Below are 57,347 nucleotides of genomic sequence, written 5' to 3'. Positions count from 1 at the left end.
GCCGCAGTCCGTCAGATGTCCAGGAACCGCACGTCCTTGGCGTTGCGCTGGATGAACGACCGGCGGGCCTCGACGTCCTCACCCATCAGCACGCTGAACAACTCGTCGGCGGTCGCCGCGTCGTCGAGAGTGACCTGACGCAGGGTACGCGTCGCCGGGTTCATCGTGGTTTCCCACAGCTCGGGGTAGTTCATCTCGCCGAGGCCCTTGAAGCGCTGGATGTCGTCCGGCTTGGCGTTCGGCTTCTTCTGCTGGCGCAGCGCGATCAGCCCGTCCCGCTCGCGGTCGGAGTACGCGTACTGGGCGTCGTCGCCCTTCTTGTTCCACTTGATCTTGTAGAGCGGCGGGGCGGCCAGGTAGACGTGGCCCATCTCCACAAGCGGACGCATGAAGCGGAACAGCAGCGTGAGCAGCAGCGTCTGGATGTGCTGGCCGTCGACGTCGGCGTCGGCCATCAGCACCACCTTGTGGTACCGCAGCTTCTCCATGTCGAAGTCGTCGTGGATGCCGGTGCCCAGCGCGGTGATCAGCGCCTGGACCTCGTTGTTCTTCAGCACCCTGTCGATCCGGGCCTTCTCCACGTTGAGGATCTTGCCGCGGATCGGCAGGATCGCCTGGGTGCGCGGGTCGCGGCCCTGCTTGGCCGAGCCACCCGCCGAGTCGCCCTCGACGATGAACACCTCGGACTCGCGGGGGTCCGTGGACTGGCAGTCGGCGAGCTTGCCCGGCATCGAGCCGGACTCCAGCAGCGACTTGCGGCGGGCCAACTTGCGCGCCTGCTGCGCGGCGATCCGCGCGCGGGCCGCCTGGGAGGCCTTCGTGATGATCATCTTGGCCTCGGCCGGGTTGCGGTCGAACCAGTCGACCAGCCGGTCGTTGCAGACCCGCTGCACGAAGCTCTTCACTGGGGTGTTGCCCAGCTTGGTCTTGGTCTGACCCTCGAACTGCGGGTTGGCCAGCTTGACCGAGATGATCGCCGCGAGCCCCTCGCGGATGTCCTCGCCGGAGAGCTTCTCGTCGCCCTTGAGCAGCTTCTTGTCGGTGCCGTACCGGTTGACCACGCTGGTCAGCGCGGAGCGGAAGCCCTCCTCGTGGGTGCCGCCCTCGTGCGTGTTGATCGTGTTGGCGAAGGTGTAGACCGACTCGCCGTACGACTCGTTCCACTGCATGGCGATCTCGAGTGACATGCCCTCCTCTTCGGCCTCGAACTCGACCACGGTCTTGTGGATCGGGCTCTTCGAGGCGTTGAGGTGCCGGACGAAGTCGGCGATGCCACCCTCGTAGAAGAAGGTCACCTCGCGCTGCCGGCCGTCCTCCTCCTCGGCCACCCGCTCGTCGAGCAGGTGGATGCGCAGGGCCCGGTTGAGGAAGGCCATCTCCTGCAGGCGTCGGTAGATGGTCTGGAAGTCGAAGTCGACGGTCTCGAAGACGTCCGGGTCGGGCCAGAAGGAGACCGCCGAGCCGCTGCGGTCGGTGGTCTCGCCCTTCTCGAGCGGGCTGGGCTTGGAGTTCTGGTACTGCTGCCGCCACACGAAACCGGACTTGTGGATCTCCACAGCCATCCGGGTGGAGAGCGCGTTGACAACTGACACGCCGACGCCGTGCAGACCGCCGGAGACCGCGTACGCCTTGCCGTCGAACTTGCCGCCCGCGTGCAGCACGGTCAGGGCGACCTCGACGCCGGGCTTCTTGAGCTTCGGGTGGAGGTCGACCGGGAAGCCACGGCCGTTGTCGGTGACGCGTACGCCGCCGTCGGCGAGCAGCACGACGTCGATGGTGTCGCAGTATCCGGCCAGCGCCTCGTCCACCGCGTTGTCGACGACCTCCCACACGAGGTGGTGCAGACCGCGCTCGCCGGTGGACCCGATGTACATACCGGGCCGCTTGCGAACGGCCTCCAGCCCTTCGAGAACGGTGATCGACTCTGCGCCGTACTCCTGCTTGTCCTGCGCTGCCACCCTCGGCCACTTTCTCGCGTCGTCCACGCCGGAAAGGGGCGCGTCGGGCGCGGGTTCGGCGGACAGGACGCGACGTCGGCGCGCGGACCGATGCCGGAGATTTCCGGACAGTGGGTCGAACGCACCGGTCGCCGCGGTTGCCCGCGGATCGCGATCGGCTCGACCCGACGTGGAGAATGATCCTGGGCCACCGGCCCCGTCCCGCACTCCGCACCGGGTCTTCGTCTCACTGTCAATCCTACTGTGCGCGGGGGACAGAACCGCCACTCGGCACCCTCAACAGGGCGGCTCAGATGTCCATAGCCGGCAGAACCCCGTTACCCACGACTCCCCCCACACGCCAGGCTCCGATCGCACGCGCCGCCGCCGGACGGGTTGACCCGCGGGCGGGCGGGTCGGGGGTCGCGGTCGGATCTCGGGTGTCGTAGGTTTGCGGCGCTCCGGAAGCGGCCTTGATCTTTACCGGCCGGAACCGGGACGATCGACCCGATCGTCCCGACACGTGCTCTTTAAGAGGTGACAGATGGGGCTGGACAACGTCGCGGTGCACTGGCCGCGGACCGGCCGCTTCTACGATCCGGTCGCGCCGGCCGAGTTCGTCGACTTCGGCGAGATCGTCGACGTACCCGGGATCTCGGCGCCGACGGCGGCCCTGGCGGAGCTGATCGCGAAGACCGGCACCATCCGCGCGACCGCGTACACCGAATTGGTGGATCTCCTGCTCGGCCTTGAGGGTGTGTTGTATGCCACAGACGCTGCGGCCGAGGACGAGGACCCGGTGATCGATCCGGACGGGTGTGCCTGGATCGCGGCCGGCATCGAACGGTTCGTGGCCGGCCATCGCGCCTACGGCGAGGCGGTCACCTTCGAGTCGGTGAGCACCGTGCTGCGTTCGCTGCTCGGTGACGGTCGCCTCGCCGAGCAGCAACTGCGGTGGCTGGAGAGCCGGCTGGACGCGATGCGCGACGAGAGTGGCGATCCGCCGCAGTGGAACTTCACCTGCCCCGAGTTGGGGGTGTTGGCGGCGTTCTACAGGCGCTGCGCCGATCGCGGCTTCGCCGTCTACGCCGACGCCTGACCGGGCGCCTCCGAGGGCTGCTCGCCGCCGGGCCGGTTGGCCGCGGTGATCACCTGGGTGAGCATCGCGTGCAGGTGCTGGAGGTCCGAAACCGGCAGCCCGAGCCGCCGCACGATCTCGGCGGGGATCAGCTCGGCCTGGCTGCGCAGGGCGGCACCGCTGGCCGTCAGGGTGATGGCGAGGCTGCGCTCGTCGGCGGTGTCGCGCTCACGGCGCAGGTAGCCGGTGGCTTCCAGCCTCTTCAGCAGGGGTGACAGGGTGCCCGGGTCGAGCTGCAACAGCCGGCTCAGGTCGCGGCCGGACAGCGGGGAGTGCTGCCAGAGCGCCAGCATGACCAGGTACTGCGGATGGGTCAGTCCCATCGGCTCCAGCAGCGGCCGGTAGACGGCCACCACGCTGCGCGCCGCCACCGACAGGGCGAAACAAACCTGCTGCTCCAGGGCCAGCGGGTCGACGTCCTCCGGCCGCTCGCTCATCGGTTGCCCTCCCCACGCATGGTCATTATCGTAGCGATCATTGGTGCACCAACCATTGGTAGCCCAATTGCCTGTCGGGCGCGGCGAGAGAAGGCGGCAGATGACTGAGAACGGTGCGGCCCCCAAGTCTCCGGGCGAGGGCGGCCGGTTCCTGCGCTGGACCTTCCGCAACCTCGCCGGCCCGGCCGACGGTGTGCAGGGCGCGGTCCAGGGCGGCTCGACCGAGGCCCGCGAAGCGTGGAAACGCGACCTGGCCGAGCGCAAGCGCTACACCCAGGAGCAGCGCGAACGGAAGCGGGCCGCCCGCGAGGCCGGCCGGAACCGGGGAGGGTCGGCTCAGCCGTAGGTGTCCCGTGGCCCCCGGCCGCGTACCCGCCGCGGGCCCTTCGACCAGGACGGCGCGGCCGGGCCGTGGATGTGCAGCTTGCGCACCACGTTGTGGCCCACCTCCTGGGCGATCTGCTTGAGCAGCGAGCCGGCCAGCAGGCGCAGCTGGGTCGCCCACGCTGTCGAGCGCGCCTCCACTGTCAGCTCGCCGTTCTCCAGCTTGACCGGCCGGCTGTGCTGGGCGACCTCCGCGCCGACCACCCGTTCCCACGCACCGAACACCGTGGCCTCGGCCGCCGGCTGCTGCCAGCCACGCGCCTTCACGAGCCGGTTCAGCACGGCGCTGAGCGGCTGCGGGTCACGCGGGTCGGGACCGGGACCGGAGTAGCCACGCAGCCGCCGCCCCGAGCCGCCAGCACCGTCGCCACCGCCGCCCGAGGGGGTACGTCGTGCGCGGGCCGCAGCCTGCCGCCGGGACAGCGCCGCGTCGAGGACCGCACGGGCCAGCTCCGGCCCGCTCGCGGCCTCCGCCTGGCCGCCGGCTCCGCCGTCCGCGGACACCCCCTGGGTACGCGGGTTCGTGGCGTCACCGGCGCGCCGGTCGGTCCGGCCCGTGTCGTCCCCGTTGGCGCGTGGCTCATTCGACACGGCGTACAGCCCCCTCGCCGACCTGGTAACGGGTGCCGCGCAGGGCGGCCGGTACGTCGTCGTCCACAGCACAGGTGACGAGCAGCTGACTCGCTCCGCCGACAAGCTCGGCCAGCCGCTCCCGGCGCCCGGTGTCCAACTCGGCGAAGACGTCATCGAGGATCAGCACCGGTTCGATGCCGTCGGCGCGCAGCAGATCGTAGCCGGCCAGCCGCAGCGCGAGGGCGAACGACCAGCACTCGCCGTGGCTGGCGTACCCCTTTGCGGGCAGCGGGCCGAGGGCGAGGGCCAACTCGTCGCGGTGCGGGCCGACGAGGGTCGTGCCCCGTTCGATCTCGGCGGACCGTGCGGCGGCCAGCGCTGTGGTCAGCGCCTCGGCCAACGCGGCCCGGTCCAGTGTCGGCTCGGTCAGCTCGATCGAGGGCCGGTAGGCGATGCTGGCCGCACCCCGGCCGGCGGCCACCGCGTCGTACGCCTTGGCGACGTGCGGGGTGAGTGCCGCGACCAGCTCCAGCCGGCCGGCGAGGAGTTCCGCGCCGTGCTGGGCCAGGTGGGTGTCCCAGACGGCGAGGGTGCCGAGGTCGCCGCCGCGGGACCCGCCGGTCTTGCGGGCCAGGTACGCGGTGCGCAGCAGGGCGTTGCGCTGCTTGACGACCCGCTCGTAGTCGGCACGTACGCCCGCGTAGCGGGGCTGCCTGGTGACCAGCAGGTCGTCCAGGTAGCGGCGACGCTCAGCCGGATCACCCCGGACCAGCTCCAGGTCCTCTGGGGCGAAGAGCACCAGACGCAGGGCGCCGAGCACGTCACGGGCACGTCGTGCCGGAGATCTGCCCAGCCGGGCACGGTTGGCCTTGCCGGGCACGATCTCCAGCTCGACCAGCAGTTCCCGCCCCTCGTGTGCGACAGCGCAGCGGATCACCGCCGAGGAGGCGCCCATCCGGACGAGCGGCGCGTCCGTGGCGACCCGGTGCGAGTCCAGGGTCGCCACGTAGCCGAGCGCCTCGACGAGGTTGGTCTTGCCGACGCCGTTGGCGCCGACCAGGACGTTCGCCCCCGGTTGGAGGTCGACGGCGACCCGCTCGTAAGAGCGGAAGTCGACAAGTTCCAGCCGCTGGACGTACACAGGGTGTGGATACCGCTCAGCGCTTGTGGACGGCGTGGCCGCCGAACTGCTGGCGCAGCGCGGAGACCGCCTTCATAGCCGGTGAGTCGTCCTGGCGGGACGAGAACCGGGCGAACAGGGAGGCGGTGATGACGTTCAGCGGCACGGCGAGGCGGACGGCCTCGTCGACAGTCCACCGGCCCTCGCCGGTGTCCTCGGTGTAGCCGCTCAGCTCGGCCAGCTCCGGGTCCTCGTCGAGGGCCCGGTCCAGCAGGTCGAGCAGCCAGGAGCGCACGACGGTGCCCTCCCGCCAGGACTTGATGACCCCCGGCACGTTGGTCACCAACTCGGAGGCGGCCATCAGCTCGTAGCCCTCGGCGTAGGCGTGCATGAGGCCGTACTCGATGCCGTTGTGCACCATCTTCGAGTAGTGCCCCGCGCCGACCGGGCCGGCGTGCACGAAGCCGAACTCACCCTCGGGCTTGAGCGCGTCGAAGATCGGCATGAGCCGGTCGACGTGCTCCTGGGAGCCGCCGACCATCAGGCCGTAGCCGTTCTGGCGGCCCCAGACGCCGCCGGAGACACCGACGTCGATGTAGCCGATGCCCTGCTCGTTGAGCCGCTCCGCACGCGGAGCGTCGTCGCTGAAGCGCGAGTTGCCGCCGTCGATGATGATGTCGCCCTCGCCGAGCACTGCGGCGAGCTCGTCGATGGTGGCGTCGGTGACGCCGGCGGGCACCATGACCCAGACAGCGCGCGGCGATTCGAGCTTCGCCGCCAGCTCGGCGAGGTCGGCGGCGTCGCTCAGCTGCGGGTTGTGGTCGAAGCCGACCACCTCGTGCCCAGCTGCCCGCAACCGCTCGCGCATGTTGCCGCCCATCCGGCCGAGTCCTACCAGGCCGAGCTGCATCTGTTCCTACCTCCGTGGATCTGGGTGTTGCTGGGCGCGATCAGCGGGACACGCGGATCGGCATGATGAGGTACCGGTACCCCGGAATGACCTCGCCATCCTCGCCAGCGGGCGAGATCACCGCGGGTTTGAAGGCGTCGACGAACGAGAGCATGGCGGTCTGGGAACCCAGGTTTGCCAGGCCGTCGATGAGGTACTGGGGGTTGAACCCGATGGTGAGTGCCTCACCGGTGAAGGTGGCCTCCATGGCCTCGCTGGCCCGGGCCTCCTCGGAGCCACCCGCCTCGACCACCAGACCGTCGGCGCTGAAGCTGAGCAGCACCGGGGTGGTGCGCTCGGCGACGAGCGCAACCCGCTTGACCACCTCGATGAGGGTGCTGACCGGCACCCGGGCCTCGGCGTTGTGGGTGGCGGGGAAGAGGGACCGCACCGGCGGGTAGTTGGCGCCGTCGAGCAGGCGGCTTGTGGTGCGTCGGGTGCCTCCGGCGAGACCGACCATGCCCTCGCCGGCTGCGCCCTGGGCGAGGGCGAGGGTGACCTCGCCACCGATCGGGCCGAGCGCCTTGGCGGTGTCGTTGAGGGTGCGGGCCGGCACCAGTGCGTTGATGCTGACGTCGGGGTCGTCGGGACGCCACTGGATCTCACGCAGCGCCAGCCGGTACCTGTCGGTGGCGAGCATGGAAAGGGTGCTGCCGGAGAGTTCGACGCGGACGCCGGTCATCATCGGCAGCGTCTCGTCACGGCCGGCGGCGACCGCCACCTGGGCGACGGCGGTGGCGAACGCGGCCGCGTCCACCGTCCCGGCGCTCTGCGGCATCTCGGGAAGCGCGGGGTAGTCCTCCACAGGCATGGTCGGCAGGGTGAACCGGGCGCTGCCGCAGACCAGCTCAAGGTGGGCACCGACCGCAGCGATGTCCACAGGCTTGGCCGGCAACGCCTTGGTGATCTCGGCGAGCAACCGGCCGGAGACCAGCGCGGCACCGTCGGCGTCACCCTGCACCTCGACGGTGACCTGGCTGGAGACCTCGTAGTCGAACCCGGAAACCCGCAGGTTGCCGTCGGTGACGCGCAGCATCACCCCGGCGAGCACCGGTACGGATGGCCGGTTGGGCAGGCTCTTCGCGGTCCACGCCACGGCCTCGGCGAGCGCGTCGCGCTCCACTCGGAACTTCATCAATGCCTCCGCGTCGACGTCAGCGACAACTCTCTCATGCCGACCGCTGCCTACCGTCCCGCCCGACCGTGCGGGTACCCATCGCACCTTAGGGCGCGGGGGCATCGGCTGTGCGCCCGACCCCATGGATCGTGTCGATGCTGACCGGCCTGTCCGGCAGCGTTCGGCCCGATCCACAGAAAGCCCAACGGTGATGATTGGTTTTTGTTCTCTTAGAAGAGATAACTCATCGTCTTCATCGCACCTGTGCAAACTGTGGAGAACTCAAGTTCGCGCAGCTCAGACCGGTTATCCACCGGTGATTTAGCTGTGGAGAACCCGGGGTACAACCGCCTGGTCTGTCCACAGCCCGGCGATGCCCACCGGTTGTCCACCGTTGTCCACCGGTTGTCCACCGGTAATCCACCGACTTTCTCCCCATGCCTGTGGACAGCCGGGAAGATCACCATTGTGGTTGTCCCCAGAACCTTCAACAGCCCGTACACAGGTCGACAGTCGCCGGTGGATAACCTCGTGGTTGTCCCCAGCCGTCCACAGCGTCGTACACAGGGTTTCTCCACAGCCTGTGGGTAACCGGCGGAGCGCGGACCGTAGTTATCCACCGACGGTGGATAACGAGCTGTGGACAACGAGTGAGCAACGAAGCGGACACGGCGTCGATCCTGTGGTCTGCACCATGTCGAGGGTCAACCCGAGCCCCCTCGCGGGAGACGAAAAGAGCGCGAGGCGGGCGCCGCGGAGACGGGCCGGTGCCCCGGTGGGGACGAAAAAGAACGCCCGACCGGATCTCCGGCCGGGCGTGTCCCGGGTACGCGTGCCGCCGTACCCCTCAGGTGTTCTGCTTGATCCGGTTGGTCAGCTCGGCGATCTGGTTGTAGAGCGAGCGGCGCTCGGCCATCTGCTGCCGGATCTTGCGGTCCGCGTGCATGACCGTGGTGTGGTCCCGACCGCCGAACGCCTGCCCGATCCGGGGCAACGACAACTCGGTCAGCTCCCGACACAGATACATGGCCACCTGGCGGGCGTTGACGAGCACCCGGGATCGGGACTGGCCGCGCAGGTCCTCCAGGCTCACCCCGAAGTAGTCGGCAGTGGAGACCATGATCTGGTCGGCCGTGATCTCCGGGCCGGCGCCGTCCGGGATGAAGTCCCGCAGGACCTCCTCGGCCAGCGACAGCTCGACCGTCGACCGGGTCAGGCTGGCGAACGCGGTCACCCGGATCAGCGCGCCCTCCAGCTCCCGGATCGAGTTCGACACCCGGGAGGCGATGAACTCCAGCACGTCCGGCGGGGCGTAGAGCCGCTCCTGCGCCGCCTTCTTCTGAAGGATCGCGATCCGCGTCTCCAGGTCCGGAGGCTGGATGTCGGCGAGCAGGCCCCACTCGAAGCGGGTCCGCAGCCGGTCCTCGAGCGTCGCCAGCTGCTTCGGCGACCGGTCGGACGTGATCACGATCTGCTTGTTGGCGTTGTGCAGGGTGTTGAAGGTGTGGAAGAACTCCTCCTGCGTACGCTCGCGGTTCTCCAGGAACTGGATGTCGTCGATCAGCAGGATGTCGACGTCGCGGTAGCGGCGCTGGAACGCACTCGTCTTGTCGTCCCGGAGCGAGTTGATGAAGTCGTTCGTGAACTCCTCGGTCGACACGTACCGCACCGACCGCGCGTTGCCGAGCGTCGTGGCGTAGTGGCCGATGGCGTGTAGCAGGTGGGTCTTGCCCAACCCGGAGCTGCCGTAGATGAAGAGCGGGTTGTACGCCTTCGCCGGCGACTCCGCCACCGCGACGCTCGCCGCGTGGGCGAAGCGATTCGACGAGCCGATGACGAACGTCTCGAACATGTACTTCGGGTTCAGCCGGTTGCCGCCGGTGTCGGTCCCGGGCAGTCGACGGTCGTCGCGGCCGCCGGTGCGGTGATCCACCCCGCCGCGGCCGGGCCCGCTGTCGGTTCCGCCGTCGCGGGGCAGCGGCCGGATCACGTGCTGGTCCCGGGGCGACCCGGCGTCCTCGCGGTAGCGGGGTTCGTAGGGCCGGGTGTCCGGGCCTGGCTGATCCGGCCGGGCGGGCTGGTCGTCGTAGCCGCGCCGGTCCGACCCCGCCCGGGGCGGAGACCGCAACGGCTCCACGAACGCGGCGCTGAACAGCGCCTCCTGCCCGTCCCTGCTGGCCGGGATAAGCCCGGACCGGTGGCCGTCGACAGCCGTCGCGGGCGGCGGACCGGCCGGTGCCGGCGGTACGGCGGGGTCGTGCCCCGGCTGATGCTGTTCGGGAATGGCGTCGGCCGAGGGCCGTCCGGAGTGCCCGTCGTCGAACGGACCGGGCAGCGGAATCTCGCCATCGGTCGAGCCCGGCTCGGGCGCGCTGCGGTAGACGGTGCCGGCCGGGCGTCCGGTGGCGTCCTCGGCCACCCGCACCGTCACCGCCACCTGGATGGGCCTGCCGAGCCGGCGGGTCAACGCCTCGGTGATCGCCGGGCGCAGCCGTGACTCGATCACGTCCCGGGTGAAGGCGTCCGGAACGGAGAGCAGCGCGGTGTCCTCGACGATCGCCCGTAGCCGGGTCAGCCGGAGGTATGCGCGCTGCTGGGCGGAGATGATCTCGTCGGCGAGCTCGTCGGTCGCCGCTAACCACACCGCGGCAAGGTCGGTCGTACCGGCCACCGTCGTGCCACCCCCTCGCCTCTGCTCCCGGCCGCCGCTGTCTGCCAGCCGGCCGTCCCGGGCCCGCCCCGTGCGCGGGTGGAACATCACCCACCCGGACGACTGACCAGTGGGTCGTCCACAGGTTATCCACAGCCTGTGTACCGACCGATTGTGGGCCGCCCGGCGGACGCGGGTGGGACCTGCCCCCTGCCTGGCCGGGCGCTGAAGCGGGTTCACCGTGCCGAACGATTCACCGGCGTGTCCGGTCTTGCCTGCGCGCGACGACCGGAGCTTCCGACGCTCACCGCAATCGGGCACGGTAACAGCGTTGTCCCTGCCCCATCAACCGGCGACGCGGCAGCGACCTTGTCGGCATCAGCGAAAACCGCCCCTTCGGTCCCGGGCGCGTCCTCGACGGCGCCGCTGGGGATGTTTGACGGTCATTGCACCCCTGCGTAGGCTGGAGCGGCTGCTCTCTCGTCCTCTGCTAGGGTGATGGGTGTTTGCTGCCCACGGTCGCATCCCCGCGTCGCCGAGGTCCCGTTCCGCAGGGCAGCACCGATCGGTGGTCACCGTCGAGGTGGCCTGGACCACCCCACGACCCCGGCGATTCCGTCGCGCGGGGCGCGTACGAAAACGGAGAGCCTGACGTGAGCAAGCGCACCTACCAGCCGAACAACCGCCGGCGCGCGAAGACCCACGGCTTCCGGCTGCGCATGCGCACCCGTGCCGGCCGTGCCATCCTGTCGAGCCGTCGCGCCAAGGGTCGCACCACCCTGTCGGCCTGAGCCGACCGGGCCGGTCCGGGGGACGTGGGCAGTCGTGCTGGCCGCTGCGCAGCGACTGCGGCGCAGCACTGACTTCGCCGCAGCGGTTCGCGGTGGCCGACGCGCCGGACGAGGTGCTGTCGTGGTCCACCTGACAGTGCCGGCAACCACCGACCCCACCACATCGACCTCGCCGAAGCCGGTGCGGGAAACCGGTGCGGAGCAACCCTCCGCGCCGGCCCGCGCCGGCTTCGTCGTGTCCAAGGCGGTGGGCAACGCTGTCGTCCGCAACAAGGTCCGGCGTCGACTGCGTGCGCTGGTCCGGGAACGACTGGCCGCCTTGCCCGCCGGCAGTACCCTGGTCGTCCGGGCGTTGCCCGCAGCAGCCGAGGCCTCATATCCCCGGCTCGCCGCCGACCTGGACGCCGCCGTCGCGGTTGCCCGGTCGCCCCGAGAGAGGCGGTCCCGTTGAGCAGCGACAAGACCGCCGCCGCGTCCCCGATGTCAACCGGTGCCAAGGTGCTGACAGCGCCTATCATCGCGTACCGTCGGTGGATAAGTCCGGCTCTGCCGGCCCGCTGCCGGTTCTACCCGTCGTGCAGTGCGTACGCCCAGGAGGCGGTGGCCACACACGGCGCGCTCCGGGGAGCCGCGCTGGCGGTCCGGCGGCTGTTGCGCTGCCACCCCTTCCACCCTGGTGGACATGACCCGGTGCCGGAGCCGGGCGGTCGCCGCCGTGTCGATGTGACTGGAGCACCGAATTGAGTCTCGACTGGATCTACTACGCGATTTCGTGGATCCTGCTGACCTGGCACTCGGCCTGGGACGCCGTCGGGGTGCCCGTCGGCGCGGTGATCGGCACCAACTTCGCCTGGATCCTGGCGATCGTCTTCCTGGTGGTCACCGTCCGGGTGATCCTGTTCCCGGTCTTCGTCAAGCAGATCAAGTCGCAGCGCGCGATGCAGGCTCTTCAGCCCAAGGTCAAGGAGCTGCAGGAGAAGCACAAGGGTGACCGGGAGACGCTCCAGAAAGAGATGATGGAGCTCTATCGGAAGGAAAAGGCCAACCCGCTGATGGGCTGCCTTCCGATGTTCCTCCAGATCCCCGTCTTCCTCGGGCTCTTCCACGTGCTGCGCCGTCTGGACCCGGCAAAGCAGAGCAAGGAGCTGTACGGCTGGACTGCCAGCCAGTTCGACAGCGCGTCGAACGCGAAGATCTTCACCGCACCGATCGCCGGCAAGTTCGGGTCCACCGCCGACGAGCTGGCCCGGCTCGGCGCCAACGGCACCACGGTCAAGGTCATCGCCGGTCTGCTGGTCCTGATCATGATCGCGACCACCTACCTGACCAGCCGTCAGATGATCCTCAAGACCGGCTGGGCCGAAGACCCGCAGCAGCGGATGATTCAGCGACTGATGCTCTACGGCATCCCGGCGTCGCTGCTGATCTCCGGCGCGATCTTCCCCATCGGTGTGATCATCTACTGGGTCACGAACAACCTCTTCACCCTCGGCCAGCAGCAGTGGGTGCTGCGCAAGTTCCCCCCGCCGGTGACCGCCAAGAAGACCACCGCTCCCGCCGCCGGCCGCAACCCGGTGCAGCCCACCAAGTCCGGTGGCCTGTTCGGCCGTGGCAAGTCGACCCCGCCCGCGCCGGTCAAGGCCGCCGCGCCCAAGGTGGCCGGTCCGAAGCCGGGCGCCAAGCCGGTCAACCCGAAGAAGAACCGCCCCGCCAAACGGCAGGGCTGACCCGTACGGGCCGTCGTCGGACCACCGGCGACGGCCCGATCCGCACCGTGCAGCCGCCGGATGGCCGGCGCCGGGCGGAACCGGCCGCGCACGACGCGGTCACGGGCGACACTGCCCGTACAGACGTGCCCGCGGGCACCGGCGACCTCCCGCCGGCCCCGGGAAACCAGCGGACCCGACGGTCCAGCCGAGCGAGTACGGAGATGAGACCGTGACCGAGACCAGCATCCCCCGCGTCGAGCAGCACCTGGACGAGGAGGACACCGCGCCTCTCGCAGCAGACGGGGACACCGAGGCCGACGAGTCGGAGGCGGACGACGACACCCCCACCGCGGGTGGCCGCGAGAAGAAGGCCGCGGGCGAAGGCGAACTGTTCCGGCAGAGCGAGATCGCGGCGGACTACGTCGAGGGACTGCTTGACATCCTCGACTACGACGGCGACATCGACGAACTGGTCGCCGGCGGCCGTCCGGTCGTCGAGGTGGTCGGTGCCCGACTGCAGAACCTGGTGGGTCAGCGCGGTGCCACCCTGGAGGCGCTTCAGGAGTTGACCCGGCTGGCCATTTTCCGGCAGACCGGGACCCCGAGCCGCCTGCTGCTCGACGTCGGCGGCTACCGGGCGACCCGACGTAAGGAACTCGCCGCCGTCGCCAAGAACGCGGTCGAGAAGGTCAAGGAGTACGGCGAGCCGGTCCGCCTGGAGGCGATGTCCGCCTTCGAGCGCAAGTGCGTCCACGACGTCGTCAACGCCATGTCCGGAGTGGCGAGCGAGTCCGAGGGCGTCGAGCCGAACCGCCGCATCGTCGTACGGCCGGTGGACTGACCGGGTGACCCACGACGACCCCGCGGCTGACGCCGTGACCGGCCCGGGCGGTACGCCGCCCGGGCCGTCCGCTGTCCGGCCCGACACCGATCCGAAGAGGTACGACGAAGACGGCGGCACCCCCGCACCGGACGCGCATGTCGACGGCCCGTCGCCTGCCGACGCCGCACTGCCGCCCGAGTTGGCTCCGGCCGCGCTCACCCTCTTCGGTGATCGGCTCGACCTGGCCGCCGCGTACGCCGAACTGCTGGTGACCGACGGCGTGGTCCGCGGTCTGATCGGCCCCCGGGAGGCGCCCCGGATCTGGGAGCGCCACCTGCTCAACTGCGCGGCGGTGGCGGAGTTGATCCCGGCCAACGCGACGGTGCTCGACGTCGGCTCCGGCGCCGGCCTGCCCGGGATGGTCCTGGCCATCGCACGCCCCGACCTGACCGTCACCCTGATCGAACCGCTCGCCCGGCGGACGTCGTTCCTGATCGAGGCCGTCGAACAACTCGGCCTGACCAGGTCGGTGCGGGTGTTCAGGGGCCGGGCCGACGAGGCCGCCAGCGGATCGGCCGATCGGTACCCGATAAGCGGAGACGTGGTGACCGCCCGTGCGGTCGCACCTCTGGACCGGTTGGCGACCTGGTGCCTTCCCCTGGCGGTACGCGGTGGACGGCTGCTCGCGCTCAAGGGATCGTCCGCCGCGGCGGAGGTGGAGGAGCACGCCGACGTCGTGACGCGGCTCGGTGGCGGCGAGGCGACAGTGCGCCTGTGCGGCGTCGAGGTGATCGACCCGCCGACCACCGTCGTCGAGATCGTCCGTGAACGCGTTGTCGGCGCACCCCGCCCGGCCGCCAGTAAGCGCGCCCGTGCCGGACGCGCACGCCGCCGCTGATCGTTGCGCCATCGGGCGTCCGGTCAGTGGGTTGCCTCGTTGTACCCGTACGGATGGAACGAGGGAATGAGAACCCGACGTGGACCGGCCGCGCCCGTCCGCCGTAGGCTGACCGCGCGTCGATAGTGTGGAGCGGCCGACGGACGTCGCGGACTCCGACCGCTCCCAAGGGGCCGTACGCCCCGGGGTGCGAGCGCGGGTGCGGGCCAAGTTGACCGAGGCGCGGACCGACCATCCGAAGCGGGCAGGGATGACAGGTGCATGACGACGGCAGGTACGACGATCCACGCGTGACCGGGTCAACCAGCGACCCTGTTTCACGTGAAACCGACTACCCGAGCTGGTCGCCCGGTGCGCCCGGGTCATCCGCTCCCGTGGAGGGCGGCGACCCGCCGGTATCGCGGGACGAGCCGGCGGGCCAGCCGGCCCCGGTCGAGCCTCCGACGGCTGGTCGTCGGACACCGGAAGGGCCGACCCGACCGGTGAACGCCCCCGAGGTGCGGCCGACGTCCGGACGGCGGAACACTGCTGCGGCGGTGCGCTTCGAGCCCGCGGTCCCGCATCAACCCACCGCTGCGGCACCTCGGGACGCCACTGTGGTCCCCGAGGTGCCGGCTGAGTCGCTGACTGCGGCCACGTCCGATCCCACGTACGTTTCACGTGAAACCCCGACGCGCGAAGAGGATGACCCACCCTTGGCTATGGAGGCGATGCGCGCCGTGCAGATCCTGAATCCCAGTGGCGAGGTGACAATGCCTCGGCCGGACCGGACCCGGGTCATGTGCGTCGCCAACCAGAAGGGCGGCGTGGGCAAGACCACGACCACTGTCAACCTGGCGGTGGCGCTCGCCCTGCACGGCAACCGGGTGCTCGTGGTCGATCTCGACCCGCAGGGCAACGCCTCTACCGGCCTCAACGTCCCGCACCACACCGGCGTCCCCGACGTCTACGACTGCCTCATCAACAGCGTGCCGCTGTCCGAGGTGGCGCAGGCGGTCGAGGGGATCCCGAACCTCTGGTGCGTACCGGCCACCATCGACCTCGCCGGTGCGGAGATCGAGCTGGTGTCGGTGGTGGCGCGGGAGTCGCGCCTCGACCGGGCCATTACCGCCTACCCCGGCCAGTTCGACTACGTCTTCATCGACTGCCCGCCATCGCTCGGGCTGCTCACTGTCAACGCCCTGGTCGCCGCGCAGGAGGTGCTGATCCCGATCCAGTGCGAGTACTACGCCCTGGAAGGGCTCAACCAGCTGATCAACAACATCAACCTGGTACGCCAACACCTCAACCCGAAGCTCGACGTCTCCACGATCCTGCTGACCATGTACGACCGGCGTACCCGGCTGGCGGACGCGGTGGAGCAGGATGTGCGCAACCACTTCGGCGACAAGGTTCTCCAGGCCGTCATTCCCCGCAACGTCCGGGTCTCCGAGGCGCCCAGCTACGGCCAGTCGGTGATGACCTACGATCCCGGTTCGCGGGGCGCGACGAGTTACTTCGAGGCAGCCCAGGAGATCGCCGAGCGGGGCGTCAAGGAGCCGGTGGGCCGGAATGCGTAGTGCGGACAAGTTGCTGGGAGGCTTGGCATGAAGAACCGTCCTCGGGGCGGTCTGGGACGGGGCCTGGGGGCGCTCATCCCGACCGGGCCGGTGCCAGGTGCCGCCGGCACCGTGACGGCCGAGCCGGAGAACGGGCATGTGGACGTCAACGTTGACGACGGCCCGGCGAACTCCGCCGTGCCGGTTGCGCCCGTCAGCGCGCCGCCCCACCAGCCGGAGCCCGCCCTCAGTCCGGTGCCGGGCGCCCGGTTCGCCGAGATCCCGGTCGACGCGATCCTGCCGAACCCGAAGCAGCCCCGCCAGGTCTTCGACGAGGAGGCGCTGGAGGAGCTGAAGACCTCGATCCAGGAGGTCGGTTTCCTCCAGCCCATCGTCGTCCGGCAGCTCGACGGCGAGAAGTACGAGCTTGTGATGGGCGAGCGGCGCTGGCGTGCCGCCCAGGCCGTCGGGCGGGACAACATCCCGGCGATCGTCCGGGACACCCGCGACGACGCCATGCTCCGCGACGCGCTGTTGGAGAACATCCACCGGGCCAACCTGAACCCGCTGGAAGAGGCCGCCGCCTACCAACAGTTGCTTGAGGAGTTCGGGGCCACCCACGAGGAGTTGGCTCGCCGGATCGGCCGCAGCCGTCCACAGATCTCCAACACCATCCGACTGCTGAACCTGCCGGCGCCGGTGCAGCGTCGGGTAGCGGCGGGCGTCCTCTCTGCCGGCCACGCCCGCGCACTCCTGAGCCTCGACGACCCGGAGGCACAGGAGCAGTTGGCACTGCGAATTGTGGCCGAAGGGCTGTCGGTGCGAGCCACCGAAGAGGTTGTCGCGCTGGCGCTGAACGACGGGCCCGCAAAGACCCAGGCAGCGAAGCGCCGAGCGAAGCCGCACGCACCTGCCCTGTCGGATCTGGCCGACCGGCTGTCGGACCGCTTCGACACCCGGGTAAAGGTCGACATAGGTCGGAGCAAGGGCAAGATCACGATCGAGTTCGCCACCGTGGACGACCTCGAACGGATCGTCGGGATCATCGGAGTGCAGCAGGAAGGCTCCGACGACTGATCGCCCTTCGCCTACGGCCGCGCTCCCTCGGGTAGCGCGGCCGTTCTGCGTCTGGCCCCGTTTCACGTGAAACAGACGAGCGGCCTCTCTGCGCGGACCTTGCCGGGCGCAGCGTCGCTCGACAGCTCGGCCCGTTCCGCGTCCCGCTTGCCGGCTGGTTGCGGCCTTGGCGGCCGTGCCGTCCTACACCTTGCGCACCGTCCCGACTCGACGCGCTGTCTTGTCTTGTCGTGTCGCGTAGCTCTGCCCGCGCCTCGCGCCTCGTGCCCGCGCCTCGTCGCGCCTCGTGCCTCGCGCCCGCGCCCCGTGCCCCGTGCCCCATGCCCGCGCCCGTGCCCCGCGGCCCCACCCCATGCCCCGTGCCCGCGCCCCGTGCCCGCGCCCCGTGCCCGCGCCCCGTGCCCGCGCCCCGTGCCCGCGCCCCGTGCCCGCGCCCGCGCTGCATCACTCCGGGGACGCCCACGCCGCCCTGCAACGGCCCCGGCCCTATGCCGCCTCGCAAGTCCCTAGCGTCCTGACCGCGACGACACTGCGGCACAACGGGGAGGTCCGCCGGGGTGAAGCTCAGGGCGGAGTTGACCTCTGCGGCTCTAAGGGCGCTCACGGACGACGTGCCGTACCCGGAGGCGCCTGGCGAGGCCGAGATGCCGGCAGCGGCCCGCTGAGAGGGCGCGCGAGGCATCCGGTTGCCGCCCCGGGAACTACTTGTGGGCCAGATGACTCCTTGGCGCGGCCGTTTCACGTGAAACGCCGCCACCTAGAGTCGGAGATCGACTCGGCTTCCTGGAAATTGGGGTGTCCCGCTGCCAGTGACACCCCGATTTCCAGGAACCCGTGTGGATCAAGCTGGCGCTCGACCATCCGCCCCACCGGGAGGCAGCTCGTGCCGCAGGGAGTCCGTCATCGAGGGCTTCTGCTCTGCGCCGACCGGCACCGGTCCGCGCAGAGCACGTAGCCAGAGGCTCACGTACCTGGACGAGGTCACCGTCGCCACAAAGAGCCACGGGTGTGCCGGCCCAGCCGGGTGGCGGGGCACATGGATTAGCGACAGGCCGACCTGTGGACGGCAACCCGTCGACCCGGCCGGCCTTGACGGCAGAGCTGAGCGCGACTCGGCACCCCTTCAGCGGCTTGGCGTGACCGCCATCCACGACTCCACAGAAACGTCATCTGCGCCGGCTCGCCACAGCCCGATCGCAACGACCGAGCGGCGGAAAAGTTATCCACACCCTTTGTCCACAGGCACCCCCCGTTTCACGTGAAACACCGCGTGGACGTGGGTGCTGGCCTGTGGATGACGGCCTGTGTTCGTCGTCTCGGCAGCCTGTGGATATCGCTTCGGAGGGGTGTCGGCGACGCATCCGCCGATCGACGCGAGGTACTGATCTGGAGGTTCCGGAACGATCAAACAGGTAGGGACATGGGTGCCAGACTCGGTTAGGGTCAGCGTCGTGCACGACACCCCTCCCTCAGTCCCGGACTTCACCCAGTGGCCTTCGTTTCCCTTCGAGGGTGACCTCCGTGTGAAGCAGCTCGACGACCCGGTCCCGGTCGAACCGCCACGCAAGGGCGAGGGCCTCCGGGAATGCACCGCCTGCAACGCTCCCGACGACGCGTACATCTGGGTGGGAGAGCGCTGGCGGGTACGCGCCATGGATCGCCCCACCGGTCTGCCCATGGTGCTCATCCTGGAATCGCGGACCCACCTCGATCTAGGTGATCTACCGAACCTGCTCGCCGCCGAACTCGGGGTGATGACAGTTCGCCTGGAACGCGCCATCCGGTCGCTGGACGGGGTGGCGCGGGTGCACGTCAACCGTTGGGGCGACGGCTCCGCTCACCTGCACATGTGGTTCCTGGCTCGCCCGTACGGTCGGCTGCAACTGCGGGGAACCTTCCTGTCGCTGTGGGATTCGATCCTGCCGCCGATCTCCGAAGATCAGTGGCGCGAAAACCTGGCGCTCGTCGCCGCCTGGCTCGCTGAGTTCGGCGGTCGGCCGCTGGCGGAGCCGCCACGCATCCAGTGGCAGGCGCCATCGAGTCTGCTTGCCCAGTCCGAAGCTGCGCACGCCGCTGCGGCCCAAGAGGAGGCCGTCTCGGTGATCGAGGCGGCAGAGGAGATCCCCGAGCCGGCAGTCGAGGACAGCTCGAACGCCGACCTTACCGACGGCGATGGGGAGGACGGGGCGCCCTCCGTCACCGCTCCGGCCGCGATCGACATCGAGCCGCCACCCGCGTCCACTGTCACCGCCGACCACTCGGCCGGCGAGCAAGTAACCGGCCCAGCCGAGCGAGCAGCCGGTCCAGCCGTGCACGCACTCCGCCCAACCGAGCAAGTAACCGGCCCAGCAGGCGAACAGGACGCCGAGCAGAACGCCGGGCAGGACGCCGAGTCAGCACCCGGTCCCGGCCCGGGAGCCACGCCCGCGACTACTTGAGCCCCACCCGCGACCGCACGAACCACGCCGCGACCACTTGAACCACGCCCGCGACCGCGCCAGACGCCGCCGCCCCGACAACGACACCTCACTTGACGTACGACCCGCCCGCTGATCATCGACCTGTCAGGCGGGCGTCGGCACCACACCCGTACACCCTCACGGGCAGCTCGGCAGCTCGGCAGCTCGGCAGTTCGTCGTTCGCGATACCCGCATCGGTCCGGGTGGCCGGGTACGTAGCCGCGCTACTTGGCGGCCATCGCCCTCGCCAAGCTCACCGCTGCTCACCCTGGACCGGGTCCGCCACGTGCCGTGTCGCGGGTCAGGTCGCGCGCTGGGCAGCGGTGCGGGTCACCATCGAGCCGAGGAGTCGACCGAAGTCCAGACCGGCGGCCTGGACGGCGAGCGGCAGCAGTGACGTCTCCGTCATGCCGGGCGAGACGTTGACCTCCAGCACGTGTGGCTGGCCGGCGGCGTCCACGATCACGTCGACCCGGGACAGGTCCCGTAGGCCGAGCGCGGTGTGCGCGGCGAGGGCCACGTCGGCCACCGCGGCGGCCACCTCCGGCTCCAGGCGGGCCGGGGCGTGCCAGGTGGTCCGTCCGGCGGTGTAACGGGCGGCGTAGTCGTAGACACCGTTACGCGGCACGATCTCGACCGGCGGCAGCGCCTGCGGCCCGTCACCCAGATCGACAACGGAAACCGCCACGTCCTTGCCGGCCACGTACCGTTCGACGAGCGCCGTCGAGTGGTACGCGAAGCAACCGACCATCGCGGCCGGGAGTGACGCGGCGTCCCGGACCACGGCGGCGCCCAGACCCGACCCGCCCTGCGCCGGCTTGACCATCAGAGGCAGGCCCAACCGGTCGACGATGCGGTCCAGGACGGCGACCGCGCCCAACTCGGAGAAGCGGTCGTGCGGCAGTGCCACCCAGTCGGGGGTGGGGATGCCGGCTTCGCGGAGCACCGTCTTGGCGGAGGGCTTGTCCCAGGCGAGTCGGGAGGCGCGGGCGTCGCAGCCGACGTACGGGATGCCGCACAGGTCGAGCACTCCCCGCAGGGAGCCGTCTTCGCCGCTCGCCCCGTGCAGGGCGATCACGACGGCGTCCGGTGGGTCGGCGGCGAGGGCGGGCAGGAGCGCCACGTCGGCGTCCCGCAGCTCGGCCTCGACCCCGACGGCACGCAGGGCGTCGATCACCCGGCGGCCGGAGCGCAGTGAAACGTCACGTTCGTAGGAGAGGCCCCCGGCGAGTACGAGCACCCGCAGGTCGGCCGCGACAGCGGAGTTGGTCACGGCGAGGCGCTCGACAGCGGTCGTACCCATTGCGGCATCATGCCAAGTCGGGCCCCGGCACGTCGGAGCCGGGCCGGCCACGACGGCCCGCAGTGCCGCTTACTGCGCCGAAGACGCGTCGCGTCGCGATCTCCTGCTCCATGACGCCGGCGAGGCGGCGGACGCCCTCACGGATGCGCTCCGGCGGCGGGAAGCTGAAGTTGAGCCGCATGGCGTCGGTGCCCGTGCCGTCGGCGTAGAAGCCGGTGCCGGGCACGTAGGCGACCCGCGCGGCGATCGCGCGCGGCATCATGGCCTTCGAGTCGAGCCCGTCGGGCAGGCTGGTCCAGACGAAGAGGCCGCCGGCCGGCGTCGTCCAGCTCGTGCCCTCGGGCATCAGGTCGGCAAGCGCGTCGAGCAGGGCGTCCCGGCGCTCGCGGTAGACCTCGCGGTAGACCTTCAGCTGCTCCCGCCACGGCATCGTGCTCAGGTAGGTGGCGACGGCGGCCTGGGCGTAGCCGCTGGGACAGAGGATCTGCGCCTCGCTGGCGATGACCAGCTTGTCGCGGACCGCGTGCGGGGCCAGGATCCAGCCGACCCGCAGCCCTGGGGCGAAGGTCTTGGAGAACGTACTGAGGTAGAAGACACCGTCGCGGCGGCGGGCCCGCAGGGGCGCGGGCGCCTCACCTTCGAAACCCAGTTGGCCGTACGGGTCGTCCTCGATGACGAGCAGGCCGGCCCGTTCGCAGATGTCGAGGACGCGTTCCCGGCGCTCCTCGCTGAGCGTCACGCCTGTCGGGTTCTGGTAGGTGGGGATGGTGTAGAGGAACTTCACCCGCCGGCCGGCGCGGGCCAGGTCGGCGATGGCTGTCTCCAGGGCCTCGGGGATCAGCCCGTCGGCGTCCATCGGCACGTGCGCCACCTGCGCCTGCGCGGCCTGGAAGACCCCGAGCGCGCCCACGTACGTGGGGCCTTCGGCGAGCACCACGTCACCGGGGTCGAGGAAGAGCCGGGCCACCAGGTCGAGAGCCTGCTGCCCGCCAACGGTGACCACCACGTCCTCGGGTGAGGCGCCACACGCGGCGTCGATCCCGGAGAGGGACATCACCTCGCAGATCCGCTCGCGCAGCTCGAGGGTGCCCTGGCCGATGCCGTACTGGAGGGTGGTCACGCCGTGCTCGGAGCCGAGCCGGCCCAGCATCTCGCCCACGGCGTCGAGGGGCAGCGCGGCGATGTAGGGAGCGCCACCGGCGAGTGAGACGACCTCCGGCCGGCTGGCCACTGCGAAGAGTGCTCGGATCTCCGAGGCGGTCATGCCGCGTACACGCCGGGCGTACCGGTCGGTGTAGTCGTCGAGCGTCGTGCCGGTCATGACCTCACCTCGATCGCTGCTCGGGTGGCTCCCGCCCCGGGTACCCCGCCCACTCGTGACCATGGGGGCTGGAGGCACCGATTGTCGATCGTAGCCCGCCTGGGCCCGCATGTCGGCCTGCAGTGACGGACCGACCACATCCCGGACGCCCGCTGCCGTCCCCCGGGGCGGTGGGTATCTGCGCGTCCCCTCCCGTACGGTCGATCAGCGGCGTACGATCGCTCGTCGGGGGCAGGAAGGCGGCGCTGTCGTTCCGTGCCGGTCTCACCACCGAGCCTATTGTGGGGATGCGCCATATGTCGCGACGTCTGGTCAGCCTGACCCTCGACACGCTTGAAGATCTTCCTCGTCCCTGCCGGCAGTGCGTCTACTGGGAGCTGGATCCGGTCTCCGCCGACCGGGCCTGCGCCGCCGGTGACCCCGGCTTGGAGAAGGAGGCGTGGGTCTCCCAGACGCTGCTTGAGTGGGGTTCCTGCGGCAAGCTCGCGTACGTCGACGGCATGCCTGCGGGTTTCGTGATGTACGCGCCGCCCGCCTACGTACCCCGCTCGATGGCCTTCCCGACCTCTCCGGTCTCGGCCGACGCGGCGCTTCTGATGACCGCCAACGTGGTCGCCTCGTTCTCCGGCGGCGGGTTGGGCCGGATGCTCGTGCAGGGTGTCGCACGGGATCTGACCAAGCGGGGGATCAAGGCGATCGAGGCGTTCGGCGATGCCAAGTTCGGTGACGCGGACGACCCGGCCGGCGGTTGCGTGGCGCCGGCCGATTTCTTCCTGTCGGTCGGCTTCAAGACCGTACGTCCGCATCCCCGCTTCCCCCGCCTGCGGCTTGAGCTGCGTACCGCGCTGAGCTGGAAGTCCGACGTCGAGTACGCGCTGGAGAAGCTCCTCGGCTCGATGAGCCCGGAAACCCTGCTGCGTCCGGTTCGACCGGCACCGGCCACCCGCTCCACCGCCGGCAACTGAGGGGTCAGTCGACGACGGTGCCGGCGGTGACCACCGCCCGCAGTTCGCTGACGTCGATCGAGCCGGTCGGCACGTCCCGTTCGATCGGGAAGTACATGCGCTGCACCGCGGCCACGATCGCCTCTACCACCCGGTCCCGGAAACGGGGGTCGACGAGCCGGGCGCGGTCCGTCGGCGAGGTGAGGTAGCCGACCTCCACCCGTACCGCAGGCATTCGCGTGAGCCGCAGCAGGTCCCACGTCTTGGCGTGGGTGCGGCAGTCCCGCAGCCCCGTCCGGGCGACGATCTCCCGCTGCACCAGCCCGGCCAGCCGCTCGCCGGTCGACGAGGTGACCCCGTTGTCGGTGCCGTAGTGGTAGGTCGCCACTCCTTCCGCCTCCGGGTTGGCGTGCCCGTCCAGGTGCAGCGACACGAACACGTCGGCGCCGAGCGAGTTGGCGAGCATCGCCCGCTCGGTGTCCGGCAGGCACTTGTCAGGCGCGGGACCTCGGGTGAGCTGCACCCGTACACCGGATGCGGCTAACCGTCCCTCCAGCCGACTCGCCAGGTCGTGGACCAGATCCGCCTCCGTCCAGCGCAGCGGGCCGTCCGGCACCACCATGCCCGGGTCGGTGCCGCCGTGCCCGGGGTCGATGACCACCGTCTTGCCGACGAGCGCCGGCCCGGACTGGCGGATCGCGTCGGACTCGCGGAGCCACTGCGGGCGCCCGCCGACGACCTTGCGGCCGATCCGGCGCAGGGCGTTCATCGTGTGCGGGCCGCAGGAGCCGTCGGGGGTGAGCCCGACCTCCCGCTGGAACTGCGCCACGGCGCGGGAGGTCCGGATGCCGTAGATGGCGTCGGCGCGGCCGACGTCGTACCCCATCTCCAGCAGCCGTTCCTGGAGCGAGCGGACGTCCTCGCCGGTGAGCGGGTCGGGCACCGCGTGGTAGAGGGTGCGGGCGCCGAGCCGCCACCGTGCGGCTTCGAGGGCACCCCAGGTCTCCGTGCCGACCCGGCCGTCGACGCTGAGCCCACGGGACTGCTGGAATGCCCGCACCGCGCGCTCGGCGTCGAGGTCGAACTCGTCGGTCTGCGGACCGGCGGCGAGCAGGTCGAGACCATGCAGGATGGTACGGATCTCCGTGACCGCTGGTCCCCGGTCACCGGGTCGGATCGGACGCACGCTCGACCCCCTCTGCAGGAAGCTGGCTGGCCGGGCGGCCCAGGCTTGAGGTTATGCGTTCCGGGGCGGCAAGGTGGCTCGGGCCGGAAAAACGCGGGCCGCGAAGACAGCGAACCCCGCACCCAACGATCGGGTACGGGGTTCGGTGGCTTTTCTACTGGTCAGAGGGCCGATTCGATGAGCCGAACCAGCTCGCCCTTCGGCTTGGCGCCAGCGATCGACTGCACGGGCTGGCCGTTCTTGAAGACGGTGAGCGTCGGCACGGACATGACCCGGTAGGCGCGTGCCGTCTCCGGGTTCTCGTCGATGTTGAGCTTGACGATGCTGACCCGGTCGCCCATCTCGCCGGCGATCTCCTCGAGCAGCGGCGACACCTTGCGGCACGGACCGCACCACTCGGCCCAGAAGTCCACCAGAACCGGCTTGTCTGCCTGCAACACGTCAGCGACGAAGCTCTTGTCGGTGACCGCCTTGGTATTTCCCACTATGCCCTCCTCCGGGATGTGTTTCCTGTTTCAGCTGAGCGTCGCGATGAACCGCTCGGCGTCGAGCGCGGCGGCACAGCCGGTGCCGGCCGCGGTGATCGCCTGACGGTAGGTGTGGTCGACCAGGTCGCCTGCGGCGAAGACGCCGGGCACGCTCGTCCGGGTGCTTGGCGCCTGGACCTTCACGTACCCCTCGTCGTCCATCTCGACCTGGCCCCGGAAGAGTTCACTGCGGGGGTCGTGACCGATGGCCACGAAGACGCCGGTGACGTCCAGCACCTTGGTCTCGCCGGTGTGCACGTTGCGGACCCGTACGCCGGTGACCTTGCCGTCGGCGCCCAGGATCTCCTCGACGGTGCTGTTCCACTCGACCTTGATCTTCTCGTTGCCCAGCGCCCGGTCCGCCATGATCTTGCTGGCCCGGAACGAGTCGCGCCGGTGGATGATCGTGACCGAGTCGGCGAAGCGCGTGAGGAAGCTGGCCTCCTCCATCGCCGAGTCACCACCGCCGACGACAACGATGTGCTGGTTGCGGAAGAAGAACCCGTCGCAGGTGGCACACGAGGAGACGCCGTGGCCGAGGTATTCCTGTTCGCCCGGCACGCCCAGCGGACGCCAGGCCGAACCGGTGGAGAGGATCACCGCGCGGGCCCGGTAGGCGGTTTCGCCTACCCAGACGGTGCTCACGGCGCCAGCGCCGGCATCGCCGGTGTCCGCCAGCTCGACGCGGGTCACGTCGTCGGTGAGGAACTCGGCACCGAAGCGCTCGGCCTGCTTACGCATGTTGTCCATCAGCTCGGGGCCGAGGATGCCGTCGGCGAACCCGGGGAAGTTCTCCACCTCGGTGGTGGTCATCAGCGCGCCGCCGGACTGCACGCCCTCGATGATCAGCGGCTTCAGGTTGGCGCGGGCCGCGTAGACCGCCGCCGTGTAGCCGGCCGGGCCGGAGCCGATGATGATCAGGTTGCGGACCTCGTCCACTGCCGTCTCCCGAGTTGTGTGTATTCGGCGTCGGCGCGCGCACCGATGCTGATCCAAGTGCCGACGGGTGGCGCGTGCCGGCAACTGACTTCCAGAACGTCATCGTACGAAGTGGGGATTCCCGAGCCGGGCATCCGGTGGGTCAGGTCACGTGGACGGTTATCGCACCGATGACCGCGGATTCACCCTACCCGCGCTGAATACCTGCCGTCCGAGCCGGACCCGGGGACGCCGCACTCCGGGCCGCTCACCCAGGCCCAGCGGGCACCGGCAGCGTCGGTGAACCGGATGACCAGCGCCTGCTCGCCCTGGAACTTGGCGTAGTCGAGCACCTCGACCACCAGCGGAGCCGACCCGTGTTCGGCCGCCACGTCCGCCAGGCAGGCCGTGAGCGCGGCCTGGTCGGTGAGCCGGGCCAGCTGGTCCGTGCCGTCCGGAGCGGGCCGGCGCCCTTCCTCGGCGTCCACACCTGGCTGCGCGCCGGGCCCTCCGGTGGGCTCCTTGAACGGACGGGCGGTCACGGCGCTGCCCGTGGACTGTCCGAGGGTCTGCGGGGTGTAGTCGGTGCCGCTGCGCAGCGGCGGCCCGGTGGTGCGCGCCGCCCCGGCCCCCGCCGCGGCTTCGGGCGCGCTGGCAGGGCGGTCCATGGCGCTGGTGTCGGCGGTGTCGCCGCCGTTCCCCGACAGCTGGGTGAGACCCAGTCCGACCGCGACGACGGCGACCGCCGCGACGGCCACCGGAGCGGCACCTCGGACCCACCGCCGCTGTCGACGCTGTCGACGCCCCGGCCCGGTGGGAGTGCTCCGCCCCGGCTCGGCCGGCGCGGAGCCGGCGGGCCGGCGACCGCCCTGCGCCGGCAGAAGCACCGGCGTCGCGGAGCCGGCAGCGGGCTCCGGCGTGCTTGTGGGGTGCTCGATCTCGTCCGGCAGGGGACCTGCCGCCGCCAGCGCCGCGGTGAGTCGATCGGCGACGGCTGGCGGCATCTCCGGGGCTGGCTCGGCCCACCGGGCCAGGTCCGCGTGGACCTGCGTGATCGCGGGCGCCAGCAGCGCGTACGCCTGTGCCCAGGCCGGGTCCGCGGCCACCAGTCGGGCGACCTCCGCCTCCTGCGGAGTGCCGTCCAACGCCCCGCCGAGGTAGTCGGCGAGCAGGTCGTTGTCGACCTCCCTGAACCCCTCGGTCGTCACGAATCCTCCTGGTTGGCGTCCCGCCGGTACCGGCCCGACCCCGATCCGACGCCCTCGGACGGGCGTGGGTTCCCCGCCGTGACGCCCGGCACGTCCGTGTTCGGGTCTGCCGAAGTCCGAGGCACCGTCGACGCGGCCGGTCGGAGATGCCCGAGCAGCACCGCCAGGCGCGCCCGACCGCGAGCGCACCGGCTCTTCACAGTCCCCTCGGCGACACCGAGGATGCGGGCGACCTCCGCCACGGGGTAGCCCTGCACGTCGACGAGCACCAGCGCGGCGCGCTGCTCGACGGGCAGCGCGGCGAGCGCCTCGCGGACGACCAGCGCGGTGTCGTGATCGTGTGCCGGTGCGGCCGGCTCGACGCCGCCGGTGCCCGACCCGTCCACGGACCTGATGCCGTCGGGCAGTGGCACTGTGGGGTGCGCCTGTCGGCGTCGGATCCGGTCCAGGCACGCGTTCACGACGATCCGGTGCAGCCAGGTCGTGACGGCGGAGTCGCCACGGAAACGCGCGGCGGCACGGTGGGCCGACAGCAGGGCGTCCTGAAGAGCGTCGGCGGCCTCCTCGCGGTCGCCGATCGTCCGCAGAGCCACCGCCCAGAGACGGTCGCGGTGCCTGTGGAACAGTTCGGCGAAGGCGTCCCGGTCGCCTGCGACATGGGCGCGCAGCAGCTCAAGGTCCGTCGCCGCGTCGCGCCCGTCCATCACCACCGCCGGCGGAGACGGTACCGGGCTCGTGCTGCCCGGCTCACGAACCCTGGACCGTAATCTCCTGCACCCCGAGTCGGAAACCGTCCTCATCGCCGCTGGGCGGCAACTCGGTGAACCAGAGCAGCAGGTAGCGGTACTTTTCGTCGGCGTTGAAGCCGTTGAACGTCATCGTGGTGCCGTCGTGTTCCTTCAACACACCGATCTCGGTCTTGTAGTTCGCCACCATCTGCTTGTCACCGTTGGAGCTGGAGGGGTAGCCGGCGGTGCCGGCGAGCAGTTGGGCGGTGGCGCCTCGACCGGAGAGCACGGCCTGCACCGACTTCACAGTGTGCGGCGAGCCCAGGTCCAGCCAGACACCCATGCCGGACTTCAGGTTGCCGTACGTGGCGTTCGGGTAGCGGTCGGTCTCCCAACCCTTGTCGTTGTCGCCGTCGATGATCTTGTCAGCGCCGCCGAGCTCGTCCCGCTTGGTGCTGTCCGGGTCGACGATCCGGATGCCCTGTACGGCGAGGTTGCGTACGGTGGCGGCGGCCGGGGTGGCGTCACCTGCCGGCGCGCTCGCGGAGGGCGTGGCACCGGCGGTGTTCTGCGGATCCTCGTCCTTGTCGCCGAGCGCGCTGATGCCGATGAGCAGACCCACAAGGGCGACCGCCAGCAGGCCGGCGATGCCGATGGCCACCTTGCGACCACCCGCAGCGGCCAGCGGGGACGGCTCTTCCCCGGTGTCGGCGGCGAACCGCAACGGCCCGCTGGTGTCGAGGTAGTGCTCGTCCTCGGCAGGTACGTCCAGTCGGGCCAACTCGGCGGCGAGCACATCGGACGAGGGCGGGGCGATCTCGGCGTCGAGAAGATCCATCGTCAGGTCGTCCAGGTAGGCGGGCACTCCGGCCCGGACCTGGCGGGGGGCCGCGATTGTGCCGGCGGCGTCCCGGACGGCGTCGGAGATGGCGGCACGGCCATGGCCTGCTGTCGCGCCGCGCAGCGGTGCCTCGGCGTGCGGCCAGTGACCGGTCAGGGCGAAGTAGAGGACGCCGCCGACCGCCCGGATGTCGCTCTCCTGGCTGTCGTCGCCGTCGGTGCGCGCGTCGGCAAGGACCACGCGACCCTCGTCGCTGATCATGACGGTGCCGGGGTGCACGTTTCCGTGCACCATCCCGGTGGCGTGCACGGCGGCGAGCGCGCTGGCGACGGCGTTGCCGATGGCTGTGGCGCGGGCCGGGTCCAGAGGGCCCTCGGCCGCGAGGTCACGCAGCGACTGCCCGTCGACCCACTCCCGGACCACGTACGCCCGGTCGGCCTCGTCGATGGCGTCGTACACGCCGACAAGGTTGGGGTGGATGACCCGGCTGGCCGCGACGGCGGCCTGGAGCATTTCGGTGGCGGAGTCGCCACCCGGGTAGCGGAGCACCACCGCGACGGGGCGGCGCAGGATGACGTCGACCCCGCGCCAGACCAGCCGACCCGCGCTGTCGTTGTTGATGTGCTCGACGAGTTCGTACCGCTCGGCGAGGATCTCACCGGCCGTGGGAGCACCGAAGGTCATTACCGGCGGAGCGCTCTCGTCCGCCTCCTGACCTTCGCCGACCTGGGTCACCCGTCCTCCCTCGGTGATCGTGTCGATCGATGGACCCGCACTGCTGGGCATGTGGCTTCCCGCTCTGCCGTCGAAGGAACCGGCCGACCGGTGTCGACGCCCAGCGTCGGCGCCGCCGCACCCGTCGAGAGCGACCTTACCCGGGTTGCCCGTCTCTCCGACATGTCATCTTCCCGCCGTACCCAGCGGGGTGCCGGGAGTCGGAGAAGTAGTCCGGTTACGACCGTTGTCAGCCACGTTGCTGGCACATGTACTAACCAATCTACGGCTTCACCGCAAGTGATCGACGGTGGGGCCAGGCCCGGTCGGCGCGTCCCGCAGGGGGTCGGGTTCCCCCCGATCGGGCGACCACGCTCATCCGTACGGTTGGTTATCCACAGGACTATCTGGTTGCTGGCCGGCGAATCGCGGAGTTATCCACAGGTGCATCCCCAGGCTGGTGATCCGCAGTCACGGTCGGTATGTCACCAACTTGTTGTGATCGTCGGCTGACCTTCAGCGACCGAGGCGGCGGCGGACCATGCCGACCACCTCGGTGATCTCCCCGATCCGCAGCACCATCGCCAACCCGAGGTACGTCCCGCCGATCACCGCGCCGCCGACAACGAGCTGGACGATCGCCTCCAGGCGGGTCGGCGTGTCATCACCGGGCAGCAGCTTGACCACCAGCAGGCCGACAAGTGCCGAACCGAGTGCCGCCGCCGCGACCCGGCCGCCGGTCCGCATGATCTCGCCGAGACCGATCCGACCGACGCGCGGCCGGAGCAGCCACGCCGAGCCGATCGCGGCAGCCAGATACGAGATCGCGTTACCGATCATCATTCCGGCCCCGGCGAAGCTCGCCGAGAAGGCCACGAAGAGCACGATCTGCACCCCGATCCGGAGCGCCACGATCGGAATGTTGATCAGAGCCGGGGTCCGGGTGTCGGGCAGCGCGTAGAACGCGAAGGTGAAGAGCTGGCTCACAGCGAACGGAACCAGCGCCAGCGCCGCGGCGAGCAGCACGATCGAGGTGGCGGTGGCGTTGTCCTCGTTGAACGCGCCGAACCGGAACAGCGTGAACGCGATAGGCGTGGCCAGGACGGCGTAGCAGACCGCGATCGGGGCCAGCACAGCGGTGACAGTGCGGGTGCCCCGGGAGAGGTCGGCCGCGAGATCGGCGTACCGGCCGTCGGCGGCCGCCGCGCTCATCCGGGGCATCAGCGCGGTGATGATCGAGACGGCGATGATGCCGTGTGCCGTCATCAGCAGGAGGAAGACGTTGTTGTAGATCAGCGGGCCGGCGGCGTTCTCCTTGCCGGCCCGGTTCAGCAGGTTGAACAGCACGATCAGGCCGATCTGGCTCACCGCGACGTAGCAGATCATCCACGCGCCGAGCCGGCCCAACTCGCGCAGCCCGAGCGCACGGAAGTCGAAGCGCAGCTTCCAGCGGAAGCCGACCTTGCGCAGCGCCGGCAGCAGACCCGCCGCCTGGATGGCGACGCCGAGCAGGGTGCCACCACCGATCAGCAGCACCCGGCCGGTGGTCATGTCCCCCGGCTGGACGATCTCCGCACCGAACACGGCGATGTAGAGGCCTGCGGTGCCGATCACCACCAGGTTGTTGAGGATCGGCGCCCACATCGGGGCGGCGAAGTGCCCCCGGGTGTTGAGCACCGCGCTGATCAACGCGCTCAGCCCCGAGAAGAAGATCATCGGCAGCATGAGGCGGGCCAGCGCCGTGACCAGCTGCGAATAGTCGCCCGTCGACTCGCCGCTGCCGTAGAGCCAGGTCAGCGGCGAGGCCAACGCGACAGCGAGCACGGCGGCCACGCCGAGGGCGAGCACCGCGAGGGTCAACAGCCTCTGCGCGTACGCCTGGCCGCCGTCGGCGTCGGACTTGCGGCGGCGTACCAGCACCGGAATCAGCACGCTCGTGAGAACGCCGCCGAGCAGGAACTCGTAGACCATCCCGGGCAGGATCTGCGCGGTCGTGTACGCGTCGCCGACCAGCGCGCCACCGAGCGCCGCCGCGATGACGAGGTTGCGCAGGAAGCCCGTACCCCGACTCACCAGGCTGCCGATTGCCATCACCGCGCTGTTTGTCGCGGCGCTCGCCTCGGCCACCTGCTCCTGCGGCGGGGCTGTCGATTCCATGGCCGGCTGGTTCAGCGGCTCGGCGGAGATGAAGGTGGCGCCGTCGTGCGGGCGCCCACCGGCTCCGGGCCCGCCGTCGCGCGCGGCGTTCGCGCTGCGGTAGAGCCCGCCGCTCATCTCCAGCCTCCCAGGGGTACGTCGAGCCGGGCACCGACCCGCACGCCACAGACCTTAGTCAACCCCCGCCCATTACCCGCGCCCGGCGGATCGGATCGCACGTCGGCCCGATAGTCTGGCGATCCCATGTCCGAAGCCTCCGCTCCCCACACCGCTGACCGCCGCGAACTCACCGCCGCGCAGCGCAACGCCGTCGCCGAACTGCTGCGGGTCTCCCCGGTCGCCGACGAGTTGGGCCGCCGGTTCGTCCGCGCCGGTCACGAGCTGCACCTGGTGGGCGGTTCGGTGCGGGACGCCCTGCTCGGGCGGCTCGGCGACGACCTGGACTTCTGCACCGACGCGCACCCCGACGAGACGCTGCGGATCATCAAGGGCTGGGCCGAGTCGATCTGGGAGACCGGCCGGGAGTTCGGCACCATCGGCGCCCAGCGCGGCGGCCTCCGGCTGGAGATCACCACCTTCCGCGCCGAGTCGTACGACCAGGTCAGCCGCAACCCGGTGGTGGTCTACGGCACGAGCCTCGACGAGGATCTGCGGCGGCGTGACTTCACGATCAACGCGATGGCTGTCAGCCTGCCGGAGCACCGGTTCACCGACCCGCACGGTGGGCTTGGCGATCTCGCGGCCAAGGTGATCCGTACTCCCAGCACCCCGCGCGAGTCGTTCGGCGACGATCCGCTGCGGATGCTGCGGGCCGCCCGGTTCGCCGCCCAGCTGGGCTTCGCCGTACATCCGGACGCGTACGTGGCGATGACCGAGATGGCCGCCGACCTGGACCGGATCACCGCCGAGCGGATCCGTGACGAGTTCACAAAGCTGCTCTGCGGCGTCGACCCGATCGCTGGGCTGCGGCTGCTTGTCGACACCGGGCTTGCCGAGCGGTTCCTGCCGGAGCTGACCGGTCTGAAGCTGGAGATCGACGAGCACGCCCAGCACAAGGACGTCTACGAGCACACGCTGACTGTCGTCGAGAACGCGGTCTCGTTCGAGGAGGAGGGCTGCGACTTCATCCTGCGGATGGCCGCCCTCATGCACGACGTGGGCAAGCCGGCGACCAAGGCGGTCGGGTCCGACGGCCGGGTCAGCTTCCACCATCACGAGGTGGTCGGCGCCCGGCTGACAAAGGCCCGGATGAAGGCGATGCGCTACCCCAAGGAGATCACCGCGAAGGTGACCGCGCTTGTCGCGCTGCACCTGCGCTTCTACGGGTACGGGCGCGGCGAGTGGACCGACTCGGCGGTGCGCCGCTACGTGGCGGACGCCGGTGACCTGCTGCCTCGGCTGCACAAGCTGACCCGCTCGGACTGCACCACCCGCAACCGCCGCAAGGCTGCCCAGCTCGCCGCCGACTACGACGCGCTGGAGGACCGGATCGGCCGGATCGCCGCCGAGGAGGACCTGGCCCGGGTCCGCCCCGACCTGGACGGCAACGCGATCATGGAGTTGCTCGGCGTACCGCCGGGGCCTGTGGTCGGTAGGGCCTGGAAGCACCTCAAGGAACAGCGCCTGGAGCACGGCCCGCTGGACCGCGACGCCGCCGAGGCGGAGTTGCTGCGTTGGGCCCGCGCCGAAGGCCTGATCAACTAGCCGGCTCTCGCCGCCCTACCGCGCAGGAAGACCTTGGAGGGAAAGCGCCCCTCCGGGGGCAGTTTCCTTCCAAGATCTCTCAGGTACGCAGGAGGGCGCCGCCCCCGAACCAGGAGCGGCGCCCGTCGGCGTACGTCGTCAGCGGGTCTCGACGGCCGACCCGTCCACCGCTGCGGAGCCCTTGCCGGCTGCGGTGCCGTTGGCGACAGCGCTGGACGCCGAGCCGAGCCGCGCCAGCAGGCCAGGCAGGTCGATGCCGGTCAGGTCGCTGCCGAGCTGAAGACCCTGCGCCACGTTTCCGGCCACCGACTTCGTCAGCGACGACGCGCCGTCGGTGGAGATGACTGTCATCTTGTCGATCGCACCGATCGGGGCGCTGGCCGCCTCGACCACCTGCGGAAGCACCTTGACCAGCAGGTCCAGCACCGCCGCCTCGCCGTACGCCGCGAACGCCTCGGCCTTGCGCGCCATCGCGTCCGCCTCGGCCTGCCCACGGGCCAGGATGGCCGCGGCCTCGGCCGTACCCTCCCGCTCGACCGCCTCGGCGATCGCGGTACGTCGCCGCTGCTCTGCCTCACCTTCCTTGGCGCCCTCGATCGCGTTGGCCTCGGCCAGCGCGGCCCGGCGGGCCCGCTCACCTTCACCGGTGAGCCGGGCCTGCTCGGCGGATGCCTGCGCGGCGGCGATTACCGCCTGCCGCTGCGCGTCCGCATTGAACACCGCCGCGTTGCGGGCCGCCTCGGCCTCCTGCTCCACCTTGTACCGGGCGGCGTCGGCCGGCTTGCGCACCTCGGTGTCCAGTTGACGCTGCTTGAGTTCGGCGTTGCGCTCGGCCACCTTCTGCTGCTCGGTGAGGATCGCCTGGTCCCGTTCCGCCTGGGCGAGCGGCCCGGACGCCGCCGACTTCGCCTTCGCCGCGTCGATCTCCGCCTGGATGCCAGCCTGCTTCAGCGCCAGGTTCCGGTTCGCCTCGGCGATGGCCTCCTCGGCGAGCAGCCGCTCCTGCTCGGCCTGCTGCCGCGCCCGCGCCTCGGCGATCGCCGCGTCCTTGAGCACCCGGGCCGCCTCCGGCCGACCCAGGTCCTGCAGGTACGAGCCCTCGGCCAGGATGTCCTGAAGCTGGAAGGTGTCCAGCACCAGCCCCTGGTTGGTCATCGAGTGTTCGGCCTCCTCGGCCACCGCGTTGGCGAACGCCGCCCGGTCCCGGATGACCTCCTCGACGGTGAGCCGGCCGACGATCGACCGCAGCGCGCCGGCCAGCACCTCCCGGGTGAAGTTGTCGATCTCGTCCTGCTGGTGCAGGAACCGCTGTGCCGCCGCCCGGATCGCGTCCTCGGTCCCGCCTACCTTGACGATCGCCACGCCGTTCAGGTCGGCGCGGATGCCCTGCTTGCTCACCGCGCCCCGGATGCCGACGTCGATCCGCCGGCTGGACAGGTCGAGCGACTGGAGCTTCTGCACCACCGGCAGCACGAACACCGAGGCACCCAGCACGACCTTCTGCCCGGAGTTGTCGGTGGACCGGCCACCGTCGGCGGTCTGGGTGGTGCGGCCCTTACGGCCGGTGACGATGAACGCTTCGTTCGGCCCAGCCACCTTGATCCGGGAGAGGACGAAGAACACCAGGACGAGCACGAGAAGAACTGCGCCGGCGACGGCGATCAGCAAGGGCATGAAGAAGTCCTGTCTTCGAGGGGGAGTCAGTAGGTCTCGACGTGCACGCTGGTCTCGCTGAGCGCCTGCACCACGAAGACCTGGGCGCCGACCGGGATCGGCTGGTCGGCGCGGGCGTTGAGTTTGACCGGCTGGCCGGCGACGCGTACGCGGACCTCGCCGTACCCGTCGACCGGCACCGGAGTCACCACCAGGCCGAGCGCGCCGACCATGTCGTTGCGGGTGGGAGTGGGGTCGGTGCGCATGTTGCGCGCCGCTCGACTCAGCCGGGACGCCAGCCACGCGGTGGGCACTGCAGCGACCAGGCCTGCGGCCGCCGCGCCAGCGATCATGCCCGGTGTACGTGCACCGAGCAGTTCGTTGGCGATGGCCCCGCCGAACCCGAACGCGCCGGCGAAGCCCGCCACCGCCTCGGTCGAGGCCGGCCCATCCACGTCAGCGTGCCCGAAATGCAACAGTTCGGTGCCGAGCAGGGCGAGCACCAGCACCCCGACACCTGCCGCGCCGATGAGGAGAAAGATGAGCGTCCCGGTGGCCACGACCTGCACAGTATCGATGGTGTGCAAGGTCGACTCTGGTCCGGGACGAGGTCAGCCGGAGACGGGGGGACAATGGGCGGATGCGCTGGACCGTGCTCGACTCTCCGATCGGCGAGTTCTCCGTGGCCACCGACGGCACGAGCGTGTGCGGCACGCACTTCGGCCGGGTCGACGCTGCGGCCGACGAGCCCGCCGACGCGGTGTCCCGGCAGGCTGTCGCCGAGTTGCGGGCGTACTTCGCCGGTGAGCTGACCGCCTTCACCGTCCCGGTGACGGTTCCGCGTGGCTCGGAGTTCGAGCGGGCGGTGTGGCGGGAGATGACAGACATTCCGTACGGCGAGACGGCGACGTACGGCGACGTGGCGCGTCTGGTCGGCGATCCCGGGGCGGCACGGGCGGTCGGGGTCGCCTGCAACCGCAACCCGGTCCCGGTGATCGTGCCGTGTCACCGGATCGTCGGCGCCGGCGGCAAGCTTGTCGGTTTCGGTGGTGGCCTGCCCCGCAAGGTCAAGCTGCTGGAGTTGGAGGCCGGCGTCGCGCTGCGACACACCTGGGCCATTGGCTGACGCTCACCGAACAAGGGCTATACAACTTCGGTATGGCCTTCACGCTGACCCTCAAGCCCGAAGTCGAACGGCGCCTCAAGGAGCTTGCCGAGGCCGAGCAGCGTTCGATGCACAAGACTGTGGAAGTGGCGATCCAGGCATACCTGGACCGTCACGATCGCGACGACTGGACCCGCCAGGCGGCTCGGAAGGTGTTCGCTGAGGACGCCACGTTCTTCGAAATGCTTGGCGATCGGTGACCCAGGCTTGGCCGGACGCGGAAGATCTACGGACCCTTCTCGCGGAGTGGACCGGGCCGGAGAGCCGAGTACGTGACGCGGGGATCCTCGTCGCGGCGGCGCGCTGGTCAGTGGCGAGGTCGATTCCGTCGACGAGTTGGCGCTGAGGCTTTCGCCGTACCTGGAGATGTCGAGCTGAACGCGTCGAGGGCCGGGTCCGTGCGGACCCGGCCCTCGACGGTGCTGTGTGTCAGCGGGTCAGCGCTCGACCTCGCCGGCGATGAACTCCTCGACGGCCTGGTGGGCGTCGTGGTCGGCGTACTGCACCGGCGGGGACTTCATGAAGTACGACGAGGCCGACAGGATCGGGCCGGCGAGCTTCCGGTCCAGCGCGATCTTCGCGGCACGGACGGCGTCGATGATGACACCGGCCGAGTTCGGGGAGTCCCACACCTCGAGCTTGAGCTCGGCGTTCAGCGGGGTGTCACCGAAGGAACGACCCTCCAGGCGGATGTACGCCCACTTGCGGTCGTCCAGCCACGGCACGTGGTCCGACGGGCCGATGTGCACGTCGCTCTTGCTCATCTCGTGCGGGATCTGCGAGGTGACCGACTGGGTCTTCGAGATCTTCTTCGAGACCAGCCGCTTGCGCTCCAGCATGTTCATGAAGTCCATGTTGCCGCCGAAGTTGAGCTGGTACGTGCGCAGCAGCTCGACGCCGCGGTCCTCGAAGAGCTTCGCGAGCGCGCGGTGCACGATGGTGGCGCCGACCTGGCTCTTGATGTCGTCACCGACGATCGGCAGGCCGGCGTCGGTGAACTTCTGCGCCCACTCCGGGTCCGAGGCGATGAAGACGGGCAGGGCGTTGACGAACGCGCAACCGGCGTCGATCGCCGCCTGGGCGTAGAACTTGGCAGCCTGCTCGGAGCCGACGGGCAGGTAGCAGACGACGACGTCGACCTGCGCGTCACGCAGCGCCTGCGTCACGTCGACGGCGGTGGCGTCGGACTCCTCGACGATCTCGCGGTAGTACTGGCCCAGACCGTCGAAGGTCGGACCGCGCTGCACGGACACGCCGGTGGGCGGCACGTCGCAGAGCTTGATGGTGTTGTTCTCGCTGGCGACGATCGCCTCCGCGAGGTCCATGCCCACCTTCTTGGCGTCGACGTCGAACGCCGCGACAAACTCAACGTCAGAGACGTGGTAGTCGCCGAAGGTGACGTGCATGAGACCCGGGACGCGGTCGTTCGGGTCGGCGTTGCGGTAGTACTCGACGCCCTGAACCAGGGACGAGGCGCAGTTACCCACACCGACGATGGCGACGCGGACGGAGCCCATAGCGTCTGCCTCCTTCTTCTCTGTCACGGCCGCTCTTTCCTGGTATCTCCAGGTGGAGGCGGGCTGTTGTCTTCTCGTCGGCCACCGGCCGTCCCCGTTTGCGGGACCGTCGGGGCTCGGCCGGAGCGCTCGTTGGCGATGAGCTCCTCCAGCCAGCGGACCTCACGCTCACAGGCGTCAAGGCCGTGGCGCTGCAGTTCCAAGGTGTAAGCGTCGAGGCGCTCGGCCGCCCGGCCCAGCACGTCGCGAAGCCCTTCGCGACGTTCCTCGATCTTGCGGCGGCGACCCTCCAGAATGCGCAGTCGGGTCGCCTGGTCGGTGCGGGCGAAGAACGCAAAGTGCACCCCGAAGCCCGTGTCGTCGTACGTCTCGGGCCCCGCCTGTGCGATCAGCTGGGCGAAGCGTTCCTTGCCCTCCGCGGTGATTTTGTAGACCACCCGACCTCGTCGGCTGGTCAGCGCGGGAACCTCCTCGGCGGTGACGGGTGTCTCAGCGGCTTCGGTGATCCACCCCGCCGCCTGGAGCCTGCGTAGCGTGGGATAGAGCGAGCCGTAGCTGATCGCCGCGCGGATCGCCCCGAGCTTGGCGGTCAACTCCTTGCGCAGCTCATAGCCGTGCATCGGAGATTCCTGAAGCAGGCCGAGGATGGCGAGGTCGAGCATGGGCCACCCTCTCTTACCTCTGGCGCCGAGCGGTAACCGCCGCGATGTATCGGACCGATACATCGCACGTTAGCGGGTCATCGAAGCCAGGGCAAACCCTCGTTCCGGGATCCTGCCGTCACGGATCGTGACGATGGTCGCCTGGTCCGGCCGGACCGCGTACCCTTCTCCGCATGCGTACGCAGCGCCAGGTCGTCGACTACTCGCTTCAGAAGCGAGCAGTGCTGCGTGAGCTTCTGGCCGGCCGGGTCGGCACGTACGACGTGTGCGACGCGTCGCCGTACCTGAAGAACGCTGCACGGTTCCACGGCGAGCCCACCGACCTGCGCTGCCCGATCTGTCGCAGCGAGAATCTGACCCTGGTCCACTACATTTACGGTGACGAACTCAAGCAGTCCGCCGGCCAGGCCCGGACGCTCACCGAGCTGCCCGTGTTGGCGATGACACTGCGTGAGTTCCAGGTCTTCGTGGTGGAGGTGTGCCTCGGCTGTGACTGGAACCACCTCGTCGAGCAGTACCTGCTCGGCCGGGACGGTCTCAGCGGCGACGGCGCTGACGAGCAGGACGTGGCCAGCGCCGAGGGCGCAGGTCGACGGAGGCGAGAGGCGCAACGGTGATCTCAGGTGGTTGGACCGGCCCCGGGGCCGTGGACGTGACCCGGGACGGCCAACCGCTCGTTGGTCCGATTGGCCCTATTGATACAGCAATGGACCCAGTGAACCGGCACCCCCGTGCCGGCGTCCCGGGTGAAGCAACTCACGGCAACCCGGTGGCGGCGCAGCAGCGCCCCACCGCGACCGGCAGGGTGTGAGGAATGAACTCGTACGGCGATCCCAGTTCTGCGCGCGGGCGGGCCGAGTACCCCGGCCCGGACGGTGACCCCGGACCGGGCGCGGACGACTCGTACCGTCGACCCGGCGGTGACTCCCGCGCGGGCGGCTGGTCCGCTCCCGAGCCAGCGGCACCTCCTGGCAGGGCCACCGTGACACCGCGGGCCGCCGGTGGTCGTGCCTCGGTGGGCGGCTCGGCCTCGGTGCCGCCACGCGGCGTCGCCGCCGGATCCGCCTCGGTGGGTTCGGCCACGCCGGGCCGCAGCGGCCGGGCCTCCGTGCCGGTTTCGCCGGCCCCTGGTGCGGCCGCCGGCCGTGCCGGTGCCGGCCGGGCCTCGGTGCCGGTCTCCCCGGGCGCACCTTTGGGCCGTGCCGTCGTCGGCGCCGCCTCCGTCGGTGCGGCTTCGGCAGGCCGGGCCAGGGTCGGTACGGCGTCGGTAGGTGGCCGTGCCGCTGTCGCCCGGGCGAGTGTCTCCCCGGTCTCCGGTGGCCCGGGTGGGCCAGGTGGCCCGGGCGGGCCGAACGGTCCAGGTCGCGGTGGTCGGGGCGGTCGCGGTTCGGGCGACCCGAGCGGGGCGGCCCGCGCCAAGAAGCGCAAGCGGATGAACCTGCTGATCGCCGGGTTCGCCGTCTTCATCATGCTCGCGGGCGTCGGCGTGGTCGGCTTCACCTACTACTCGACAAACGTGGTCATGCCCAACGAGATGCCGTTGCCGCTGTCCACGACCGTCTACGCCAAGGATGGCAAGACCCAGCTGGCCAAGCTGGGCAGCGAGAACCGCACCTTCGTCACCATCAACCAGATCCCGGAGCACGTGCAGCACGCGGTCGCCGCAGCCGAGGACCGGAACTTCTACCGGCACTCCGGCGTCGACTACAAGGGCATCGTCCGGGCTGCGTGGAACAACGTCTCCAACGGTGACAAGCAGGGTGCCTCGACGATCACCCAGCAGTACGCCCGCAACGCGTTCGAGAACCTCAAGGACGACACGTACGGCCGGAAGGTGAAGGAGGCAATCCTCGCCTCCAAGCTCAACGACACGTACAGCAAGCCCGAGATCATGCAGCACTACCTGAACGTGATCTATTTCGGGCGGGGTGCGTACGGCATCGAGGCTGCGGCGCAGACCTACTTCGGCAAGTCGGCGCTCAAGCTCACCCCGGCCGAGGGCGCGGTCCTGGCCGCACTCATCAAGCAGCCGCAGGCGACCGAGACCCATCGGGGGTACGACCCGGCGGTCAACCCGACGGACGCCAAGACCCGGTGGGACTACGTGATCGACGGGATGAAGAAGGAGGGCTGGCTGGACCCCGCCACCCAGCTCGAATACCCGAAGGCGCTGCCGCTGAAGAAGGACGGCGTCGGCTTCGGCGTCAAGAGCCCTCGGGGCAACGTCATCAACTACGTCCGCCAGGAGATGGACCAGATGGGTCTCTGCTCCGACAGCGGCGCGGAGGGCAAGGTCAGCTGCGTCGACGCCCTACGGGACGGCGGCTACCGGATCACCACCACCATCGACCCGAAGTTGCAGGCGGCCGCCGAGAACGTCGCGATGCAGTCGAAGAAGGGCTCCGAGCTCAACGACCAGCCCAAGAACCTGATGGCGGCGGTCGTCTCGATCGACCCGAAGAAGGGCCGCGTGCTCGCCTACTACGGTGGCGACAGCGGCGCGGACTTCGACTACGCCGGCAAGAACACCGACAAGAACGGTGACCTGACCGGCGGTCACCAGCCGGGTTCTTCGATGAAGGTCTACACACTGGCTGCCGCCATCGAGGCCGGCATCTCGGTCAAGTCGCACTGGGACCCCACGCCGTACAAGCCTGAGGGCTCCGCGGTCGCGATCGGTAACGCCGGCCGTACCAACCTCAAGTGCGGCAAGTGGTGCACCCTCGAAGAGTCGACGGTCCAGTCGTACAACGTGCCCTTCTACTGGGTCACCGACAAGATCGGTGCCGGGAAGGTCGTCGACATGGCCCGGAAGGCAGGCGTGACCACCATGTGGGGCGTCGACCCGCCGCAGGCCTTCGACCTGTCGAAGAAGGGACCGAACCCGTTCGACAACTACACGGGTTTCGGCAAGTACCCGATCACGGTGTTCGACCACGCCAACGCAATGGCCACGTTCGCCAACGACGGCAAGTACATCAAGGCGCACTTCATCATCAAGGTGGAGCAGCAGGACAAGGACACCGGCAAGTGGAAGGTGGTCGGCAGCGAGCGCATCAAGCCGGAGCAGCGGATCGACAAGAAGATCACCGATGAGGTCACCGGTGTCCTGAAGCAGATCCCCGGCCCGAACGGGCTCTCGCTCGATGGCGGCCGCGCCGCCGCCGCCAAGACCGGCACCTGGGAGTACGACCGTAAGGACAACGCCCACGCGTGGACTGTCGGTTACACCCCGCAGATCGCCACAGCGGTCTGGGTTGGCAGCCGTGATCCGAGGAAGCCCCAGATCCGCCTCGCCGGCGGTAAGCCCATCGGCGGTTCGACACTGCCTGGTCCGATCTGGGAGAAGTACATGAACACCGCTCTCAAGGGGCAGGACGAGGTCTCCCTGCCCAGCGTCACAGGCGAGGGCGACGTTGACGCAGGCAACGGCAAGGAGCCGGTGGCTCCTCCGCCGACCCCCGGCCTGCCCGGCGGACCGGGTGGACCCGGCGGGCCTGGCGGCGGGCAGCCCTGTGACCCGTTGACCAACCCGTTCTGCCCGCGTACCGACGGCAACGCCGGCGGCGACACACCGGGGAGACCCGGGAACGGCGGAGGCGGCGGAAACGGTGGCGGGCTGTTACCCGGCCTGCCACCAACCCGGGACTGACCCCAACCAGTACACGACGCCGCCGCCGGCCGGACGACCTGTCCGACCGGCGGCGGCGTTTGGCGTACCCGGACATCTCCCGCGTTGGGGCGGGACGCGCACCCCCGTCGTACGGCAGGATGCCTTTCCATGAGCACCCAGTCGACGCCCGGCATCGACGACGCCGGAACCACCGACCACCCGTCCCGGTCCGATGGGTTCGTCCGCGGCCTCTCCGGCGCCATCGGCGGGCCGCTCGGCGACCACGCGACGGCACTGGACCAGCCGGCCGGCTCCGAGCGTCGGTTCTGGACCGCCGCCCGGATCGTCCTGGCACTGGTCTGCCTCACGCTCGCGCTGCACTGGGTGCAGAAGTCGCCCTGTCAGGACGGCGCTTGGCAGAACAACGTCCAGTACAACCGGTTCTGCTACACCGATGTGCTCGCCCTCTACTACGCCGAAGGGCTCAACGAGGGCAAGGTGCCCTACCGCGACCACCCCGTCGAGTACCCGGTGCTGACCGGCTACTTCATGGGTGCCCTTGGCCTGCCGGTGCACGCGATCGGCGACGGCGACCCGACAATCAACCAGGCCCAGTGGTTCTACAACCTCAACGCCCTCGTGCTTGGCGCGCTCGCGGTCGCCACCGTGGCGGTGATCCTCGCGTTGCGCCGCAGACGACCGTGGGACGCGGCGCTGTTCGCGATCGCCCCGGCGTTGCTGCTCACCGCCACCGTCAACTGGGATCTGCTCGCCATCGGGCTGGCCGCGTTCGGGCTGCTGGCCTGGGCACGGCGGCAACCGGCGGTGACCGGCGTGCTGCTCGGCCTCGCTGGCGCGGCCAAACTCTGGCCGCTGTTCCTGCTGGGGCCGATCCTCATCCTGGCGCTGCGGGCCAATCGTCTCCGCGCCGCGCTCACCGCCATCGGCACGGCGGCCGTCGCCGTGGTGCTTGTGAACCTGCAACCCGCGCGGGCGTACCCGGAGAACTGGGGCCGCTTCTTCGAACTGAACACCACCCGGCCGATCGACTGGGGCACGCTCTGGTACATCGGGCGCTACCTCGACGGCAAGATCGGCAACGATCCCGGCCGGCTCGGCCCGTTCGAGTGGCTGAACGCCAACATCCCAACCCTCAACATCGTTTCGTACGCCCTGTTCGGGCTTGCCTGCCTCGGCGTGGCGGTGCTGGCGCTACGGGCACCACGCCGGCCCCGGCTCGCCCAGCTCGCCTTCCTTGTGGTCGCCGCGTTCCTCATCTTCAGCAAGGTCTGGTCCCAGCAGTTCGTGCTCTGGATGCTGCCGCTGATCGTGCTGGCCCGGCCGAAGTGGGGCGCCTTCCTGGCCTGGCAGCTCGCCGAGGTCTGCTACTTCGTCGCCTTCTACGGTGAGCTGCTCGGCGCGGCGACCAGCCGCCCGGTCTTCCCCGAAGGGGTGTTCGTGCTTGCCGCGTCGCTGCGGCTGGGCACCGTGGTGGTGCTCTGCGTGCTGGTCATCCGGGAGATCCTGCACCCCGAGCAGGACGCGGTACGGGCCACCTATGACGACGACCCGGACGGCGGCGTGCTCGACGGCGCGCCGGACGCGCCCTGGCTGGACCGCTGGCGCCGCCGGGAGGGCAATCCCGTGCCGGAACCCGAGCCCGCAGTCACCACCTGAGCCGGGCCCCGGCCGTCGAGAGAGGGTTCAGAGCCGGTACACCACAGCGTCACCGACCTCCTGCCGACTGATGTCGAGCGACTCGACAGGTGCGTCGATGGTGATCTCCCATGGCGTGCCGACGACCTGACCGCGTAGCAGCACCACGGTGCGCACGCCCAACGTCCGCAGGTAGTCGACGCTGGTCTGGTCCGGGAACGACTGGCTCACCCGGCGGACGTCGTCGAGCTGGCGCGGGGTGAAGCCACTGCCGCCGTTGACCACATCGGGGAAACCCCTCGTCGACCAGAGCATCACGTGCTGGTCCTGGTTCTGGCTGCTGGGCAGCACCAGCACCGGGCCCTCGGCTGTGCGCATCGCCGCCGGTTGGGTCGGCACCACCTGGTGCGGCGTGGCGTTCAGGCCCTCGGCGATGACAAGCAGCAGCGGCAGCAGGGTGGCCAGCCGCAGCCACGGGCCGGGCCAGGACGGGATCCGCTGCGCGGCCAGCTCACGGACACGATCGGTGAGGGCGGTGACCGCGCCCGCCGCGAGCAGCGCGAGCAGCAACGTCGTCCAGAGCATCAACCGCCCCGGGGTACGCAGGGCGTTCCAGCCCGGCGCGTGCTCGAACAGCAGCCCGTAGGTGAAACTGCCGCCGAAGAAGCGGGTGCCCATCGCGAAGGCCATCGTCACCAGCACCCCGGCGAGCAGCAGCAACCGGTGCCGCAGCCGCCACACCGAGAAGAGCAGCCCGCCGGCGGCCAGCGCGTACAGCACGAACCCCGGCAGCAGCGTCATCTCCGGGTGCCACGGCAGAGCCCCACGGGCACCCTCGTGCAAGCCACCCCAGATCCGCGATTCGGCAGGCGCCGTCACGAACCCGGACACCGGCGGCGAGTACATGCGGATGTCGTCGATCGACCGTTCGGCGTACGGGTGCAGCTCGGTGACCTTGAAGTACGGGTACGCCATCAGCAGACCCACACCGGCGAAGAACGCGCCGCCGACCAGGTCCGCGACGAACAACCGGCGACCGAACGGCAGCGCCCGACCCGTCCGGAGCCGCCGTACGACGAACAGGACCGCGGTGACCACGACCCCGCCGGCCAGGATGTACGCGAACGGCAGGCCGATACCGAAGCCGAGGCTGATCTGCCAGGCCGCCACCAGCCAACCGGCGTAGACCCAGCCGTCATGCCGCCGCTCGGGGCGGTAGCCGTACCGCAACGACCAGCCGTGCCCGCGCGCCAGCATGGCAAGGGCCAGTGGGATGCCGCCATTGGACAGCACGTGCAGGTGCCCGGCCTGGGCCAGCAGCCACGGCGCGTACGTGTAGGCGACCCCGGCCACAGCCGAGCCGATGCGACCCGCGCCCAACTGCCGGGCCAGCGCGTACGCCCCGAGCGTGGCGAGCGCGTGTGCCAGCACGAACATGATGTTGTAGCGCAGCACCGCGTCCTCGGGACCGCTGCCGAGCATCCCCGCCGGGGCGTAACCGAGCAGCGTGTCGGAGAACGCGAAGCTCCACAGCTCGGGGAAGAAGGTGTTGGACTGCCAGAGGCGCGCCGGTTCGGTCAGCAGGATGTGCCCGGACCAGGCCATCTGCCAGGCCTGAAGGCTCGGGTCCCAGTAGTCCTGCGGAAGCGTGTAGCGCGGGTAGCGCAGCGTCGGCCAGGTCATCAGCATGGCCAGCGCCGCGGCGGCCAGGCTCGCCAGTGTCCACTCGTGGACCAGGAACCGGCCGACCGCGCGGCCGACCGCCCGGCTGGCCCGGGTCAACCGGCTGGGCGTCGGCTCCGGCGCGGAGGCGAACGCGTCCCACCGCTCGGCCTCCACGGGCTTCGCCGTGGCGTCGGCCGAGTCCTTCTCGGCGACATCGGCGACCTTTTCGCCCGCAGCCTTCTCGTCTTCGCCCCCAGCCTTCTCGTCTTCGCCCGCAGCCTTCTCGTCGGCGCTTTTCTCGTCGGCATCGGTATTGGTCCGGGTCGCGGCGCTGTCGCCCGCGTCCGCTCCACCGTCGGTCTTGGTCGTGTCGGTCTTGGCCTCAGCCTCGGCCTTGTTCGCGTCCGTCACGCTCTCGGCGACGGCTGCGGTCTTGCCTGCGTCCGTTTCGCTTGTGGCCTCGGCTGTGCCGCCACCGGCCGTGCCTGCGGCATCGGTGGTCCCAGCTTTCCGCCTCCATGCCTTCCACCACCCGGGCTTACGGCTCCCGGTCGAGGTGGCGTTCTCGGCGTCGTCCTTACCCGAGCTTCCTCCGGCCGCGTCGTTCGTGGCGGTGCCGTCGTTCGTGGCGTCGTTCGCCGCGTTGGCGTTCGCGGTGCCGTCCGTGCTGGCGTCTTTCGCCGAGCCGCCTGTGCCGGTGGTTTCGGTTGCGGTGCCGTCCGTCGCGGTCGCGCTGCTCACCTCGGCGGCGCTGGCCTTGGCTCTGCCACCGCTGGCCTTGGCGGTGCTGGCACTCGTTTCGGCGGTGCCGGACTGGGCGTTGGCCTTGGCGGTGCCGGGCGGACTGGTTGGTCGGATAGGGGCGTCCCCGCCTGCGGCGGGCCGGACGTTCCCGGTCCCCTGCTGTCCGGTCGTCATGCTGCCGGGCGCTCCGTCCCGAGCTGCTGGCGGAGGAACTCGATATCAGCTGCCTGGCCGGTCACGCCGCCAGGCGTTTCGACGACAACCGGCGCCCCGGCGGCTCGGATCACCGCCACCACCAACTCCGGGTCGATGGTCCCGCCGCCCAGGTTGTCGTGCCTGTCCTGGCCGGAGTTGAACCCGCCCTTGGAGTTGTTGGCGTGCACCAGATCGATCCGCCCGGTGATCGCTTTGACCCGGTCGACCAGCCCGAGTAGTTCCTCACCGCCGGCGTACGCGTGGCAGGTGTCCAGGCAGAAGCCGACCTCGTGGTCGCCGATGGCGTCCCAGAGCCGGGCCAGCGCGTCCAGCCGGCGCGCGCACGCGTTGTCGCCGCCTGCGGTGTTCTCGATCAGAACCGGCACGCCGAATCCGCCGGAGTCGGCCGCGTACGCGAAGGTCTTGCGCCAGTTGTCGAAGCCGACCGCCAGGTCGTCCCCGGCGTTGACGTGCCCACCGTGGACGATCAGGCCCTTGGCGCCGATCGCGGCGGCGGCGGTCGCGTGCCCGAGCAGCAGCTTGCGACTGGGGATGCGGATGCGGTTGTTGAGGGTCGCCACGTTTATGACGTACGGCGCGTGCACGTAGAGGTCGACCTCGGCGGCGCGCAGCTGCTCGGCGTCCTCCCGAGGCTTGGGAGCCTTCCACCCCTGCGGGTCGGCGAGGAAGAACTGCACGGTGTCGGCGGATCGGGCAGATGCCTCCGCCAGCGGGTCGGTCGGGTCGACGTGGGCTCCGATTCGCATGGGAGCGAGCCTACGTCGCGCCTCCGACGGGTGCGGTAACGACCGGTGCGGTGTCGTCACCGGCCGGACCGACGATCGTTAATGAATTGAGCCGGCGACAAGCGTCCGACACCGCTGGTGGCGTGAGCGCCCCGGCCGGCAACCGGGGCCGGCGGCTCGACAGCGAGGGCACCCCGTCTCGCGGCCCGGCGGGACGGGGGCGACCCCTCCGACGCACGAGACGTCCACCGATGAAGATTCTCGGAAAATTGTGCCTTTTCCCCCAACAAGGGACGAGGGTCGTTGTATCGTCAGGTAACAACACGATAAAGCTCCGCGGGGCGTCTTCGATCCAACCTCATCGGTGTGGTCGTTCCTCCCCAGGTCCCACCCAAGGAATGCGGACGGGACGCCCCGCGGCCTCGTTGACGGGGGCTCGCCACCGACCAGTGCTGGTTGGGTGGTGGCCCCCGTCAACGCGTGCCGGCCGCTGCCCCGCCCGCCCCGGGCATGATCGTCCGGACCGGCTATCCTTGTCAGGTTGTCCGCGTCCGGCCGGGACCCCCCGGCGCGTGCGGCAACGACGCACGACCTCCTGCCACGGAAGGACCGTGGCCGCTTAGCCCACAGGAGGTGAGCACGTCTTGCGTCATTACGAGATCATGGTGATCCTCGACCCCAGCCTCGAGGAACGCACCGTCGCCCCGTCGCTCGACACGTACCTGAACGTGATCCGCACCGCGGGTGGCTCGGTTGAGAAGACGGACGTGTGGGGCCGTAGGCGCCTCGCGTACGAGATCAACAAAAAGGCCGAGGGCATCTACGCCGTCGTCGACCTGCAGGCTACGCCTGCTGCCGTGGCCGAGTTGGACCGTCAGCTCCGCCTCAACGAGTCCGTGCTGCGCACCAAGGTCATCCGGCCGGAGATGCGCTAACCATTCAACCCGGTTCGCCCGGATCAGCCTCCGCGACTCTGTCGTACGGCTCTGAGAGCCTGTACGACGAGACGCTGAGTGCGCGAGGAGATGGTCATGGCAGGAGACACCACCATCACGGTCATCGGCAACCTGACCGATGACCCCGAGTTGCGATTCACCCCCTCCGGGGCTGCGGTCGCCAAGTTCCGAGTCGCCTCGACGCCCCGATTCATGGACAAGGCGTCGGGCGAGTGGAAGGACGGCGAGCCGCTGTTCCTCGCTTGCACCGTCTGGCGGCAGGCCGCCGAGCACGTCGCCGAGTCGCTGCAGCGTGGCGCTCGGGTGATCGTGTCGGGTCGGCTGCGTCAGCGGTCCTACGAGACCCGCGAGGGCGAGAAGCGCACTGTCATCGAGCTTGAGGTCGACGAGATCGGCCCGTCGCTGCGCTACGCCACGGCAAAGGTGCAGAAGATGTCCCGCTCCGGTGGCGGTGGCGGCGGCTTCGGTGGCGGCGGTGGTGGTGGTGGCAACCAGGGTGGCGGCGGAGGCAACTTCGACGACCCCTGGGCTTCGGCCGCACCCTCTCCCGCGCGTGCCGGTTCGGGCGGCAACTTCGACGAGGAGCCTCCGTTCTAATGGCGCCGAGCGCCCGCGATCGCAAACCAGGAGCACGTGCAATGGCCAAGGCTGCGGCACTTCGCAAGCCGAAGAAGAAGGTGAACCCGCTCGACAAGGACGGGATCACCTATATCGATTACAAGGACACCGCGCTGCTGCGCAAGTTCATCTCCGACCGCGGCAAGATCCGCGCTCGTCGGGTGACCGGCGTGACCTCGCAGCAGCAGCGGCAGATCGCCCGTGCGGTCAAGAACGCCCGTGAGATGGCGCTCCTGCCGTACACGGCCACCACCCGCTGAGAGGAGGCACCGATATGAAGATCATCCTGACTCAGGAAGTGTCCGGCCTCGGTGCCCCGGGCGACATCGTCGAGGTCAAGGACGGCTTCGGCCGTAACTACCTGCTGCCGCAGGGCTTCGCGATCGCCTGGACCAAGGGCGCGGAAAAGCAGGTCACGGTCATCAAGCGGGCCCGTTCGGCCCGTGAGATCCGCGACCTCGACCACGCGAACGAGGTCAAGGGTCAGCTCGAGGGTCTCAAGGTCAACCTGAAGGCCCGCGCCGGCGACGGCGGGCGGCTCTTCGGCTCGGTCACCTCGGCCGAGATCGTCGACGCCGTCAAGGGCGCCGGCGGTCCGGTCCTCGACCGGCGCCGGCTGGAGGTTCCCGGTCACATCAAGTCGACCGGCACCTACCCGGTGAAGATCAAGCTGCACCCCGACGTGACCGCGTCGTTCAACCTGAACGTCGTTCAGGGCTGACGACCAGCCACACCACCACGAGGGCCCGCACCGAGCGATCGGTGCGGGCCCTCGTGCGTTCGACCACCACACAAACGCCCACGCGATGCGGCGGTGCCGTCAGCCGATCGGCTGACCGGTCACCGCACTGATCATCACGGTGGAGAGGCCACCGCCGACAACAGCGGCGGCGAGCGCGATGGTGGCCGAGCGCCACGTCGTGCCGACCCGGCGCAGCAGCGCCGCCACCACCAGACTGCTCAACAATGCCAACCCGAAGCGCGGCGAGCCGGCGAGCAACGACTCCAACGCCCGCGACCGCGCCGAGTCACACCCGCCCCCGCTGATGTCCGTGACACAGCCCGCCGGCGCCTGGGCGTCCAACGTCAACAACCACACGAAGATCAATACCGCAGGCACCAGGTAGCAGGCCGCGGTGTAGAGCAGCGGTCGGAAGGACCCACCGGGATCCGGGTCGAGCAGGTCGTCCTCCAGGCGCCGTGCCCAGCCGCCCGTCGCCACCGACTCGACCCGTCGACGCACCGACGCCGTGCCTACCGGCGACTGGCTCGCCCGGCGTCGCGGCACACCCTGAGGGGGTACGGGCACGCTGCGCGGTCGCGGAGCGGTGTAACCCACGACCGGTGACCTGGGCGCCGAGGTCGACGTGTCCATCCAGCGCGGGTCGTCCCCGGACAACCGTGTACCGGACCAGAACCCGTTGTCACGACTCGGCCATCCCTCCGCCGAGGAGCGGTCGGAGCGAGGTGGCAGCGTGCGGTCCCACTGGTCGTCCTCGACCGCCGACCGCTCCCACTGGCCGGTCTGGTCCGACCGCTCCCAGCCACCGATGCTCTCCGCCTGCGACCACTGCTCGCTCAGGTCGGTGCCATCAGCGCCGGCAGGCGGCCACGCGTGCACACCTGAGGCGTCCCACGGATCCACGGCGGGGGCGTACGACGGGTCGGGCTCTGCCGCCCGCTCCGAGCCGCGTTCCCACGGATCGACCGCCGGACGCGTCCACGACTCCTCAGCTGCCCGTCGGCTCCGCCGGGTGGGCCGGCTCACCTCCGGGCGGGTCGTCGGCTCCGGCGGGGCGTCATCCAGGTCGCCACCGGACCAGACCACCTGGGGGCGGCCGGCGGGCGCACGCCGGGGGCGACGGTCCGGAACCGCGCCGGAGACCGGCTCTTCCTCCGCCGAGTCGGCGCGCCGACGGCCCGCGTACCCCTGTTCCTGTGGACGGTCGAGCGTCCACTCCCGGGTGTGGTCCGAGTCGGGAGCCGCACCGATCGCGGGCTGCTCCCGCCAGGTGGTTTCGCCGGCCCACCGCCGGGCGACGGTCGGCTCGGGGCTTCGCCAGCCGGCACCGGAACCCGGCTGCTCGGGCCGTTGCCAGCCTGCCCCCGAGCCCGGCCGCTCAACCTCGGCGTCGTCGTCGGGGGCGGCATGCCGGCCACCGCCGTCGGCGTGTCGAACACCCGATTCCAGCGCCCACCGAGGCAGGTACGCGTCGACCGGCTCGTCCTGCCCTCGCTCCAAAGCGCGACGCCGACTGGAGGTGCGGTAGCGCGCATCCTCGTCGTACGGGTCGACCGGGGAAGGGGGCATGGGATCACCCCACGAGGCGGTCGGCTGGCGCTCGCGCGGGCTGCCCTCCCCGCGCTCCCAGTCCCGGTAACTCACGGCCGGAGTGTGACCCTTCTGAACCGAAAGCGTAATCCGCTGTCCAGGTGTAGCCGTTCGCTGGAGATAGTACGGGACGATCGTGGCACATACCCGACCGAAATATTCCCCTCCACAGGCTGGGGACTACGTATACGCAGGTCAGAGGCTTACGGCCCGGAATTCCCCAATGGTTATCCACAGCCTGTGCACACGCTGCGCACATGCTCGTCCACCGGCGTCCACAGGTTGTCCCGAGGCTTGTCCACCGGCCTTGTTGAGTCGCTGACCTCGGGGTCCGTATGGTTGGCCCTCGACCGCCGGCGCGATGGCCCCCGATCGACCGGCCCGGTCGGAGGAGAAGTGTCGTACCCCGGCGGTAGAGCTGGGGCCGGATCCGACGCAGTGGAGGGGGGACCCGTGTCGGTCACCGACGACATGCGGGCGGAGTCGCGCTCCGGCGGCGGCCAGCCGCCCGCGCAGCGGGACGGCCAGTTCGACAAGACCCCACCCCAGGATGTCGCCGCCGAGCAGTGCGTCCTCGGCGGCATGCTGCTGTCCAAGGACGCGATCGCCGACGTCGTCGAGATCCTCAAGACCAACGACTTCTACCGGCCGGTCCACGCCACGATCTTCGACACCATCCTGGACATCTACGGTCGGGGCGAGCCGGCCGACCCGATCACCGTGGCCGCCGCCCTTACCGACTCGGGCGACCTTGCCCGCATCGGCGGGGCCCCCTACCTGCACACCCTGATCGCCAGCGTGCCCACCGCCGCGAACGCCTCCTACTACGCGCGGATCGTCAGCGAGCGGGCGGTGCTGCGCCGGCTGGTCGAGGCCGGCACCAAGATCGTGCAGCTCGGGTACGGGACGGCCAGCGGCGGCAGCCGGGACGTCGACGACGTGGTGGACCTCGCCCAGCAGGCCGTCTACGACGTCACCGAACGTCGGGTCAGCGAGGATTTCGCGATCCTGGCCGACATGTTGCAGCCGACGCTGGACGAGATCGAGGCGGTGGGCGCGCAGGGCGGGATGATGACCGGCGTGCCGACCGGCTTCACCGACCTGGATCGGCTGCTCAACGGCCTCCACGCAGGGCAGCTGATCATCGTTGCGGGCCGGCCCGGTTTGGGTAAGGCGCTCGCGCTCGACACCCCACTGCCGACCCCGGACGGCTGGATCACGATGGGTGAGGTCCAGACGGGCGATCAGCTACTGGCGGCGGACGGCTCTCCGACCACTGTCACGCACGCCTTCGACGTGATGCACGACCGTCCCTGCTATGAGGTGGAGTTCTCCGACGGCACCGTCATCGTGGCGGACGCGGAGCACCTGTGGAAGACGACCAACCGAGCGAGCCGGCGGCAGGGCCCGGCACTGCGGAAGCGACACTGGCCGGAATCATCGCTGGCCAACCTACGTGCGGTCCGCAAGCCGCTCGGCGCCGTGGGCAATCAGCCGATCACTCGCTTCGACACGATCGAGCGGGTCGGGCCGGAGTTCCGGCATGTCCTGCACACGGTCGCGCGTGAGGTCGGGTCGACCGGCCGGATCAGCCGCCCCATCGTCCGCAACGGCAAGACGAAGAACTGGACGGCGCCCGGCTACCCGGCCGGTCCGCTGGTGACAGCGCTTCTTGAACGAGCTGAGCGGGAGGTCAACGCAGGCAGCCGGGCCGACCATGATGGCGTCGTCACCACTGCTGAGATCGCGGCCACCCTGCGTACCGACACCGCCGACCGACGGCTCAACCATGCGGTACGGAATTGCGCTCCCATCCAACTCCCGGACCGTGAGCTGCTGGTTCCGCCCTACACCCTGGGAGCGTGGCTCGGTGACGGGCACACCGGTGCCAGCCGCTTCACCACCGCAGATCCGGAGATGCTCACGCACGTCGAGGCGGACGGCTTCGTCGTGCGGCCCAGCGGCCCGATGGTCTACACAATTCTGCTGGAGCCCTCGTCGGCTGCCCAGGCGAACGGTGTCTGCGTGGACTGTGGCGTTTCCACCAGGGCGTTGCGTGAGAATCCAGCGACCAGGAAGTGTGCAGGCTGCCGTCACCAGAACGGTTCCTTCGTCGGGTTGTTGCGTCAGGTCGGGGTAGCGGCGGACAAGCACATCCCGGGCAGCTACCTGCGCGCCTCCGAGGCGCAGCGCCGGGCGCTGCTGGCTGGACTGATGGACACCGACGGCACCGTCGCCCCCACCGGTAACCTGCAGTACACGTCGACGTCGAAGCGGCTGGCAGAGGATGTACGCGAACTCATTGTCAGCCTCGGCTACCGCTGCACAGTGAACGTCAAGCCGGTACACGGCCGCACACGCGAGTCGTCGATCGCGTACACGTTGAACTTCTCCACCCCGGATGTCATCTTCCGGCTCAAGCGCAAACAGGATGCGCACGCCCAACGCCGTCGAACCACCTCCGACGTGCGGACGACCTCGCGGTACATCGTTGACGTTCGTCCGGTCCCGAGCGTGCCGGTCCGGTGCGTCACTGTCGACAACCCGGAGCATCTCTACCTGGCCAGCCGGGCGATGATTCCCACCCACAACAGCACGGCCAGCATGGACTTTGCCCGAAATGCTGCGATTCGTGCCAACCAGGCGGCCGCCATCTTCTCGCTCGAAATGAGCAAGGTCGAGATCGTCATGCGGCTGCTCTCCGCCGAGGCCCGGGTGCCGTTGCACGTACTGCGCAGCGGGCAGCTCTCCGACGACGACTGGACCAAGCTGGCCCGGTGCATGGGCGAGATCAGCGAAGCTCCGCTCTTCGTCGACGACACCCCGAGCATGAACCTCATGGAGATCCGGGCCAAGGCCCGCCGGCTCAAGCAGCGACACGACCTGAAGATGATCGTCGTCGACTACCTCCAGCTGATGACCTCACCGAAGCGCACCGAGAGCCGCCAACAGGAGGTCGCCGACCTCTCCCGTGGCCTCAAGCTCCTGGCCAAGGAGGTCGAGTGCCCGGTGATCGCTGTCAGTCAGCTCAACCGTGGCCCGGAGCAGCGCACCGACAAGCGGCCCCAATTGTCTGATTTGCGTGAATCTGGCTCAATTGAGCAGGATGCCGACGTTGTCATCCTTCTGCACCGCGACGACTACTACGACAAGGAGTCACCGCGGGCGGGCGAGGCGGATTTCATTGTTGCCAAGCATCGGAATGGGCCAACTGACACCGTGACCGTGGCGGCGCAGTTGCACCTGTCCCGGTTCGTGGACATGGCGATCGGATGACAGGTCCGACTGTCAACTGAGCAACGGAAACCAGCCCGCCGACTCGCCCAGCTCCAGCCGGTCCCGGTCGGTGAGCGGAAGCCGCCCGGTCGCCTTCAGCAGGAAATCGTGATCGTCCCAGGCGGTCGGGCGTACCGTGTCGTCGCTGAGAAGGCCGTCCATGGTGGCCACTGCGGCGCGTACGGCCAGTGGACCGGGCGGCGGGGCGCCGGGCAGGTCGGGTGTCAGGTCGAGGTGGTGGACGACTGCCTCGGTGGTGAGGGTGGCGAGGAAATCCGGCACGCGCAGCACGTGGCCCTGGGTGCTCACGTACCCCTCGGGGTCGGCTGACGCGGCGGCGCGGACGGCTGCGGGGGCGGTCTCGGTCCAGAGCCTGACGATTCCGGTCGGACGGTCGAACGCGGCAGCCGATCGTCGGACCCACCAGGCGTGCCGGGCGGCGTCAGCACCGTCGGCGGGAAAGTCACGCCAGTAGCTCACGTCGTCGCTGTCGGCGGGACCGGCGGCGGGGCTGGCCAGGGCGACCAGGGCGCGCTGTGCGTCACCGAGGACGTACAGCAGCAGATCCGCGACGAGCCAACCCCGGCAGCGGGTGGGTCGTTGCAGGTCCGCGTCGTCCAGGCCGTCGACCACGGCGGTGATGCCGTCGTACGCCTGAGCCAGCGCCTCGGCCTGCGGGATCGCGGTCATGCGATGCAGCCTCGCACGTGCCGCACCACCCGCCAACCATCGACGGGGTCAGTGCCCGGGCCGACGCGTGGACCGGCCCGGGCAGGAGGTGTCGGTCGGGCTCAGCCGAACATCTCGTCGAGGAAGCCCTTGCGCTTCTTGCGCTTGTAGTGCCCGTGGTAGCCGTGGTGCTGCTGACCGTAGACCGGCGCCTGCGGGTAGCCGGGCGGGGGCGGGGGCGGCGGCACGGAGCCGTACCCGGGCTGGTGCTGCGCTGGGGCGTGCGGCGGCGGGTAGCCGCCGGGCTGCTGGGCGGGAGGCGGCGGCGGGCCACCGGCCTGCTGGCGGCTCCAGTTGGCCTCCGCCTCGAACAGCTTCTCCAACTCGCCGCGGTCGAGGAAGATGCCCCGGCACTCCCCGCACTGGTCGATGACGACGCCGCTGCGCTCGTACTGACGCATTTCTCCGTGACACTTGGGACAGGTCAGGCTCATCACCAGACGGTACCCGCTTTAGCTATGCGGTTGCTGTGAGCGCCTCGGTGACCTCGTCGTCGGAGACCTCGTGGAAGTCGTCGTAGTAGACGCTCACCGCTCCGAACTCCGGCGGGCGTTGGGCGCAGACGACCTGATCGGCCTCGGCTGCCAGCAGCTCGTACGCCTCCTGCGCGCCGACTGGAACGGCGACCACCACCCGGCGGGCGCCGAGCCGGCGGACGACCTCGACGGCGGCCCGCGCGGTCGCGCCGGTGGCCAGCCCGTCGTCGACGATCACGGCGGTCCGGTCGGTGAGGTCCAACGGTGGGCGGTTGCCCCGGTAGAGCCGTTCCCGACGTTCCAACTCGGCCAGTTCGCGGTGGTTGACCTCGGCTATGTCGTCGCTGCTGAGCCGGCTCGCCACCACGTCGTTGAGCACCTGCACGCCACCCGGGCCGACCGCGCCGAAGGCGACCTCCCGTGCCCAGGGCATGCCGAGCTTGCGGACGACGAGTACGTCCAGGGGCGCGCCGAGGCGTTCGGCGACGACCCGGGCCACCGGCACGCCGCCCCGGACCAGGCCGAGGACGACGACGTCCGGGTCGCCGACGAGTGCGGTGAGTCGGTCGGCGAGCACCCGGCCCGCGTCGTCGCGGTCGCGGTACGTGGTCATGCCTTCAGGTCTACGCCCTGCGGCGTCGTTCTGCCCGCCAGTTACACCGATGTGGCCCGACCGGACAGGTGCCCGGGTGCCGGTGCGGTCGGTTCGGTGATTGCCGGGCGGTGCAGTGCGGGTGCCCAGGCGAGCAGTGCCAGCGGGTACAGCAGGTAGCCGAACCGGGTGGACGGCATCAGGACGATCGCGGCGAGCAGCCCGTACCCGCAGATCAGCGCGGCGGAGACGGCAGTGCGGGGCGGGCGGCGGGCGAGCCGGACGGCGATTGCCAGGCCGGCCGCGACGAGCAGCGCGGCGGCGACCAACCGGCCGGCGGGCAGCGCGGAGGCGATCAGGTAGCCGGGGAACGGGGACTGGGCAGGGCTGGTGACCAGGCCGTGGCCGAGGGGGAAGCGCAGCACGTTCTCGATGAGCGCGTCGCGGTCGACCAGCAGGGCCGGGAGCAGGGCTGCGACGGGCAGTCCGACAGCGCCTGCGGCGACCCGGCCGCCGGCACGCCGGGTCAGGCCCCAGATGATCAGGACGAGGGCGATCGGCCAGGCGAACAGCTTCAGCGCGCCGGCAAGGCCGACAGCGATTCCGGCCCGGCCGGGCCGGTCGGCGGCGGCGAACGCGAGGGCAAGGAGGCAGAGGGCGAGTACGGGGAGGTCGTCGCCGCCGGTGGCGAGGGTGAGTGCGCAGACCGGCAGGACGGTGGCGGCCTGTACGCCCCGCAGCAGCGCGGCGCCTCGCGGGTGATCTCCGGCGGTGGGTGTCGAGGTGCGCAGGGCGTTCACGGCCAGGGCGAGTGCCAGCGCGGTGGCGACCGCGAACCACATCCGGGAGTCGGTCCAGGGGCTGTCCAGCAGCGCCCGGGGCAGGCCGAAGATCGCCATTCCCGGCTGGTAGGGGGTGTAGCCGAGGAGTTGCTCGCCCAGCGGCAGGGCGGCGATCGCGTCGCGCCCCAGGTACGGGGTGCCGTGGTCGAGCAGGCGGGTGCCTGCCTGTTCCACGACCAGCACCTCCTCCTGCGCCCGGTCGGTGCGGCCGGTGGCCCGCTCGAAGCTCTGCCAGATGACGGGCAGCAGAGCGGTGCTGGCCCAGGTGAGCCCGGTGACCGCCCAGCGGGCCGGCAGGCCGACCAGCCGGGATGTCGGGATGCGTCGACGCAGGAGAAGTTGGGCGACCACCGCAAGGGCCGCGACCAGGTATCCCACGGCGGCGACCGCACCCCAGGCCCGATGCGGCAGCAGGGTCGAGGTGACTGCTGTGATCGCTGCGAAGAGGGCCGAAGCGGTGTAGAGGCCGAGGTCGAGGGCGAGCCCGCCGGCGGCGTTGTCGAGCGTGCGCCAGCGACGTTGGCGGGCGGTCGGGGCTTCGGCGATCACGGGCGTCAGTCTGGCAGACCTCGCTGCTCACCCGGTTGTCCGCGTCGCCGCGGGACCTTCCGGGGGGTTCTGCGCGACCGTCAGGCCGGCAGGTGGGGAAGCTGGTCAGGGCGGGATCGGCCGCCCGGACGGCGGGACTGCGTCAGCCGGATCACCGCGCCGGTGTCGTGCAGCGGCGGCGCCAGAGCCCCGGGCCGGCCACCCGAACCC

50 protein-coding genes and 1 pseudogene (1 of these 51 only partly in view) are annotated in these 57,347 nt (G+C 70.2%); 23 read left to right on the top strand and 28 right to left on the bottom strand.

Features of this window, described 5'->3' with window-relative positions; all coding sequences use genetic code 11:
* Window positions 1-11 precede the first annotated feature (11 nt).
* Complete coding sequence (gene gyrB, locus ACLQ23_RS11825) at window positions 12-1,958, bottom strand: DNA topoisomerase (ATP-hydrolyzing) subunit B (RefSeq protein WP_355587487.1); 1,947 nt, start codon at window positions 1,956-1,958, stop codon at window positions 12-14.
* Between the two features lie 523 nt (window positions 1,959-2,481).
* Here gyrB and ACLQ23_RS11820 point away from each other — a divergent pair.
* Window positions 2,482-3,036 (top strand): hypothetical protein, encoded by a 555-nt coding sequence (locus tag ACLQ23_RS11820; protein ID WP_053651707.1) that lies wholly within the window; start codon window positions 2,482-2,484, stop codon window positions 3,034-3,036.
* Here the strand turns inward: ACLQ23_RS11820 and ACLQ23_RS11815 are convergent.
* Window positions 3,021-3,512: a MarR family winged helix-turn-helix transcriptional regulator gene (locus tag ACLQ23_RS11815; RefSeq protein WP_425880639.1), complete on the bottom strand. Its 492-nt coding sequence runs from the start codon at window positions 3,510-3,512 to the stop codon at window positions 3,021-3,023. The genes ACLQ23_RS11820 and ACLQ23_RS11815 overlap by 16 nt on opposite strands.
* Window positions 3,513-3,612: 100 nt before the next feature.
* Here ACLQ23_RS11815 and ACLQ23_RS11810 point away from each other — a divergent pair, with 100 nt between their 5' ends.
* Window positions 3,613-3,858: a hypothetical protein gene (locus ACLQ23_RS11810; protein WP_425880638.1), complete on the top strand. Its 246-nt coding sequence runs from the start codon at window positions 3,613-3,615 to the stop codon at window positions 3,856-3,858.
* On the opposite strand, the gene ACLQ23_RS11805 is transcribed toward ACLQ23_RS11810, so the two are convergent.
* From ACLQ23_RS11805 to dnaA, 5 genes are all read right to left on the bottom strand, one after another.
* Complete coding sequence (locus ACLQ23_RS11805) at window positions 3,849-4,400, bottom strand: DUF721 domain-containing protein (RefSeq protein WP_355588446.1); 552 nt, start codon at window positions 4,398-4,400, stop codon at window positions 3,849-3,851. The genes ACLQ23_RS11810 and ACLQ23_RS11805 overlap by 10 nt on opposite strands.
* Window positions 4,401-4,476: 76 nt before the next feature.
* Window positions 4,477-5,610 carry a DNA replication/repair protein RecF gene (gene recF / locus ACLQ23_RS11800; RefSeq protein ID WP_355587478.1) on the bottom strand — a complete coding sequence of 378 codons (1,134 nt, stop codon included), beginning with the start codon at window positions 5,608-5,610 and terminating at the stop codon, window positions 4,477-4,479.
* Window positions 5,611-5,626: 16 nt separating this feature from the next.
* Window positions 5,627-6,499, bottom strand: a complete 873-nt coding sequence (gene gnd, locus ACLQ23_RS11795; RefSeq protein WP_355587476.1) for a phosphogluconate dehydrogenase (NAD(+)-dependent, decarboxylating) — start codon at window positions 6,497-6,499, stop codon at window positions 5,627-5,629.
* 40 nt (window positions 6,500-6,539) lie between these two features.
* The gene (dnaN, locus tag ACLQ23_RS11790; RefSeq protein WP_053651697.1) at window positions 6,540-7,673 is read right to left on the bottom strand and encodes a DNA polymerase III subunit beta; all 1,134 of its coding nucleotides are present in this window, start codon (window positions 7,671-7,673) and stop codon (window positions 6,540-6,542) included.
* Window positions 7,674-8,502: 829 nt separating this feature from the next.
* Window positions 8,503-10,326 (bottom strand): chromosomal replication initiator protein DnaA, encoded by a 1,824-nt coding sequence (dnaA, locus tag ACLQ23_RS11785; protein WP_425880637.1) that lies wholly within the window; start codon window positions 10,324-10,326, stop codon window positions 8,503-8,505.
* Between the two features lie 632 nt (window positions 10,327-10,958).
* On the opposite strand from dnaA, the gene rpmH reads away from it, so the two are divergent.
* The 9 genes and pseudogenes from rpmH to ACLQ23_RS11740 all read left to right on the top strand — a co-directional run bounded on the left by rpmH (window position 10,959) and on the right by ACLQ23_RS11740 (window position 19,579).
* Window positions 10,959-11,096 (top strand): 50S ribosomal protein L34, encoded by a 138-nt coding sequence (rpmH, locus tag ACLQ23_RS11780; protein WP_007453904.1) that lies wholly within the window; start codon window positions 10,959-10,961, stop codon window positions 11,094-11,096.
* A 34-nt stretch (window positions 11,097-11,130) separates the two neighbouring features.
* On the top strand, window positions 11,131-11,547 hold the full coding sequence (rnpA, locus tag ACLQ23_RS11775) for a ribonuclease P protein component (protein WP_355587471.1): 417 nt from the start codon (window positions 11,131-11,133) through the stop codon (window positions 11,545-11,547).
* Between the two features lie 29 nt (window positions 11,548-11,576).
* Window positions 11,577-11,840 (top strand): membrane protein insertion efficiency factor YidD, encoded by a 264-nt coding sequence (yidD, locus tag ACLQ23_RS11770; protein ID WP_355588444.1) that lies wholly within the window; start codon window positions 11,577-11,579, stop codon window positions 11,838-11,840.
* Window positions 11,837-12,823: a membrane protein insertase YidC gene (yidC, locus tag ACLQ23_RS11765; RefSeq protein WP_355587469.1), complete on the top strand. Its 987-nt coding sequence runs from the start codon at window positions 11,837-11,839 to the stop codon at window positions 12,821-12,823. The genes yidD and yidC overlap by 4 nt, the downstream gene beginning before the upstream one ends.
* Window positions 12,824-13,034: 211 nt before the next feature.
* On the top strand, window positions 13,035-13,646 hold the full coding sequence (locus tag ACLQ23_RS11760; RefSeq protein WP_355587467.1) for a protein jag: 612 nt from the start codon (window positions 13,035-13,037) through the stop codon (window positions 13,644-13,646).
* Window positions 13,647-13,815: 169 nt separating this feature from the next.
* Window positions 13,816-14,526, top strand: coding sequence for a 16S rRNA (guanine(527)-N(7))-methyltransferase RsmG (gene rsmG, locus ACLQ23_RS11755; RefSeq protein WP_355588442.1), 711 nt, complete (start codon window positions 13,816-13,818; stop codon window positions 14,524-14,526).
* Window positions 14,527-14,783: 257 nt separating this feature from the next.
* On the top strand, window positions 14,784-16,085 hold the full coding sequence (locus ACLQ23_RS11750; RefSeq protein WP_355587464.1) for a ParA family protein: 1,302 nt from the start codon (window positions 14,784-14,786) through the stop codon (window positions 16,083-16,085).
* A 222-nt stretch (window positions 16,086-16,307) separates the two neighbouring features.
* Window positions 16,308-17,141 (top strand): annotated as a pseudogene (locus tag ACLQ23_RS11745) (ParB/RepB/Spo0J family partition protein); the annotation flags it as partial.
* A gap of 1,451 nt (window positions 17,142-18,592) precedes the next feature.
* The gene (locus tag ACLQ23_RS11740; protein ID WP_425880636.1) at window positions 18,593-19,579 is read left to right on the top strand and encodes a hypothetical protein; all 987 of its coding nucleotides are present in this window, start codon (window positions 18,593-18,595) and stop codon (window positions 19,577-19,579) included.
* A gap of 322 nt (window positions 19,580-19,901) precedes the next feature.
* Here the strand turns inward: ACLQ23_RS11740 and ACLQ23_RS11735 are convergent, their stop codons facing one another.
* A complete protein-coding gene (locus ACLQ23_RS11735) occupies window positions 19,902-20,903 on the bottom strand; it encodes a D-alanine--D-alanine ligase family protein (RefSeq protein ID WP_355587455.1) in 1,002 nt (333 codons plus the stop codon).
* 7 nt (window positions 20,904-20,910) lie between these two features.
* A complete protein-coding gene (locus ACLQ23_RS11730; RefSeq protein ID WP_355587453.1) occupies window positions 20,911-22,224 on the bottom strand; it encodes a PLP-dependent aminotransferase family protein in 1,314 nt (437 codons plus the stop codon).
* Between the two features lie 296 nt (window positions 22,225-22,520).
* On the opposite strand from ACLQ23_RS11730, the gene ACLQ23_RS11725 reads away from it, so the two are divergent.
* A complete protein-coding gene (locus tag ACLQ23_RS11725) occupies window positions 22,521-23,189 on the top strand; it encodes a GNAT family N-acetyltransferase (protein WP_355587450.1) in 669 nt (222 codons plus the stop codon).
* 4 nt (window positions 23,190-23,193) lie between these two features.
* Here the strand turns inward: ACLQ23_RS11725 and ACLQ23_RS11720 are convergent, their stop codons facing one another.
* From ACLQ23_RS11720 to murJ, 7 genes are all read right to left on the bottom strand, one after another.
* On the bottom strand, window positions 23,194-24,354 hold the full coding sequence (locus ACLQ23_RS11720) for an N-acetylmuramoyl-L-alanine amidase (protein ID WP_355587448.1): 1,161 nt from the start codon (window positions 24,352-24,354) through the stop codon (window positions 23,194-23,196).
* 161 nt (window positions 24,355-24,515) lie between these two features.
* Complete coding sequence (gene trxA, locus ACLQ23_RS11715; protein WP_053651673.1) at window positions 24,516-24,839, bottom strand: thioredoxin; 324 nt, start codon at window positions 24,837-24,839, stop codon at window positions 24,516-24,518.
* A gap of 30 nt (window positions 24,840-24,869) precedes the next feature.
* A complete protein-coding gene (gene trxB, locus ACLQ23_RS11710) occupies window positions 24,870-25,820 on the bottom strand; it encodes a thioredoxin-disulfide reductase (protein ID WP_355587446.1) in 951 nt (316 codons plus the stop codon).
* 182 nt (window positions 25,821-26,002) lie between these two features.
* Window positions 26,003-27,007 (bottom strand): hypothetical protein, encoded by a 1,005-nt coding sequence (locus tag ACLQ23_RS11705; RefSeq protein WP_425880635.1) that lies wholly within the window; start codon window positions 27,005-27,007, stop codon window positions 26,003-26,005.
* On the bottom strand, window positions 27,004-27,711 hold the full coding sequence (gene sigM / locus ACLQ23_RS11700) for an RNA polymerase sigma factor SigM (protein ID WP_355629345.1): 708 nt from the start codon (window positions 27,709-27,711) through the stop codon (window positions 27,004-27,006). The genes ACLQ23_RS11705 and sigM overlap by 4 nt, the downstream gene beginning before the upstream one ends.
* Before the next feature lie 43 nt (window positions 27,712-27,754).
* Window positions 27,755-29,362: a protein kinase family protein gene (locus tag ACLQ23_RS11695; RefSeq protein ID WP_355587442.1), complete on the bottom strand. Its 1,608-nt coding sequence runs from the start codon at window positions 29,360-29,362 to the stop codon at window positions 27,755-27,757.
* Between the two features lie 444 nt (window positions 29,363-29,806).
* Entirely contained in the window at window positions 29,807-31,564 is a 1,758-nt protein-coding gene (murJ, locus tag ACLQ23_RS11690) for a murein biosynthesis integral membrane protein MurJ (protein ID WP_355629287.1), read from the bottom strand.
* A 126-nt stretch (window positions 31,565-31,690) separates the two neighbouring features.
* On the opposite strand from murJ, the gene ACLQ23_RS11685 reads away from it, so the two are divergent.
* Window positions 31,691-33,151: a CCA tRNA nucleotidyltransferase gene (locus ACLQ23_RS11685; protein ID WP_355587437.1), complete on the top strand. Its 1,461-nt coding sequence runs from the start codon at window positions 31,691-31,693 to the stop codon at window positions 33,149-33,151.
* 138 nt (window positions 33,152-33,289) lie between these two features.
* On the opposite strand, the gene ACLQ23_RS11680 is transcribed toward ACLQ23_RS11685, so the two are convergent.
* Window positions 33,290-34,825, bottom strand: coding sequence for a flotillin family protein (locus ACLQ23_RS11680; protein ID WP_355587434.1), 1,536 nt, complete (start codon window positions 34,823-34,825; stop codon window positions 33,290-33,292).
* Between the two features lie 26 nt (window positions 34,826-34,851).
* Entirely contained in the window at window positions 34,852-35,373 is a 522-nt protein-coding gene (locus ACLQ23_RS11675; RefSeq protein ID WP_355587432.1) for a hypothetical protein, read from the bottom strand.
* 71 nt (window positions 35,374-35,444) lie between these two features.
* On the opposite strand from ACLQ23_RS11675, the gene ACLQ23_RS11670 reads away from it, so the two are divergent.
* Both ACLQ23_RS11670 and ACLQ23_RS11665 read left to right on the top strand, forming a co-directional pair.
* Window positions 35,445-35,930 carry a methylated-DNA--[protein]-cysteine S-methyltransferase gene (locus tag ACLQ23_RS11670; protein ID WP_355587430.1) on the top strand — a complete coding sequence of 162 codons (486 nt, stop codon included), beginning with the start codon at window positions 35,445-35,447 and terminating at the stop codon, window positions 35,928-35,930.
* A 32-nt stretch (window positions 35,931-35,962) separates the two neighbouring features.
* Window positions 35,963-36,169: a ribbon-helix-helix protein, CopG family gene (locus tag ACLQ23_RS11665; RefSeq protein WP_355587427.1), complete on the top strand. Its 207-nt coding sequence runs from the start codon at window positions 35,963-35,965 to the stop codon at window positions 36,167-36,169.
* Between the two features lie 237 nt (window positions 36,170-36,406).
* On the opposite strand, the gene ACLQ23_RS11660 is transcribed toward ACLQ23_RS11665, so the two are convergent.
* The gene (locus ACLQ23_RS11660) at window positions 36,407-37,486 is read right to left on the bottom strand and encodes an inositol-3-phosphate synthase (RefSeq protein WP_355588438.1); all 1,080 of its coding nucleotides are present in this window, start codon (window positions 37,484-37,486) and stop codon (window positions 36,407-36,409) included.
* Window positions 37,487-37,509: 23 nt separating this feature from the next.
* Window positions 37,510-38,148: a PadR family transcriptional regulator gene (locus ACLQ23_RS11655; RefSeq protein WP_355587425.1), complete on the bottom strand. Its 639-nt coding sequence runs from the start codon at window positions 38,146-38,148 to the stop codon at window positions 37,510-37,512.
* A 173-nt stretch (window positions 38,149-38,321) separates the two neighbouring features.
* On the opposite strand from ACLQ23_RS11655, the gene ACLQ23_RS11650 reads away from it, so the two are divergent.
* The 3 genes from ACLQ23_RS11650 to ACLQ23_RS11640 all read left to right on the top strand — a co-directional run bounded on the left by ACLQ23_RS11650 (window position 38,322) and on the right by ACLQ23_RS11640 (window position 43,438).
* Window positions 38,322-38,765 carry a DUF5318 domain-containing protein gene (locus tag ACLQ23_RS11650; protein ID WP_167946432.1) on the top strand — a complete coding sequence of 148 codons (444 nt, stop codon included), beginning with the start codon at window positions 38,322-38,324 and terminating at the stop codon, window positions 38,763-38,765.
* Between the two features lie 197 nt (window positions 38,766-38,962).
* Window positions 38,963-41,800, top strand: a complete 2,838-nt coding sequence (locus ACLQ23_RS11645) for a transglycosylase domain-containing protein (RefSeq protein ID WP_355587423.1) — start codon at window positions 38,963-38,965, stop codon at window positions 41,798-41,800.
* A 129-nt stretch (window positions 41,801-41,929) separates the two neighbouring features.
* Window positions 41,930-43,438 carry a glycosyltransferase family 87 protein gene (locus tag ACLQ23_RS11640; RefSeq protein WP_355587421.1) on the top strand — a complete coding sequence of 503 codons (1,509 nt, stop codon included), beginning with the start codon at window positions 41,930-41,932 and terminating at the stop codon, window positions 43,436-43,438.
* A 27-nt stretch (window positions 43,439-43,465) separates the two neighbouring features.
* Here the strand turns inward: ACLQ23_RS11640 and ACLQ23_RS11635 are convergent, their stop codons facing one another.
* Both ACLQ23_RS11635 and ACLQ23_RS11630 read right to left on the bottom strand, forming a co-directional pair.
* A complete protein-coding gene (locus ACLQ23_RS11635; protein ID WP_425880634.1) occupies window positions 43,466-46,000 on the bottom strand; it encodes a hypothetical protein in 2,535 nt (844 codons plus the stop codon).
* Window positions 45,997-46,788 carry a deoxyribonuclease IV gene (locus tag ACLQ23_RS11630; protein WP_355587416.1) on the bottom strand — a complete coding sequence of 264 codons (792 nt, stop codon included), beginning with the start codon at window positions 46,786-46,788 and terminating at the stop codon, window positions 45,997-45,999. The genes ACLQ23_RS11635 and ACLQ23_RS11630 overlap by 4 nt, the downstream gene beginning before the upstream one ends.
* Window positions 46,789-47,411: 623 nt before the next feature.
* Here ACLQ23_RS11630 and rpsF point away from each other — a divergent pair.
* From rpsF to rplI, 4 genes are all read left to right on the top strand, one after another.
* Window positions 47,412-47,702: a 30S ribosomal protein S6 gene (rpsF, locus tag ACLQ23_RS11625; RefSeq protein WP_007073791.1), complete on the top strand. Its 291-nt coding sequence runs from the start codon at window positions 47,412-47,414 to the stop codon at window positions 47,700-47,702.
* Between the two features lie 78 nt (window positions 47,703-47,780).
* Window positions 47,781-48,320, top strand: coding sequence for a single-stranded DNA-binding protein (locus ACLQ23_RS11620; protein ID WP_355587413.1), 540 nt, complete (start codon window positions 47,781-47,783; stop codon window positions 48,318-48,320).
* 41 nt (window positions 48,321-48,361) lie between these two features.
* Window positions 48,362-48,601, top strand: a complete 240-nt coding sequence (gene rpsR, locus ACLQ23_RS11615; protein ID WP_013289355.1) for a 30S ribosomal protein S18 — start codon at window positions 48,362-48,364, stop codon at window positions 48,599-48,601.
* 14 nt (window positions 48,602-48,615) lie between these two features.
* Window positions 48,616-49,062: a 50S ribosomal protein L9 gene (rplI, locus tag ACLQ23_RS11610; RefSeq protein WP_053651640.1), complete on the top strand. Its 447-nt coding sequence runs from the start codon at window positions 48,616-48,618 to the stop codon at window positions 49,060-49,062.
* Window positions 49,063-49,161: 99 nt separating this feature from the next.
* Here rplI and ACLQ23_RS11605 read toward each other — a convergent pair whose 3' ends face one another.
* The gene (locus ACLQ23_RS11605; RefSeq protein WP_355587411.1) at window positions 49,162-50,727 is read right to left on the bottom strand and encodes a hypothetical protein; all 1,566 of its coding nucleotides are present in this window, start codon (window positions 50,725-50,727) and stop codon (window positions 49,162-49,164) included.
* Between the two features lie 384 nt (window positions 50,728-51,111).
* Here ACLQ23_RS11605 and dnaB point away from each other — a divergent pair, with 384 nt between their 5' ends.
* Window positions 51,112-53,949 carry a replicative DNA helicase gene (gene dnaB, locus ACLQ23_RS11600; RefSeq protein ID WP_355629308.1) on the top strand — a complete coding sequence of 946 codons (2,838 nt, stop codon included), beginning with the start codon at window positions 51,112-51,114 and terminating at the stop codon, window positions 53,947-53,949.
* A 12-nt stretch (window positions 53,950-53,961) separates the two neighbouring features.
* On the opposite strand, the gene ACLQ23_RS11595 is transcribed toward dnaB, so the two are convergent.
* The 5 genes from ACLQ23_RS11595 to ACLQ23_RS11575 all read right to left on the bottom strand — a co-directional run.
* Window positions 53,962-54,639, bottom strand: a complete 678-nt coding sequence (locus ACLQ23_RS11595; RefSeq protein WP_355629311.1) for a maleylpyruvate isomerase N-terminal domain-containing protein — start codon at window positions 54,637-54,639, stop codon at window positions 53,962-53,964.
* A 101-nt stretch (window positions 54,640-54,740) separates the two neighbouring features.
* Complete coding sequence (locus ACLQ23_RS11590) at window positions 54,741-55,115, bottom strand: zf-TFIIB domain-containing protein (RefSeq protein WP_355587403.1); 375 nt, start codon at window positions 55,113-55,115, stop codon at window positions 54,741-54,743.
* 19 nt (window positions 55,116-55,134) lie between these two features.
* Window positions 55,135-55,767: a phosphoribosyltransferase gene (locus ACLQ23_RS11585; RefSeq protein WP_355587400.1), complete on the bottom strand. Its 633-nt coding sequence runs from the start codon at window positions 55,765-55,767 to the stop codon at window positions 55,135-55,137.
* A 41-nt stretch (window positions 55,768-55,808) separates the two neighbouring features.
* Window positions 55,809-57,137, bottom strand: a complete 1,329-nt coding sequence (locus ACLQ23_RS11580) for a glycosyltransferase family 87 protein (protein WP_355587397.1) — start codon at window positions 57,135-57,137, stop codon at window positions 55,809-55,811.
* Window positions 57,138-57,217: 80 nt separating this feature from the next.
* Window positions 57,218-57,347, bottom strand: partial view of a putative bifunctional diguanylate cyclase/phosphodiesterase gene (locus ACLQ23_RS11575; protein WP_355587394.1) — the 3' portion only. Its footprint extends 2,396 nt past the window's final position; only the last 130 of its 2,526 coding nucleotides appear in the window; its start codon lies beyond the right edge, outside the window; it ends in the stop codon at window positions 57,218-57,220.

Origin of the sequence: Micromonospora sp. DT41, from assembly GCF_049841715.1 — a bacterium.
Classification (GTDB): domain Bacteria; phylum Actinomycetota; class Actinomycetes; order Mycobacteriales; family Micromonosporaceae; genus Micromonospora; species Micromonospora profundi.
The sequence above is the reverse complement of the archived record's forward strand: the minus strand, read 5'-3'. Positions and strand labels throughout refer to the sequence as shown.

What these genes read in the sequence shown, in the direction of transcription:
- ACLQ23_RS11585 (WP_355587400.1), bottom strand. Translation starts at nt 55,767, where the DNA reads ATGACCACGTACCGCGACCGCGACGACGCGGGCCGGGTGCTCGCCGAC.
- dnaN (WP_053651697.1), bottom strand. Translation starts at nt 7,673, where the DNA reads ATGAAGTTCCGAGTGGAGCGCGACGCGCTCGCCGAGGCCGTGGCGTGG.
- ACLQ23_RS11730 (WP_355587453.1), bottom strand. Translation starts at nt 22,224, where the DNA reads ATGACCGGCACGACGCTCGACGACTACACCGACCGGTACGCCCGGCGT.
- ACLQ23_RS11655 (WP_355587425.1), bottom strand. Translation starts at nt 38,148, where the DNA reads ATGCTCGACCTCGCCATCCTCGGCCTGCTTCAGGAATCTCCGATGCAC.
- ACLQ23_RS11670 (WP_355587430.1), top strand. Translation starts at nt 35,445, where the DNA reads ATGCGCTGGACCGTGCTCGACTCTCCGATCGGCGAGTTCTCCGTGGCC.
- yidD (WP_355588444.1), top strand. Translation starts at nt 11,577, where the DNA reads ATGTCAACCGGTGCCAAGGTGCTGACAGCGCCTATCATCGCGTACCGT.
- ACLQ23_RS11665 (WP_355587427.1), top strand. Translation starts at nt 35,963, where the DNA reads ATGGCCTTCACGCTGACCCTCAAGCCCGAAGTCGAACGGCGCCTCAAG.
- murJ (WP_355629287.1), bottom strand. Translation starts at nt 31,564, where the DNA reads ATGAGCGGCGGGCTCTACCGCAGCGCGAACGCCGCGCGCGACGGCGGG.
- ACLQ23_RS11735 (WP_355587455.1), bottom strand. Translation starts at nt 20,903, where the DNA reads ATGGGTACGACCGCTGTCGAGCGCCTCGCCGTGACCAACTCCGCTGTC.
- ACLQ23_RS11820 (WP_053651707.1), top strand. Translation starts at nt 2,482, where the DNA reads ATGGGGCTGGACAACGTCGCGGTGCACTGGCCGCGGACCGGCCGCTTC.
- ACLQ23_RS11635 (WP_425880634.1), bottom strand. Translation starts at nt 46,000, where the DNA reads ATGACGACCGGACAGCAGGGGACCGGGAACGTCCGGCCCGCCGCAGGC.
- ACLQ23_RS11660 (WP_355588438.1), bottom strand. Translation starts at nt 37,486, where the DNA reads ATGGGCTCCGTCCGCGTCGCCATCGTCGGTGTGGGTAACTGCGCCTCG.
- rpsR (WP_013289355.1), top strand. Translation starts at nt 48,362, where the DNA reads ATGGCCAAGGCTGCGGCACTTCGCAAGCCGAAGAAGAAGGTGAACCCG.
- ACLQ23_RS11815 (WP_425880639.1), bottom strand. Translation starts at nt 3,512, where the DNA reads ATGAGCGAGCGGCCGGAGGACGTCGACCCGCTGGCCCTGGAGCAGCAG.
- rplI (WP_053651640.1), top strand. Translation starts at nt 48,616, where the DNA reads ATGAAGATCATCCTGACTCAGGAAGTGTCCGGCCTCGGTGCCCCGGGC.
- ACLQ23_RS11595 (WP_355629311.1), bottom strand. Translation starts at nt 54,639, where the DNA reads ATGACCGCGATCCCGCAGGCCGAGGCGCTGGCTCAGGCGTACGACGGC.
- ACLQ23_RS11695 (WP_355587442.1), bottom strand. Translation starts at nt 29,362, where the DNA reads ATGCCCAGCAGTGCGGGTCCATCGATCGACACGATCACCGAGGGAGGA.
- ACLQ23_RS11725 (WP_355587450.1), top strand. Translation starts at nt 22,521, where the DNA reads ATGTCGCGACGTCTGGTCAGCCTGACCCTCGACACGCTTGAAGATCTT.
- ACLQ23_RS11650 (WP_167946432.1), top strand. Translation starts at nt 38,322, where the DNA reads ATGCGTACGCAGCGCCAGGTCGTCGACTACTCGCTTCAGAAGCGAGCA.
- ACLQ23_RS11810 (WP_425880638.1), top strand. Translation starts at nt 3,613, where the DNA reads ATGACTGAGAACGGTGCGGCCCCCAAGTCTCCGGGCGAGGGCGGCCGG.
- ACLQ23_RS11645 (WP_355587423.1), top strand. Translation starts at nt 38,963, where the DNA reads ATGAACTCGTACGGCGATCCCAGTTCTGCGCGCGGGCGGGCCGAGTAC.
- ACLQ23_RS11685 (WP_355587437.1), top strand. Translation starts at nt 31,691, where the DNA reads ATGTCCGAAGCCTCCGCTCCCCACACCGCTGACCGCCGCGAACTCACC.
- ACLQ23_RS11640 (WP_355587421.1), top strand. Translation starts at nt 41,930, where the DNA reads ATGAGCACCCAGTCGACGCCCGGCATCGACGACGCCGGAACCACCGAC.
- sigM (WP_355629345.1), bottom strand. Translation starts at nt 27,711, where the DNA reads ATGGACGGGCGCGACGCGGCGACGGACCTTGAGCTGCTGCGCGCCCAT.
- gnd (WP_355587476.1), bottom strand. Translation starts at nt 6,499, where the DNA reads ATGCAGCTCGGCCTGGTAGGACTCGGCCGGATGGGCGGCAACATGCGC.
- ACLQ23_RS11680 (WP_355587434.1), bottom strand. Translation starts at nt 34,825, where the DNA reads ATGCCCTTGCTGATCGCCGTCGCCGGCGCAGTTCTTCTCGTGCTCGTC.
- ACLQ23_RS11630 (WP_355587416.1), bottom strand. Translation starts at nt 46,788, where the DNA reads ATGCGAATCGGAGCCCACGTCGACCCGACCGACCCGCTGGCGGAGGCA.